The sequence below is a fragment of the Bradyrhizobium sp. 2S1 genome, from assembly GCF_011516625.5.
GTDB classification, from domain to species: Bacteria; Pseudomonadota; Alphaproteobacteria; order Rhizobiales; family Xanthobacteraceae; genus Bradyrhizobium; species Bradyrhizobium septentrionale.
This window is the reverse complement of sequence record NZ_CP147719.1, coordinates 115,343-173,013: the sequence shown is the minus strand read 5'-3', so window position 1 is coordinate 173,013 and position 57,671 is coordinate 115,343. Positions and strand designations below refer to the sequence as shown.

The 57,671-nt window shown below is 64.1% G+C and carries 12 protein-coding genes and 7 pseudogenes (2 of these 19 running past the window's edge); 1 reads left to right on the top strand and 18 read right to left on the bottom strand.

Annotated features, from left to right (window positions below; genetic code table 11):
• From HAP54_RS51745 to HAP54_RS51715, 7 genes and pseudogenes are all read right to left on the bottom strand, one after another.
• Positions 1-592: the 5' portion of an IS630 family transposase gene (locus HAP54_RS51745; protein WP_166308650.1), read on the bottom strand. 473 nt of this gene lie to the left of the window's left edge; the window shows 592 of its 1,065 coding nt (coding positions 1-592); the start codon lies at positions 590-592; its stop codon lies off the left edge, out of view.
• A 55-nt stretch (positions 593-647) separates the two neighbouring features.
• Positions 648-1,712 (bottom strand): annotated as a pseudogene (locus HAP54_RS51740) (IS630 family transposase).
• Positions 1,713-2,087: 375 nt separating this feature from the next.
• Positions 2,088-3,842: pseudogene (locus HAP54_RS51735) on the bottom strand (ABC transporter ATP-binding protein).
• A 295-nt stretch (positions 3,843-4,137) separates the two neighbouring features.
• Positions 4,138-5,846: pseudogene (locus HAP54_RS51730) on the bottom strand (thioesterase domain-containing protein); the annotation flags it as partial.
• A 263-nt stretch (positions 5,847-6,109) separates the two neighbouring features.
• Positions 6,110-7,452, bottom strand: a pseudogene (locus HAP54_RS51725) (IS1380-like element ISBdi2 family transposase).
• Between the two features lie 177 nt (positions 7,453-7,629).
• Positions 7,630-8,964, bottom strand: coding sequence for an IS1182 family transposase (locus HAP54_RS51720; RefSeq protein WP_166202952.1), 1,335 nt, complete (start codon positions 8,962-8,964; stop codon positions 7,630-7,632).
• A gap of 306 nt (positions 8,965-9,270) precedes the next feature.
• Positions 9,271-9,452: pseudogene (locus tag HAP54_RS51715) on the bottom strand (transposase); the annotation flags it as partial.
• A 265-nt stretch (positions 9,453-9,717) separates the two neighbouring features.
• Between HAP54_RS51715 and HAP54_RS51710 the strand changes: the two are divergent.
• Positions 9,718-15,693 carry a Ulp1 family isopeptidase gene (locus HAP54_RS51710; protein WP_224741210.1) on the top strand — a complete coding sequence of 1,992 codons (5,976 nt, stop codon included), beginning with the start codon at positions 9,718-9,720 and terminating at the stop codon, positions 15,691-15,693.
• 328 nt (positions 15,694-16,021) lie between these two features.
• Here HAP54_RS51710 and tnpC read toward each other — a convergent pair whose 3' ends face one another.
• The 11 genes and pseudogenes from tnpC to HAP54_RS51655 all read right to left on the bottom strand — a co-directional run.
• Positions 16,022-17,623 carry an IS66 family transposase gene (gene tnpC / locus HAP54_RS51705; RefSeq protein WP_166205729.1) on the bottom strand — a complete coding sequence of 534 codons (1,602 nt, stop codon included), beginning with the start codon at positions 17,621-17,623 and terminating at the stop codon, positions 16,022-16,024.
• Between the two features lie 125 nt (positions 17,624-17,748).
• Entirely contained in the window at positions 17,749-18,102 is a 354-nt protein-coding gene (tnpB, locus tag HAP54_RS51700) for an IS66 family insertion sequence element accessory protein TnpB (RefSeq protein ID WP_166205730.1), read from the bottom strand.
• On the bottom strand, positions 18,083-18,529 hold the full coding sequence (tnpA, locus tag HAP54_RS51695) for an IS66-like element accessory protein TnpA (RefSeq protein ID WP_166205731.1): 447 nt from the start codon (positions 18,527-18,529) through the stop codon (positions 18,083-18,085). Before tnpA ends, tnpB begins: the two co-directional genes overlap by 20 nt.
• A gap of 79 nt (positions 18,530-18,608) precedes the next feature.
• A pseudogene (locus HAP54_RS51690) lies at positions 18,609-19,418 on the bottom strand (IS256 family transposase); the annotation flags it as partial.
• A gap of 291 nt (positions 19,419-19,709) precedes the next feature.
• Positions 19,710-20,753 (bottom strand): IS110 family transposase, encoded by a 1,044-nt coding sequence (locus HAP54_RS51685; RefSeq protein WP_166308647.1) that lies wholly within the window; start codon positions 20,751-20,753, stop codon positions 19,710-19,712.
• 192 nt (positions 20,754-20,945) lie between these two features.
• Complete coding sequence (gene istB, locus HAP54_RS51680; protein ID WP_166214584.1) at positions 20,946-21,788, bottom strand: IS21-like element helper ATPase IstB; 843 nt, start codon at positions 21,786-21,788, stop codon at positions 20,946-20,948.
• The gene (locus tag HAP54_RS51675) at positions 21,785-21,958 is read right to left on the bottom strand and encodes a hypothetical protein (protein WP_166308644.1); all 174 of its coding nucleotides are present in this window, start codon (positions 21,956-21,958) and stop codon (positions 21,785-21,787) included. Before HAP54_RS51675 ends, istB begins: the two co-directional genes overlap by 4 nt.
• Before the next feature lie 170 nt (positions 21,959-22,128).
• Positions 22,129-23,258 (bottom strand): IS3-like element ISRj2 family transposase gene (locus HAP54_RS51670; RefSeq protein ID WP_166204126.1). Its coding sequence is split into 2 segments (ribosomal slippage): positions 22,129-23,006 and positions 23,006-23,258, totalling 1,131 coding nucleotides; the frame shifts between segments, so codons are not numbered across the junction.
• An 86-nt stretch (positions 23,259-23,344) separates the two neighbouring features.
• Positions 23,345-24,601, bottom strand: a pseudogene (istA, locus tag HAP54_RS51665) (IS21 family transposase); the annotation flags it as partial.
• A 131-nt stretch (positions 24,602-24,732) separates the two neighbouring features.
• Positions 24,733-26,157: an ISL3 family transposase gene (locus HAP54_RS51660; protein WP_224497217.1), complete on the bottom strand. Its 1,425-nt coding sequence runs from the start codon at positions 26,155-26,157 to the stop codon at positions 24,733-24,735.
• 266 nt (positions 26,158-26,423) lie between these two features.
• A protein-coding gene (locus tag HAP54_RS51655; protein WP_283843040.1) for a non-ribosomal peptide synthase/polyketide synthase crosses the window boundary here: on the bottom strand, positions 26,424-57,671 show its 3' portion. Its footprint extends 4,977 nt past the window's final position; 31,248 of the gene's 36,225 nt are visible here — the last part of the coding sequence; its start codon lies off the right edge, out of view; it ends in the stop codon at positions 26,424-26,426.

The window sequence follows — 57,671 nt, the reverse complement described above, 5'->3', positions numbered from 1 at the left end:
GGCCATTGGGCAACTTCAGATAACCCTGCGCTCGCTCCAAAGCCTGGGTCGAGGGCTTCTCGTCCACGCACAGCACAATGGCCTTCGCGGGCGGGGCGACATAGAGGCCGACAACATCGGCGGCTTTGGCCGTAAAGTTCGGGTCGTTGCTCTCACACCAGGACTTACGAGCCGCGAGGTCAATCTTGTGGCTGCGCAGGAACCGCCAGACATATTGGACGTCAACATCGCCCAGCGCCCCGGCCAGCAGGGGCCCGGTCCAGCGTGCGAACCCGTCCGGCGGCGGCTTGTCCAGCAGCTTCAGAATCCGCTTGTCGGTGGCCTTCGTATAGATTGGCTGCTTGCCCGGTCGCGGCTTGTCTTGCAGCCCTTCAAGGCCTTGGTCGGCATAGCGATGCCGCCAAAGGCTGACAATCCGCGGCTGGACCCCAACTTCCTTGGCGATCGACCGAGTGCTGCGTCCATCCGCCGCCAACAGAACTATCCGCGCCCGCTTCAAATCGCGCTGCAACGTCACCGGGGAGCGGCAACACGCCTCAAGCACCTTGCGATCTTTCCTCGAAAGGTGGACTTCTCTTGCTTCGGGTATCATCCCGACCTTGAATCACGACTCACGCTTTAAGAACAGTAGGTACTAGTACCCAGAATCAGAGCTGAGTGATACGGCGGCCTTTGAAACGGCGTTGACGGACCTTTTTCTTGGTCCAGACGAAGGGCTCGGCTCTGTCGTTGTATGCGTTGACGTAGGCATCGATGTGCTCCTGAAGCTGCGTGAGGCTTGTGAAGGAGGTGCCGCTGAGCGACTGCCCCTGCAAGATCGAAAACCATACCTCGACCTGATTGAGCCAAGACGCACTTGTCGGCGTGAAATGAAATTGCACGTTGGGGTGGGCCTTGAGCCAATGCTCGTTCTTCTTGTGGGTGTTGAGGTTGTCGAGGATGACGTGAAGCTTCCGGTTCGGAAAAGCCGCGGTGACGCTGTTCATGAAGTCGAGAAACTCGACGCGGCGTCGGCGTTTTGAATGCGCCGCGATGATCTTTCCGGTGGCGACTTCGAGCGCCGCAAACAATGTTGTGGTGCCATGCCGCTTGTAATCGTGGCTCTGGCCGGTCAAGGCGCGGCCATTGGGCAACTTCAGATAACCCTGCGCTCGCTCCAAAGCCTGGATCGAGGGCTTCTCGTCCACGCACAGCACAATGGCCTTCGCGGGCGGGGCGACATAGAGGCCGACAACATCGGCGGCTTTGGCCGTAAAGTTCGGGTCGTTGCTCTCACACCAGGACTTACGAGCCGCGAGGTCAATCTTGTGGCTGCGCAGGAACCGCCAGACATATTGGACGTCAACATCGCCCAGCGCCCCGGCCAGCAGGGGCCCGGTCCAGCGTGCGAACCCGTCCGGCGGCGGCTTGTCCAGCAGCTTCAGAATCCGCTTGTCGGTGGCCTTCGTATAGATTGGCTGCTTGCCCGGTCACGGCTTGTCTTGCAGCCCTTCAAGGCCTTGGTCGGCATAGCGATGCCGCCAAAGGCTGACAATCCGCGGCTGGACCCCAACTTCCTTGGCGATCGACCGAGTGCTGCGTCCATCCGCCGCCAACAGAACTATCCGCGCCCGCTTCAAATCGCGCTGCAACGTCACCGGGGAGCGGCAACACGCCTCCAGCACCTTGCGATCTTTCCTCGAAAGGTGGACTTCTCTTGCTTCGGGTATCATCCCGACCTTGAATCACGACTCACGCTTTAAGAACAGTAGGTACTAGCTCGGATGGATACAGAAAGCGTGCCACAACACCCAGCTTTCCTGCAAAATCGAATACTTTATCGTGCCAACTTCTGCCCGTCTCTCAGGCAGATCTGCATTCTTCACAGATGACTCATCAGGCGCTGGAAGACCGTGGCGGTCTGGCGGGCTGGTGTCCACCGGCGCATTCGGCGAAGAGGCTGTGGATATGACGCTTCTCGCAAGCGAGAAGCTTGGACAACGCTGCGCGTTGCCCACAGCCACAACAGCAGCAAGCAAGAGTAGCGTAAAATTATTGAGAAGAACGAACGGTGGCAGTTCCACTTAAGAAGCCGGACCCAGTGGTCATCAGCATAGGGTCCACTTCAAACCCAGCCCCTTCGCCACGCCCCAGCGCTGCCGCTCGAAAAGACGGCGGTAGATGCCGCTGTTTAGACGAATCAGCGCGGCGTGATCGCCGGTGCGCGATGATCAGCGTGGTGCGCCCGACCATCAGCCGTTCCATCGCGTTCTGGATCAGCACTTCCGACTCCGTATCAAGGCTCGAGGTTGCCTCGTCCAGAATTAAGATCGGCGCGTCCGCAAGGAAGGCGCGCGCGATCGCCACCCGCTGGCGCTCGCCGCCGGAAAGTTTTACGCCACGCTCGCCGACCAGTGTACCATAACCCTTCGGCAGGCGCGCGATGAATTCATGCGCGCTGGCGAGCTGTGCCGCCTCCTCAATCTCGGCCTGGCTGGCACCGGGCTGGCCGTAAGCTATGTTTTCGGCCAGCGTTCGATGGAACAAGAGGCATTCCTGCTGCACAATCGCAATCTGAGAGCGCAGCGAAGCCTGCGTACCTTCGAAATGTCTTGATCGTCGATCTGGATTCGACCGCCTTTCACATCGTAAAGCCGCTGGATGAGCTTCACAAAGGTGGTCTTGCCGGAGCCGGAGGGGCCGACCAGACCGACCCGTTCGCGAGCCTTTATCGACACTGAGAAGTCCCTAAAGAGCGGCAATCCATCGTTTCCATAATGGAAATAGACGTTCTTAAAATCGATGCGGCCCTTCATGATCCGGATCTGCTTAGCCTCCGGACAATCAGCGATATCGAGCGGCTGACTCTGGATATAGACCAGTTCCTCCATATCATTCACTGAGCGCTGCACGTTGCGGACGTGCATGCCTATGTCGCGCAGGTAGCCCTGCAGCACAAAGAAAGAGGTAAGCACGAGGGCGATATCGCCCGCGGTTGCCTGGTGGCGTGAGCACAGAACCAGGGCATAGCAGATCACCGTCGCCCGGAGCGCGAGCAGTGTTGCGCCTTGCGCCGAGCCGCTGATCGCTCCATGCACCCAGGTCCGACGCATCCGACGTCGCCACTTGGCGATGACCTTCGCGAGGCGCTCGTTTTCCCGTTGTTCGGCTGCGAAGCCTTTGACCACCGGGTTGCAACTGATCGCGTCGGCGAGCGCGCCGCCAAGCCTGCTATCCCAGCTGTTCGCAAGGCTCGCCGGCGGCGCGATATATTCGAGTGTTAGCGTGATCGTCAATCCGACATAGGCGAGAGAGCCGCAGGCAGTGATCAGGCCCATCATCGGCCAGTGCCAGCCGAGCAGCACGGCCGAACCGATGAGCATGATGAGCGAGGGGAACAACGCGATAAGGATCGTGCTGTTCAATAGGTCGAGCGCGCCCATGCCGCGCGTGATCTGGCGTACCGTCGAGCCGGCGAAACTGTTGGCATGCCAGTCGGTCGAAAAGCGCTGGACCCGATCGAATGCTTCGCTCGAGATGTCGCACAACATCTTCAGCGTCAGTTCGATGATGCAGGTGAAGGCAACGTGACGCATAACGATGGCGCCAAGTGCGAGGCCAATCAGCATAGAGAAGGCGGCAAGCGCGGCCTGCCATGCGACGTCCTGCGTTGCAGCTCCGTCGGCAACTGCGTCGACCAGCCGGCCCGTATAGAGCGGCGTCAGCACGTCAGCCAACGTGCAGGCGAACATCGAGATCATGATGGTCGCGACCCGGGCCGGCTGCCAGCTCCAGTGGCGGCCGGTGAAGGCGAGAACGTTGAGAAAACCGTCGACCGGCGGGCCAATATGGAAACGGCTCATGGTCTATACAATCGCATCCACGCGATCGGTCCCAAGAAAGCTGAAATGGAAACTCCGCGCAACGACGTGACCATATGTTGGTTCGTTCTTCGCATCGATTGCGAAATCGCCACGGGATCGACCAGCTCCGCCGATCTCCGTTGCTCCGCCCGCGTCACTTGCCGTACCAATCTCCGACACTCGGCTGGATAAAAGTTCGGTGTGGGCCATCGTAAACCGACGCAAGTACGGCAACGCCAGCGTTGACTTCCACCTTCGAAAACATCTCAGACATAGGCGTATGCCTAGGCCAGACCTAGCTCCTCCGGCTAACGCGGGTGTCCGGTAAAAACGAGGTGCAGTTCGGCGTGGTTGCTGGCGAATCATTCAAGGCTCTTGATAACATGTGTGCCAGAACATCGCGGTTTTCTGGGCTGCTCATCATCGTTACGTGATTGCCTGGAATTGAAACTGCATGAATGGCCGCCCCACTCAAAACGCGGTCCCAGCCGCGCATGATCGAGCTTGCCTCTGGATCGATTGAGTTCTTGCCCCGCACACGACGATTTGGGAAAGCATCAGCTGCATAAAACTGATGGATCTCAATTGGCAGGGTCGGAGCTCGATAGCATCGTAGTGCCCTGTGAAAATAGACATACCTCAAGGCTTTGTCATAGAGATCGCGATCTGAAGCTATGGCCCCAATTTGCTGCGCCTTTTCAAACAACTCAGCAACCGAACTGTTTTCAGAAGTTTTCTCCAGCAATTTGAACCGCTCATCATCTAAAGACTCGAGGGGCTCGAATATCATATCCAATGCTACTTGGGCATCGGACCTACTCGATGGATTTGCAGGTAGCGTGACATCGATGAACGCCATAAACGAGACAGCTTCCCCGCGACTTAGCAGGTGTTTGGCAATCGCATAAGCCAAGATTGCCCCTGAGGAGTAACCAGCGAAGCGATACGGACCTTGCGGCTGGATCTTTCTAATCGCGACGATTACCTCCGCGGCGATCGCATCGAGAGTTGGTTGACGAAGTTCAATGAAAGATGGCCATGGCAAAGCATAGATCGGGCAGTTCACATCCATTTCTTTTGCCAAAGTGAGGACATACGAATAATCTCCGTAACCTGTCGGAACAAAGAAGAGTGGCGGTTGCGTTCCCGTCGGCCGAACGGGTAGTACTCCAGCTGTATGACCTTGCGGGTCCAACTCAATCCTCGATGCAAGGTGCTTCAGGGCAGGAGCCTGGAAGAGATCGGCGGCATTAAACTTCATTCCAAGATTAAGCGCTCGACTGAGCAGCTGCACTGCCAGGAGCGAGTGGCCGCCGAGCTCGAAGAAGTTGTCGTGGCGTCCGACCCGCTCGACCCCGAGAAGCTCCGCCCAGATCTCTGCCAGCGCCGTCTCGGTCGCGCCGCGCGGCGCACTCATAGGCGGCCCGCGCATAGGCATCGTCAGCGGGCGCCGGCAGCGCCTGGCGATCGAGCTTGCCGTTCACCGTCAGCGGCAGTGCCGATAGCCGCACGAACGCCGACGGCACCATGCGCACTCACATGCGCGCGCAAGGTGCCGGCCAGTGCGTCGCCATCTGCCTTGTCCGATCCAGGCTCGGACGCAGTCACCACATAGGCCACAAGCTGCTTCTCGCCAGTGTGATCCTCGCGCGCCACCACCACCGCATCGCCCACCCAGGCGTGCTCGACCAGCCGTGCCGCGATCTCGCCCGGCTCGATGCGGAAGCCGCGGATCTTCACCTGGTCGTCATTGCGGCCCAGGAACTCCAGATTGCCGTCCGGCAAATAGCGCGCCAGGTCGCCGGTCCTGTACAGCCGATCGCCGTCCACAAAGGGACTGGTGATGAACCGCTCTGCCGTTAGCTCCGGCCGGTTCAGATAGCCACGCGCAACCCCCGCTCCGCCGATGTAAAGCTCACCCACCGCACCAAACGGCACAGGCGCGCCATGGCCGTCCAGCAGATACACACGCGTGTTGGCAATCGGACGGCCAATCGGGATGTTGTGATGAGAAACACCGAGCCTCGCGTCAATAACAAAACTGGACGAAAGTCGTTCCATTCCGATTGACTCAACGAAATTGGTGCGCACCTAGCTAGCCCGTCCTATTCGTGAGAGTGCGTTTTTTTAGTCCGATTGATGTGGCCGCACATCTGCTCTGACGAGGCGCGCGGGATTGCCTTCGGCTTTTCACCGCCTGACCGACCCGTACTTTGCAACGCGCTTGAGGTGTAGGTTGGGCGAACGGGGGGCGGATGCCCCGCCGGTCAAGGACCGAGCGGCAGCAGCGCGCCTGGCAAGCCGCGGATCAGGTCGGCTTCGGGACATGCCGCGGCAAACGCAAGGCGAATGCGGCTCGTGGTCTCGACCACACGGGCAGCGAGTTTCAAGAGACGAAGACGCAGCGTCGCGAACTCGGCTGTGGCCAATTCCCGGGCTTTGGGAATCGCGTCGCGCACGGTCAGCATCAGCCAATAAGCGGCGGTGTGGAGAACGAGGCGGACTTGATTGGCGAGCGCCGAACGGCAGCTGGTGCGATCGGAGGCGAGCTGTGTCTTATGCAGCTTGATCAGATTCTCGGCTTGGCCGCGCGCGCAATACAGGCTGTCGTAGATCCACTCGGCCGAGCCGACACGAGGCTGGTGACGACGAAACGGATGTCGAGGCCGAGCATCGTCGCCTCAATACGGGCGACGGTACGCCGTTCGCGATCCCAGGACTTGGCCTTGTGGCGCGTCTCGGTATAGCCACGCAGAACCGGCAGGTTCTCGATGGCGCGTCGCGTGCGGATGTCGTCGGCGGCCTCGTCGAGTTTTCTGGCGAGCGGCTTGGTGCCGGACAGACCGAAGATGTAGTCGATGCCGTTGGTCTCGCACCACGCCATTGCCTCCGGCCGGGCATAGTGCCCGTCGCCACGGAACGTAATTCGCGTGTTGTGCCACCGCGTCCGGATATGCCGTATCAGGCGGCGCAGGTGGGCACGCACCTCGACGCCGCCCGGCGTCTTGCCGGGCCGCAGCACGACCGCCACGGGCCGGCTCTTCTCCGTGTCGTAGACGTGGATCGGCAGGAAGCAGCGTTCGTCATAATGAGCGTTGAACAGCGAGAGCTGCTGATGGCCGTGGACGACATCGCAGGTATCATCGATGTCGAGCGTGACGGATGCCGGCTCGCGCGGGTAGCTATCCATCCATGCGTCGACCAAAGTGTAGGTCAGTCGGATCACGTCGCGCAGGCGCGGAGCATTCTCCAGCCGCGACAGCGTCGGTTGGGAACACAGATCGCGACCCGTGTCCGGCAGCCGTCCGCAGGCCAGCTTGAATGCGGGATCGGACCGCAGATGATCGAGGTCGTCGGCGTCCTCGTAGCCGCAGCAGATCGCGAACATGCGCGCGCGGAACATATCGACAAGGCTGTGCACGACCCGCGTCGGATCGCGCCGATCCGGGAACACCCGGGCCAAATTGTCGGCCAAGCCGAGACGCCGCTCGGCCATCGCCAGAAGCATCACGCCCCCGTTCGAGGTCAGCCGACCGCCATCGAAGGCAGCTGTGACTTTCTTGGCGTGAACGGCTGGAAACGAGAAGGGCAGAATCGTATCGTCGGTCATGGCGGGCGTGGCGTTCGCGGTTGAGGTGATGGGGTTGGCTTCGCAACCGAATCCTACGCCGCATCAGCGCTTTACACCACGCTCGCCAGCCTCTCAGGCGCACTCTGACGAATAAGACGGGCTAGGAGCCCGTCCAGATATGTTTTCGTGACGGGCATTTGTTGTAGAGTAGCAGGCTCAGGCTGCGTTTGCGAGGTTGAACAGCTTGAGGAGGTTATGGACGGTGCAGATCATTGTCCACTCGGCGCGCACTTTCTCGATGCCCCGCAACAGGAACTGGCGGAAGCCTCTTGCCTGTTTGATCTGCCCGAACACCGGCTCCACCACTTGCTTTCGCAATCGGTAGGGTGTTTCGAAGCCGCCATCGTCGATCTTCTTTCGCATGGCCTGTGTCAGCGGGCCGCCGACTTTTCCGTTCGCTACTGTCGGGTGCTTGGCGCGTCCGGGCGCGACATAGCCATCGATGCTGCGTGTGTCGAGCGCTTCGAGATTGGCTTCGCTGCAGTAGCCGGAATCCGCTGAGGCCTGCCGCGGCTTGCGGCCAAGATTGCTCTCGATGGCCTCGATCAGGGGCACCAACTGGCCCTGATCGCTGCCGTGCTGGGTCAGTTCTTGCGCGACAATGATCTGGGCATGTGCATCGACGGCCGCCTGGGCATTATAGGCCTGAACGAAGCCATCCTTCGACTTCATGATGCGGCTTTCCGGATCGGTGAAGTTGCGTTGCGCCTTGGGATTGGGTTCCTCCGATGGCAGCGCCGCCGGTTTGCCCGGCTTCTTGCGGCCTTCGGCCTGGCGCTGCTGTTCCTTTTCGGCCTCGATGCGGCGCTCTTCCTCCGCCGCCAGTTTGGCGTCCGCTTCCAGCGCCGCCATCGCTTGCTGGATCTTCGCCAGCCGTTTCTGCTTGTCGACGGTCCAGTCCGGCAGTTCGTCGCTGTTGCCGAAAGTCTCATCCTCCGAGGCATCCGCCGCCTCGGCGGCCGCCAGCATGCGAGCGACCTCGGCCTTCAATTCCGCCTCGCGCTTCTTCATGCGCTCATAACTCATCGCCTTGTGTTTCGACGCGTTCGCCTTGATCTTCGTACCATCCAGCGCGACATGACCGAGCTTGACCAGCCCGGCCGTCTCGCACAACTTCAGAACCTGCACGAATAGCGCGCCGAGCGCCTTCAAATGTCGCTTGCGAAAGTCGCTGATCGTCCGAAAATCCGGCGCATCCAGCGCCACGATCATCACAAAATCGTTCCGCTCCCGGCAGGCCTTGGCAATCCGACGCGACGAATACAGCCCACTCGCATAGCTATGCAGCAGCAGCGCCACCATCATCCGCGGATCAAACGGCGGCTGCCCAAGCCCGCTCACATAGCTGCCCATGATCTCCCTGAGATCGAGGCTCTCCCGCACCAGATCAACCATAAACCGCGAGACATGGCCTTTCGGCACGAAGTCCTGCACATTCGGCGGCAGAAGCAGCGTCTGATCGATGTTCCAAGGCCGAAAATACTTGCTCATCGCCCAATGTTGAATCAGACCCGACCAGATTTGAACAGCGACTATCCAGACAAGCTCCTAGCAGCGGCAGATTTCCAGATCTTGGATTTCAGTGTACCCAAAGTGAGGATGGTGAAGGCGGGGCAGCCGAAACCACCGCGCCAACTTCGTATCATTGACGCTCGTGATATTCCTCGTGTGGCCGCACATCTGCTCTGACGAGGCGCGCGGGATTGCCTTCGGCTTTTCACCGCCTGACGACCGGTACTTTGCGCCGCGCACGCTTGAGGGATGGGTTGGGCGAACGGGGGGCGGACGCCCCGCCGCTCAAGGACCGAGCGGCAGCAGCGCGCCTGGCAAGCCGCGGATCAGGTCGGCTTCGGGACATGCCGCGGCAAACGCAAGGCGAATGGGCGCGTGGTCTCGACCACACGGGCGGCGATTTTCAAGAGCCGAAGACGCAGCGTCGCGAACTCGGCAGTGGCCAATTCCCGGACTTTGGGAATTGAGAAGCAGTATTTTGTCTCTGAATCTTCGGTCTATCGGCTGTTGACGGCGAAGCGCGCAGGTCATGCACCATGCTCGCGGCACGTTGGTCATCAGGTTCTCGACAGCTTCCCCATTTAACAAAACATACAGGGCTGGTCGCCTTGGAAAAACATCGGCTGCCGATGCTCACGGTGCGTGCCTGTCGAGGGCTGTAAAGGGTGGTTTGTTGCTGATTCCAAGCATGTCAGATCGAAGGCTCGGTTCATAATTTGAAAGGGAGAAGGGATGGATTTCCCCTCGAACAAGTGGGTGCGTGAACAGCCGGACAGCACGGGCCTGCAAGAGAGTTCACCCGCGGCGCCGTCCGCAGATGCGGCGACCTTTGAGCGGCAACTGAGCGAGATCGCCAATTCAAATGGAGGTGGAGGAGCAATGCCCGCCGCCGCTGCGCTGCAGCCGGCTCAGTCAGCTGGGGTTTTGATAGGGCGGAGCAAGCAGCCTCTTTATTCCGAGGACGCTCGCCTTATTTCGGGGCTTGAGGAGGCCCTCCGCAATGGCAACGTCGCCATTCCCACCGCCTACAGCTATGTAAGTTCTCTTCGCAGCTTCAGCCGCTGGCTCTTCGCAAATAACAAAGATCCGATTGCTGCTCGGCTCGACGACCAGTCGCTGACCGATGATGCGCGCGAGGCCATCGAAAAGGGTCATTACACGGCGCTCCGTCCGGCAATAGACCATCTCCGGACCTTCCAGTCGACGGGCGGAGTCGGGCCGATCGCAGGCCGCGCTGAGCTAAATCCTCACCCCCAGGACGTGGCTCTCATCGAAGAGTACAAAAACGAAGCAGCGACACGGACCGGCAGGATGTATGCAGGTGTTCTTCGCAGTTTCAGTGACTACCTGCGTGAAAACAACAAGAAGGGCATTGCTGCTCGGCTTTCCGGCAACACGTTGGATGAAGATGTTAAGCGCTATAGGAAAGACGCCGGGGTCGGGGGTAATCGGAATATCGGTGCCGCACTGGCTGATCTCCGAAAATCGCAGGCCGGCGCTAAAGCGATGGAGCGCGAGCGCCATATTTCCCCCGTTCCTGATCCCGAAGACGCGGCACTGATGGAGCCGATGCGGGGCGGCGACGCCGCTGCGCAGCACAGCGCGTCGCAGGACGCGGGCAGTTGGCCAAAGGAGCGGCTTCCTGCAGAAGGCTACGATCAGGATTTGGACGAACCCGGCCCGTCGTCATCTCTCGAGCCAGCCGCGCGCCATGACCAGTCATCGGATCCCGGAGAGACCATTCGTCCCTTGAACTGGGGCTACGACCGCCAGCAGTTCCTGGACGAGCCGATGGCTGCACTTGCCAGGAGCAACCTCCCGCCAAGCGAGGAGGTCCTCATCAACGATGAGCATGACGCAGCTGAGTTGCGGCCAGCGAAGAGGCCGAGGACCCTAGACAATCTGCACGGCCTTGCCGGCGAGCGGCAGCTGAGCGAGATCGCCAATTCAAATGGAGGTGGTGGAGCAATGCCGGCCGCCTCGGCGCTGCAGCCGGCTCAGTCAACGGGGGTTTTGAAGGGGCGGAGCAGGCAGCCTCTTTATTCCGAGGACGCTCGCCTTATTTCGGGGCTTGAGGAGGCCCTCCGCAATGGCAACGCCGCCAACCAAACCGCCTACGGCTATGTAAGTTCTCTTCGCAGCTTTGGCCGCTGGCTCAAAGCAAATAACAAAGATCCGATTGCTGCTCGGCTCGACGACCAGTCGCTGACCGATGATGCGCGCGAGGCCATCGAAAAGGGTCATAACAGGAGACTCCGTCCGGCAATAGACCATCTCCGGACCTTCCAGTCGACGGGCGAAGTCGTGCCGATCAAAGGCCGCGCTGAGCTAAATCCTCACCCCCAGGACGTGGCTCTCATCGAAGAGTACAAAAACGAAGCACCGACAAGGACCAGCAAGATTTATGCAGGTTTTCTTCGCAGTTTCAGTGACTACCTGCGTGAAAACAACAAGAAGGGCATTGCTGCTCGGCTTTCCGGCAACACGTTGGATGAAGATGTTGAGCGCTATAGGGACGCCGGGGGTAATCGGAATATCGGTGCCGCACTGGCTGATCTCCGAAAATCGCAGGCCGGCGCTAAAGCGATGGAGCTCGAGCGCCATATTTCCCCCGTTCCTGATCCCGAAAACGCGGCACTGATGGAGCCGTGGCGCGTCGGCGACGCCGCTGCGCAGCACAGCGCGCCGCAGGGAGCTGTCAGTCAGCCATTGGTCCTCCCGGAAGGTTACGATCAGGATTTGCTTTGGGAGCTGATGGACGAACCCGGCCCGTCGTCATCTCTCGAGCCAGCCGCGCGCCATGACCAGTCATCGGATCTCGGAGAGACCATTCATCCCTTGAACTGGGGCTACGACCGCCAGCAGTTCCTGGACGAGCCGATGGGTGCACTTGCCAGGAGCAACCTCCCGCCAAGCGAGGAGGTCCTCATCAACGATGAGCATGACGCAGCTGAGTTGAGGCCAGCGAAGAGGCCGAGGACCCTAGACAATCTGCACGGCCTTGCCAGCGAGCGGCAGCTGAGCGAGATCGCCAATTCAGGTGGAGGTGGTGGAGCAATGCCGGCCGCCTCGGCGCTGCAGCCGGCTCAGTCAGCTGGGGTTTTGATAGGGCGGAGCAAGGAGCCTCTTTATTCCGAGGACGCTCGCCTTATTTCGGGGCTTGAGGAGGCCCTCCGCAATGGCAACGCCGCCAACCAAACCGCCTACGCCTATGTAAGTTCTCTTCGCAGCTTTGGCCGCTGGCTCTTCGCAAATAACAAAGATCCGATTGCTGCTCGGCTCGACGACCAGTCGCTGACCGATGATGCGCGCGAGGCCATCGAAAAGGGTCATAACAGGAGACTCCGTCCGGCAATAGACCATCTCCGGACCTTCCAGTCGACGGGCGGAGTCGTGCCGATCACAGGCCGCTCTGACCTAAATCCTCCCCCCCAGGACGTGGCTCTCATCGAAGAGTACAAAAACGAAGCAGCGACAGGGACCAGCAAGACGTATGCAGTTTCTCTACGCAGTTTCAGTGACTACCTGCGTGAAAACAACAAGAAGGGCATTGCTGGTCGGCTTTCCGGCAACACGTTGGATGAAGATGTTAAGCGCTATAGGAAGGACGCCGGGGGTAATCGGACTATCGGTGCCGCACTGGCTGATCTCCGAGAATCGCAGGCCGGCGCTAAAGCGATGGAGCTCGAGCGCCATATTTCCCCAGTTCCTGATCCCGAAGACGCGGCACTGATGGAGCCGTGGCGCGTCGGCGACGCCGCTGCGCAGCACAGCGCGCCGCAGGGAGCTGTCAGTCAGCCATTGGTCCTCCCGGAAGGTTACGATCAGGATTTGCTTTGGGAGCTGATGGACGAACCCGGCCCGTCGTCATCTCTCGAGCCAGCCGCGCGCCATGACCAGTCATCGGATCCCGGAGAGACCATTCGTCCCTTGAACTGGGGCTACGACCGCCAGCAGTTCCTGGACGAGCCGATGGGTGCACTTGCCAGGAGCAACCTCCCGCCAAGCGAGGAGGTCCTCATCAACGATGAGCATGACGCAGCTGAGTTGCGGCCAGCGAAGAGGCCGAGGACCCTAGACAATCTGCACGGCCTTGCCAGCGAGCGGCAGCTGAGCGAGATCGCCAATTCAGGTGGAGGTGGTGGAGCAATGCCGGCCGCCTCGGCGCTGCAGCCGGCTCAGTCAGCTGGGGTTTTGATAGGGCGGCAGAGCAAGCAGCCTCTTTATTCCGAGGATGCTTGCCTTATTTCGGGGCTTGAGGAGGCCCTCCGCAATGGCAACGCCGCCAACCAAACCGCCTACGCCTATGTAAGTTCTCTTCGCAGCTTTGGCCGCTGGCTCTTCGCAAATAACAAAGATCCGATTGCTGCTCGGCTCGACGACCAGTCGCTGACCGATGATGCGCGCGAGGCCATCGAAAAGGGTCATAACAGGAGACTCCGTCCGGCAATAGACCATCTCCGGACCTTCCAGTCGACGGGCGGAGTCGTGCCGATCACAGGCCGCTCTGACCTAAATCCTCTCCCCCAGGACGTGGCTCTCATCGAAGAGTACAAAAACGAAGCAGCGACAGGGACCGGCAAGGCGTATGCAGTTGCTCTACGCAGTTTCAGTGACTACCTGCGTGAAAACAACAAGAAGGGCATTGCTGGTCGGCTTTCCGGCAACACGTTGGATGAAGATGTTAAGCGCTATAGGAAGGACGCCGGGGGTAATCGGAATATCGGTGCCGCACTGGCTGATCTCCGAGAATCGCAGGCCGGCGCTAAAGCGATGGAGCTCGAGCGCCATATTTCCCCAGTTCCTGATCCCGAAGACGCGGCACTGATGGAGCCGTGGCGCGTCGGCGACGCCGCTGCGCAGCACAGCGCGCCGCAGGGAGCTGTCAGTCAGCCATTGGTCCTCCCGGAAGGTTACGATCAGGATTTGCTTTGGGAGCTGATGGACGAACCCGGCCCGTCGTCATCTCTCGAGCCAGCCGCGCGCCATGACCAGTCATCGGATCCCGGAGAGACCATTCGTCCCTTGAACTGGGGCTACGACCGCCAGCAGTTCCTGGACGAGCCGATGGGTGCACTTGCCAGGAGCAACCTCCCGCCAAGCGAGGAGGTCCTCATCAACGATGAGCATGACGCAGCTGAGTTGCGGCCAGCGAAGAGGCCGAGGACCCTAGACAATCTGCACGGCCTTGCCGGCGAGCGGCAGCTGAGCGAGATCGCCAATTCAGGCGGTCGCCTGCTGACGTCGGTGGCCCCCACCCATCAACAGGGTGCATCGCCATGGCAGGCGCAGCCGATGATGCAGGCGAGCGGGCACGAAGATGCCACGGCGCCGCATGCGGTCGCGACGTACGTCGGAGGCGCCCCTGCGCACAGCGCGCCGCGGGGAGGTTACGATCAGGATCTGCCTTTGATGGTGGAAGACGGCCCACCGTGGTCCGGGGTTCCCCCTGAGCAGGCGCAGGAGATAGTCCAAGCTCGAGAGCAGGAACCTGCCAGGTCCACCTCAACCTGGTCGCCGCAGATGCCGCTCAACTTTGATTGGAGTATGTGGCCGACCCTGGAAGCAGCGTCAGCGCACTCTGCCAGGGCTCCTTCAGACATCGAAGGCGGTCTTGAGGCAGCGGTTCATCCGAATCCGCCCGCACCGTTCGAGTTGCGTGACAATGCTTGGAGCCCGGCGCCTGACTTTCCGCCGCCGTTTGCCGGGCCAGTACCGGGTCATCACCAGGGCGTTCGACAGCCCGGCTCGCCGCAGGGGCTTTCTCCGGCGCCAGCCTTCTCGGATGATGAAGCTTTGGCGTGGTTGCGCGAGGAGCTGGCGCGGCGGCAGATGCAAGAGCCGGCCTCACCATCAACCAGCAGGGCTCCGTCAGACACCTACGGCGGTCTTGAGTCTTTTGTTGATCTGGATGCGCCCCCGCCGTCCGAATTGCGCGACGATGCTCACTTTGAGCCGGCGCCCGCTGCCAGGTCTCGCTCAGACACCTACCGTGGTTTTCCATTGGTTGATCTGACTGCGGCCACGCCGTCCGAATCACGCGACGATGCTAATTCTGTACGGCCGTTTCCGAGCACCTCCGCTGATGCTCAGATCGGGGCTTTAGATCCGACAGCCTCGTCCCACGGCCGCGGGCTGGTGCTCGAGGACACGGAATGGCTGGGCGACGAGCATATCGACAGGGATTACCGGCTCCAGGAGCAGGATTTGCAGAGGTACCATCCGGATCTCGCCGCCCGGACGCGGTTCGTGAATCCCCTCATCGTCCTAAATTATCTGCGCTCTAACGACGATGGCGTCGTGCGAACCGAATTCCAGCGCATCGTCTACGATAATGGTAACGATACAGCCGACTTCCTGTTCCTGCCCGTGATTAATGCCAATCCTGAAGATCCTAATAGCCTCGGCAACCATTGGTCGCTGCTGTTCGTTGATCGCCGCGACCGGGGGCGGCCGGTCGCCTATCACTACGATTCCTACGGGGGACTCAACAACAAGGATGCAGAACATCTCGCAGGTCGGCTGGACCTCCGCCTCGAGCGAGCCGGCATGGCCCAGCAGCGGAACGGCTATGATTGCGGCGTCTTCGTGGTGGACGGCACGCGGGCGCTGGTTAGGCAATTGGAGCAAGGACGGGAGCCAGACCTGCTGAACCTCAGCAACCTCGTTGCCAATCGGCAGGCACTGCAGAACCGACTCAGGGGCTGATGTCGCCATGGGCGGATAGCTCAGGCTGGAGCGGCTCACGCCGACGGCCTGGGCCCCCGGGCACGAAGGACCGGAACCAGCGCAGCGTCGCGAACTCGGCTGTGGCCAATTCCCGGGCTTTGGGAATCGCGTCGCGCACGGTCAGCATCGAGCTATCGCCAAATTTTGGTGACGGCGCGGCCGGTCAGGCGGCGGCGGTTATGGGCTGACGGTCAGTAAGCGCGCATTTTACTGCACAGGCTGCGCGCGCGGCTGGCCGCGGCGTCGCGTGGCGCCGGGGCCCAGCGGGATCATCGGAACGGCTTGATTGATCCTGAGCGTTTGACGGTCAGCCGCTGTCGTTGTCAGCTGGCAGGTTTTTTTGAGCGGTGCAATTGAACGGCAACAGATCTTCGATATCGGCGTCTGGCGCGCGTTGGGGCAATTCGGTGAGCGCGTGACGTAGCCATGCATAGGGATCGACGCCGCATGCCCGGCATGTCAGCACCAAACTGTAGATCACGGCGCTTGCCTTGGCGCCGGCAACGGTGTCGCTGAACAGCCAACTTTTTCGTCCGGTGCAAAACGGCCTGATGTCGCGCTCCAGAACATTGTTATCGATCGGGGCGAGACCGTCACTGGTGTAACGGGTCAGATAATCCCATTGGTTGCGTGCATAGGCGATCGCCTTGCCGGTCAAGCTTTCGGGTAGCACCTTCGGCGCCTGGTCGTCGAGCCAGGTCCGGAAGGCGGCCAATACCGGCAGGCTATGCTGCTGGCGCAGCCGCAAGGTGTATGCGGCGCGCGTTTCGCCGTCGGGCGGCGTCTGGCGCGCCACCCTCTCGACCTCGTACAACGCCTCGAAGAACTTGAGCGCCTGCAATGGCGGACCGCCAGGCTTTGTCCTGGCCTTGAGCGCATCGGTAAATTTCCTGCGCGCATGCGCCATACAGCCGAGATGGGTCGCGCCTGTCAGCGTGCGCCAGGCGTCATAGCCGTCGCTCATCAACAAGCCGCGATAGCCGGCCAGGAAGGCCTGAGGATGTTGCTGGCCGCGACCGGGCTGGTAATCGAACAGCACGACCGGCTGCGCGCAGTCCTGGCCGCTGCGATAGGCCCACATGAAGGATTTGGCCTGCGCATCACGGCCGTCCTCTTTAAGAACCTGGACCCAGGTTTCGTCGCCGTGGACCAGGGGCTGCGACATGAGCTTTTGCTGTAGCGCGTCATAGACCCGATGCAGATGCAACTCGCTCGCCCGGATCACCCAGTTGCCCAGCGTCCCGCGGCTGATGCTGACGTCGGCGCGCCCCAGCGCGTCCGCCACACGGTACAGCGGCGTGCCGTCGACGTATTTGTTGGCGAGCACCAGCGCCAGCGTCGATGGCGTGGCGACGCTACCCGGCAGCGGCTGCGCCGGCATCGGCGCGGTCACAATCGGGGTGTTCAGCGCGGTGCGCTCGCAGTGACGGCAGGCATATTTGAACCGCACATGTTGCAGCACCGACGCCTTGACCTCGACGTGCAACTGCTCGGTGACGGTCTCGCCCATCCGATGCATCCGATTATGGCAGCACGGACAGTCCTTTTGATCCTCACCCAGATCGTGTTCGACGCGTTGGCGCGGCAGATCGTCAGGCAGCGGCTTGCGGCCGCGTGCCTTCGGCGCCGGCTTTGGAGCCTCCGGCAATCCCGTGTCCGGCACGGCGACCGCCTCGACATCGTCGTCGTCCCGGCTTTCAGCGGCGGCCTGCTCGGCTTCGTTGAAGATGCGCTCCTTGAGCTTTTCGCTCTTCGGCGCATACCGGTGCAGGCGCTCCAGGCGCAACTGCTCCTCTAGATGCAGCACGCGTTGTGCGAGTTTCTCGTTTTCGGCCTTCAGCGCCGCGATCTCGGCCGCGTGCGCCGCGATCAAGGCTTCCAGTTCGTGCGTCGTGGGCTTGCGACTCATCGGAGTCTTGAATCGAAGTCATGCCGCCGCGTCAACCGGGCTCCCATGTCTTCGTCATGTCTTCGGCCGCGTCATCTGAGAACGGCCATGCCGAAGCCCGATGACGCCGCCCGCATCGAACACGCTCAGCCCACGCTCTGATATTGCCGCACCGGATGACGACGCACCGCCGCGATGTTGATGCCGTCAAGCAGCCAGTGCAGCTCCTCCGTCGTCAGCGTCAGCACCGCCTCCTGACTTCGGGGCCAGTGGAATCTGTCGGCCTCCAGCCGCTTCAGCAGCATCCAAAATCCTGACCGATCATAAATCAGCAGCTTGATCCGGTCGCGGCGACGATTGCAGAACGCGAACACCGCGCGCTGGAACGGATCCAGCCCCATCGACTGCTCGACCACGATCGCCAGGCTGTTGATGCCCGCCCGGAAGTCAATCGGTTCGCGGTGAAGGTAGACCCGAAGATCAGACGCCAGTCGGAACATCGCAACGCCCCAGCGCTTCAATCACCGCCGACAGCAACTGCGCGTCGCCGCCTTCCAGCGAAAGCGTCACGCCGTTGGGCATCGATGCCGTCAGCCGCCCTGCACAGGATCGCTCCGTCGCGCAAACCGCAATCGCGCCAGCAGATCGAGTTGGCGACGGCGACGGCGCGCGAACCGGAATAAAGGCTGGCGCAATCGGCGCCCGCGCCTCCGGCTGGCCATCCCCGTTCTGAAGTTGTCGCTTGGCCACCCACTTGCGCAGCAGGTTCGCGTTCACGCCGTGTTGCAGCGCAAGCCCCGCCAGCGACACGCCAGACTGCAGACAGGCCTCGACCAGCCGCTGTTTGCTGGCCGGATCATAGCGACGCCGGCCATTGCGCAACACGCCGACCGTCTCAAGTCTCAAAGGTTCTTCTGGAGTGATCATCGATCGTGTCCACCTCGCTCATGGTGGACACCTCATCCCATCCCCGCGCTCAACTGCATAGGTGCGTAGAAAGGAGCGCTTACGGACGGTCAGTCGGTTTGGCGATGACCTCGATCCCGTCGTTGAATGTCACACCGAGAACGAGTTTTGGCAACTGGTTGTGGCCATCGAGACGACGCCAGCTTTTCTGCGCGGCCTCAAGCAGTTTGAAGACCATCGCGAGCGCCGTTCTGTTGGACAGGCAGCCCTTCGATCGGATCGTGCGGTGGCGCACGGTAGCGAAGGTGCTTTCAATGGGATTGGTGGTCCGCAGGTGTTTCCAGTGTTCGGCCGGGAAGTCGTAGAACGCCAGTAGCGTGTCCCGATCCTTGCTCAGGCAGTCGGCCGCCTTCTCGTATTTGGGCGTGTAGCTCTCGATGAAGGCGTCGAACGCCAGCTCGGCGGCGGCCTTGGTTTCGGCCATCCAGATCTCCTGCAACGCGCGTTTGGCTTTAGGCTGCTGGCTCTTCGGCAACTTGGCGATCACGTTGGCGGTCTTGTGTACCCAGCAGCGCTGCTCGCGCGTTTTCGGCCAGACCTCGCCGGCGGCCTTCCAGAACCCGAGCGCGCCGTCGGCGATGGTGAGCCGCGGCGGCACGCCGAGCCCGCGCCGCTTCAGGTCGAGCAGCAGATCGCGCCAGTCCTGCGCGCTCTCGCGGGCGCCATCGGTGAAGCCGACCAGTTCCTTGCGGCCTTCCGGCGTCGCGCCGATCAGCACCAGGATGCACTGCTTTTCGTCTTCGAGGCGTGCTTGGAGATGGATGCCATCGGCCCAGATGTAGACGTAGCGCTTCGCCGACAGATCGCGCCTCTGCCACGCGGTGTGTTCGTCAAGCCAACCGTCCTTCAGACTATAGCGCGACATGTATGGAACGGCCCGCGGGCGCAAGAGCTTTCTCAGTCGACTTCACACATGGGAGCGGTGCGGTCATGTATACGGCCTGTAAAGCGCGGCGCATGACCGCTGGCCTCGATGAAGTCCGCGACACAAGGGGCTAAATCAATCAGACGCGCTTGAAGCGCATTGTCGCGCCAGCCTCACTCGTGTCGGGATTTCGTCCCGTGGGTTCATCGCCTGTTATTGCTCCTTGCCCTCTGCCGGCCCGCGCCGGTCAGATCTCTTTGACAACTGCTGTATTCATCAAGCGGCAGGCGTAGTCGTCGCTAGCGTCTCCGGATGCCGATAAATCCCACCCCTGTTCAAGAGCGCCCAGGCAATTCGCGCTGTCTTGTTGGCCAGTGCGACCGCTGCCACCTTGTACGGACGTCTGGCGAGCAGCGACTTCAACCATGGCGGCGCCCGATCAGCCTTCCGGGCAATTCGCAGGACGGATGTCGCCCCAAGAACGAGGAGGCTCCGAAGTTCGGGGTTTCCCATCTTCGAGATTCGCCCCATCCGCTCCTTGCCCCCACTCGAATGCTGTCGCGGCGTCAGTCCCAGCCAGGCAGCAAAGTGACGAGCGGATTTGAAGCCGCCGGAATCTGGCACCAGCGCCTTGATGGTCGCCGCTGTAATGGCTCCAATGCCGGGGATGGTAGTCAGTCGGCGCATGTCCTTGTCGGTCCTTGCCGCAGCAACAATGGCTCGCTCGAGCTTGTCAATCTGGTCCGCCTGAGCCTCGATCTGATCGGCAACTGCCGTCAGCGCGAAGCGCGCTGCCGCAGGCAAGCGGATATCTGCTACATCCCGTACGATTGCAACCAACGCCTCGACCTTTGTCCGGCCGGCGGCGGCAATGATGCCCAACTCAGCCAGATGCGAGCGCAGGGCGTTGATCGTCTGCGTTTGCTGTTTCACCAGAAGTGCGCGACTCTTCAGGACCATCGTTCCGGCTTGTTGCTCGGCCGTTTTGATCGGAACGAAGCGCATGGTCTTGCGAGTCACGGCTTCGCTGATGGCCTCGGCATCCGCCGCATCCGTTTTTCCACGCTTCACAAACGGCTTGACGTAAGCTGGTGGGATCAGCCGCACTTCATGGCCGAGAGTTGCAATCTCGCGTGCCCAATAGTGAGCGCTGCCACAGGCTTCTATTCCGACAAGGCAGGCCGGCTGCTTCGAGAAGAAATGCAGGACCTCGCTGCGCCGTAGTCTCCGGTTGAACACCGGCGAGCCATCGGCACCCGCGCCGTGAACTTGAAAAATGTGCTTCGCCAAATCCAACCCGATGGTGCTAACCTGCTTCATGGAACGGTCCCTCCTTGTGGCGTTCGAACAACGACCACGTTTTAGCACGATGATGCTGTCGGAGCGGGCCGTTCCACCACATCAATCAGGATGAGAGTGGCGCGTCAATCAAGATGAGACAAGGCAGCCGAGTGGGCGGATCATTGACGCTGGCCGCGGGTTTGGCAAGCCTTGATTGACGCTGCGCGACAATCACGCAGGATTGCCAGCGTCAATCGTTGCCTTGTCGAGTTCGTTGGGGGTCGTATGAACGGGCGGCCGGCCTGGACCGCGCTTGCGATCGAGGGCAACTTTTCGACGGTAACTTTCGACGTTCATCTCGAGGATCGTGGCGTGGTGGACCAAACGATCGATGGCAGCCAACGTCATTGCCTGGTCCGGGAAGATACGCCCCCATTCGCCAAATGGCTGATTGGCCGTGATCAGCAGCGAGCGTCGTTCGTAGCGGGCGGCGATCAACTCGAACAGCACACTGGTTTCCGCCTGATCCTTGCTCACATATGTGATGTCGTCGAGGATCAGGAGGTCATAGCGATCGAGTTTGGCGATCGCGGACTCCAGCGCCAGCTCGCGCCGCGCGACCTGCAGCCGTTGCACCAGATCAGTGGTGCGCGCGAAGAGAACGCGCCAACCGTTCTCGACGAGAGCCAGGCCGATCGCCGTGCCGAGATGGGTCTTGCCGCCGCCCGGTGGACCGAACAAGAGCAAATTGGCGCCGGCCTTCAACCAGGCGTCGCCAGCGGCGAGCGCCATCGCCTGTGCCTTTGATAGCATCGGCACACTTTCGAAGTCGAAGGTGGCGAGCGTCTTGCCGGCGGGCAAACGCGCTTCCACCATGTGTCGCTCGATCCGACGGCGGGTGCGATCGGCCGCCTCGTGCTCGGCAAGGGCGGCGAGGAAGCGGGCGGCAGGCCACCCTTCCTTGTCCGACTGTGCAGCGAGCTTCGGCCAGATCGCCTTGACGCCCGGCAGGCGGAGCTCATTGAGAAGCAGCTCGACACGGGCAGTATCGACGGAGGTAGCGATACCAGTCATGCAGCCTCTCCCAGGTTCGAGCGGCCTGACATGACGCTGACGCAGGCGAGTTCATCGTAGACGTCGAGCGGCGCCAGCTTGACGGCGACTCGCGGGATCGAGGCCGCCTCAGGTCGGAAGCGGTCGCGCAGAGCGGCAAGATCGGGTAACTGTCCGGCGTCCAGATCCATCGCGATCACCTCGGCGAGTTCTGCAGAGCTGGCGCCGGTTGTTTGGACAGCGCCCCGCGGGATTTAAGTGGATTCCTGCCGGGTTATGCTGAACGCGGGGCCTTACGATTTTGTCGTTGCGTCGGGAGGGCGTAGCCCGACCAGAGCGACGACAAAATCGTCGGCGACGGTCATGCGGCCATCACCATAGCTTGCGTGCCGAAGTAAGCCTCGTCGGGCGTGCGCCCGTCAAGGCTCGAGTGAGGGCGTCCCTGATTGTAGAAGGCCAGATACTTGGCAATTGACGCTCGCGCCTCGGACACGCTGTCGTAGGCGCGGAGATAAACTTCTTCGTATTTGACCGTGCGCCAGAGCCGCTCGACAAACACGTTGTCGCGCCAGGCGCCCTTGCCGTCCATGCTGATGGCGATCTTCGCGTCCAGCAGCACATCGGTGAACTCGAGGCTGGTGAACTGGCTGCCCTGGTCCGTGTTGAAAATCTCGGGCCTGCCGTGCTTCGCCAACGCCTCCTGGACCGCTTCGACGCAGAAGGCCGCCTCCATTGTGATCGAGACGCGATGGGCCAGGACCCGTCGGCTGAACACATCGACGACCGCCGCGAGATAGACGAAGCCACGCCGCATCGGAATGTAGGTGATGTCCATTGCCCACGCCTGGTCGGGCCGCTCGATCTTCAATCCGCGCAACAGGTACGGGTAGATCTTGTGACCCGGTGCCGGCTTACTCGTGTTCGGGCGACGATAGACCGCCTCGATCCCCATGCGCTTCATCAGCGTCGCGATGTGGCGGCGACCGGCGTATACGCCCTCCCGCCGCAGCAACGATCGCTGCATACGCGCTCCCGCGAAGGGATAATCGAGATGCAGCTCATCGAGCCGACGCATCAAGGCAAGGTCCTCGGCCGAAACTGGCCGAGGTTCATAGTAGACCGTGCTGCGAGCCAGCTTCAGGACCTTCGCCTGGCGCACGATAGAAAGATCATGACCGCGGTCGATCATCGCTTTGCGCTCAGCAGGCCCGCCTTGGTGAGCGCGCCGGACAAAAAATCGTTTTCCAACGCCAGCTCGCCGATCTTGGCATGTAACGCCTTCAAATCGACCGGCGTCTCGGCCGACGCCTTGTCATGCCCAAACACGCCGGCGGCGCCTTCCAGGAGCTGGTTTTTCCAGATCGTGATCTGGTTCGGATGAACATCAAACAGTTGCGCCAGCTCCGCCAGCGTCTTGTCGCCTTTGACCGCAGCCAAAGCAACCTTCGCCTTGAATGCCGGAGAATGCATCCGGCGGCTCTTCTTCGTCATCTTCGCTCCTGATTCGCGGCAAGAATCCTCGCCGCTGTCAGGCAGAAAATCCACTCAAGCTACTGTCCGAATTTGCGGAGCCAGCTCTCTGCTTCGCAGGCGCGCTCGTGAGCCAGCGCCAGAAGCTCGACCGTCACCTTGCAAGCGCGCCGGTCATCACCATGCTCCCGCAAGGTCTCGAACAGACGTTTGTAAGCTGCACGCGGGAAGAGTTGGTCGCGATAAACGAGATTGAGGAGCGCCATTGGCTTGCGCCGCAGGGCATGGATGACGTGCCGGTAATCCACAACATGACCGCCCTGGCGCTCGGACACAGGCCGACCGCGCCGCAGCGTCACGACCGGCGTGACACCAACGAAGCATTCGAGCCGGTCGTCGAAGATGCGCACGCGCAGGCGATGGCCGATCAATCTTGAAGGCACGGTGTAGAACACGCGCCGCAGGATGAAGCCGCCTGACGACGTCACCGGGATCACTTTCTCCTCAAAGTCGGTCGTGCGGCCTTTTGGCAGCGGCGCCAAGGCCTCCTTCTCGAGCGCGATCGGCTTGGCGACGTTGGCGTTGCGCCGGCCGACAATCTCGTCGACAAAAGCACGGTAGGCATCGAGACTGGCGAAGTCGCGCGTCCCTCGCAGCAACAGCGCATCTTCCAGTGCCCGCTTGAGATGGCCGTGCGCGCTCTCGATCGAGCCGTTCTCATGTGCGATGCCCGCATTGTTGCGCGTTGGCGCCATGCCATAGTGGCCCATCAGCCCGGCGTAGCGCTGCGTCAGATCCTCCCGTGCGTCGGCGGCCAGATTGCGGAACGCTGCCGACAGGCTGTCGCTGCGATGCTCCCGCGGCACGCCGCCAAGCGCCCACAGCGCGTTCTGCAAGCCCTCCGCCAGGGCGACGAAGCTTTCGCCGCCGAGCACGACATGGGCATGCTCGAAGCCGGAGAACGCCAACCGGAAGTGATAGAGCCGGTGATCGAGCGGCTCACCCGCGATGGTAATACCGAGCGCGCTCACGTCGGTGAAGTCGGACAGACCCAGGCGACCGGGCTCGTGCTGCTGGCGGAAGATCACGTCTTGTTCTGGGCCGTTGAGCGCCCGCCAGGCGTTGATGCGCCGCTCCAGCGTGCGGCGGATGTTCGGGTTCAACTCGTGATGCCGTCGGCGCAGCTCGTCCAGCACGCCGATCACGCGGATGCCGGGCGCAGCCTTCAGGATCGGAACGATCTCGGCGTCCCAATAGGGCCCGAGCGGATCGGCCCGGCGCCGGCCCCTCGGCGTCTTCTTCTGTGAGGGCGGGCGACAATCGCCCTCGATTCGATACGCGCTTGCCTTCGAGAACCCCGCCTTGTCGAGACGAATCAACAGCTTGCACCAGCCGCACCCGGCCGCCAGACGGGTCCAAAAACGCGCGACGCCGATGGGGACGGTCCTCCGGTCGGGCTGCGCCCTCCCTTCGGTCCGTCCCCATCGGCGCAGTCTCACCTTGATTGTCGCTGGCGTCTCACCCTGATCGCCGCCGCGCAGACTGCATAGATGTCGCGCGCGATGCCGTTGGCGAAGCTCTTGAGCTCGCTGTTGCCTGCTTGTGCGATCCATTCATCGAGCCCGGCGATGTCGCTACCACTGAGAAGGGAAACAAACCGCTTCGCCAGATCAGCCGCCGTGGCGAGTTCCGGAGCTTGCGCAAACAGATGGTCGAGGAACAGCCTGGCTTCAGCGTCGATCTGATCCGGATCCTGGCTCAAATACCAAGCACAGCGACGACGCGTGGGAGCTTTCCAGGTCAGATGTGGTTGTGCTGTTCCTCCCGCGTCTGCATGTGCACGCCTGTCAGCGGCCCATCGCGCGACGGTCACACGACTTCCAGTATAACCCTGTTGCCGAAGCTCCCGCCAGAGCTGCTGGCCCACGTGCCAGCCGGAGGCCCACCGCGCTTCGAGCCATGCCTCGAAGGGCGCGAGAAGATGTGAAGGTCTGTGAGGACGCGAATGCTCCGGTTCGCCGCCAGCGGCCAGCCAGCGCTGAACAGTGCGCCTGTCGACGCCGAGCAGTTGGGCGATCCTGGATGTCGGGCAACCTTGCTCGCGCAGGCGGCAGATTTCATCCCAGCGTTCGCGTCGCGCAGCCTTTCGATCCGCCCGCAACTGTGCAAGGCCGGGCGGCGGCACGGAAGCGCTGGTCTTCGCTCGTTGCGCGGACGCCATGATTTGCACGGCGGCGGCTACGTTGTGACGATGGCGGCCGACCGCGTGGCGCAGGGCCTCACCCAAGCTGTTGAACAGGTGCCATCGGTCCGCCACCTGCACCGCGTCGGGTGCGCCGCAGCGTGCGCCATCAGCATAGAGTCCCGCACGATCGCGGGCGACGACCTTGATCCCCGGCCAGCGCTTCAGCCAGCTCGCAACACTGTCAGCGTTACGATCGGGAAGCAGATCAAGCACGCAATTGCGCTCCAGATCGCAGATGATCGTTCCATATCGCTGGCCACGACGCCAAGCCCAATCGTCGATTCCGACGACGGTCGGAGCAACGAAATCCGGCAACGGGGCCGAGTGAATCATTCGGAGCAAGGTGTCGCCGCTGACCGGCATGGCCAGTTTGCGCGCCAGGCGTGAGCCGGGCTCTCCGCCGACCGCAAAGCCGATCGCCAGTTGGCTCTCGCCGAGGCGGGTTGTGCGTCTTGCTTTCGGCCGCACCGTTGCCGGTAGTCGCTCGGTGAATATCCGACGCGGGCATTGCAGATTCGCGCATCGAAACCGTCGCGCGTGAAGCCGGATTTCGACAACCCGACCCTGCCAGGGCAGATCGGCTAAGCGTCGCACGTAATGGCTGTGGACGCGACACGTCTGGCAGCCGCAACAGGGACAGAGCGAGACCGCTGACTTCGGCCGAGCTACGAGCACCACCCTGTTGGTCTGGGGAAGGATCTCGACAATCGAAAGCTCGGAGGAAACCAGTGAGCGGAAGGCTTGGAGCAAGGCGAATCACGGGCGTCGACTGCGATTCCGACCTTATGCCCTTATTTGCACTGTCCGTGAATCCTGCACCCTGCACCAAATGTGCGGAAGAACCCCTAATTGCCGCGCGGAATGCTCTACTTGTCGTCCACTTTCTCCGACTTGAAACCGGTTTACCTCTCAGTTGTTAACCGGGCGATGATCTTGAAATTTTATGAGCCACTACTCTTGGGAGGGGGTCTATCGGCTGTTAAGGCCGTTGATAGGTGTCGAGCCAGAACTCGGCGGTTCTCCGGGACACTCATCATAGTCACGTGGTCGCCCGGAATTGGCACGGCATGAATGGCCTCCGCACTCAGAACGCGGTCCCAACCCCGCAGGGGCGCACCCTCTGGATCTATTGAATTTTTGCGAGATCGTGCGCGACGGCTAAGATGCTCGTTGCTATAGAACTGATGTATCTCAATCGGTAGGGATGGTACCTCATACAAGTCCAGCGCCCTATGAAACTGCATGCTCCTTTCATACGTCAGAATGTCGTTCTCGAGATCACGATCCAAATGGATCGCCCCAACTTTCTGGGCCTTTTCAAGGAGCTTAGAAATTGAACTTTGTTCAGCGAAGCGTTCAAGCATTTCGAACTTCTCGTCGTCTAATTCGAGAGATTCCAACAACGCTTCTCGCAACATTTGGGTGGGTGATACGCTTGACGGTTTTGCAGGTAGCACAACATCGATTAGAGCGATGAATGAAACAGCTTCATCAAGATCCAGTAACTGCTGCGCAATGGCGTAGGCCAAGACTCCTCCTGATGAATATCCAGCGAATCGATATGGACCTCGTGCCTGAATCTCTCTAATCGCCAAATTTACTTGCGAGGCTATCTCTTCAAGATCTGGAACTCGAACTTCACTGAATTGGGGCCATGGCAAAGCGTAGACAGGACATTCTACGTTCATTTCCTGGACCAAACTGGGGACATAGGAGCAGTCGCCCAAACCTGTGGGAACAAAGAACAGTGGCGGCTGCAATCCGGTTGCTCGAACACAAATCACTCTCGAACTGCTGGGCTGTGGTTCCAATTGAGTCTTTGATGCAAGTTCCTTTAGAACGGGGGCTTGGAAGAGGTCGGCGGCACTGAACTTGAGCCCAAGATCAAGTGCGCGACTGAGCAATTGCACAGCTAGCAGGGAATGGCCGCCGAGCGCAAAGAAGTTGTCGTGGCGCCCGATGCGCTCCACACCGAGAAGCTCGGCCCAGATTTGTGCCAGCGTGGTCTCGATCTCGCCCTGCGGCGGCGCGTAGGCGCGATGCGCATACGCCTCCTCGCCCGGGGCCGGCAGCGCGTTCCGATCGACCTTGCCGTTCACCGTCAGCGGCAGCCCCGCCAGCCGCACGAACGCAGACGGCACCATGTAGTCCGGCAGCCGCGCACTCAAGTGTGCGCGCAAACCCCCGGCAAGATCAGATTCCTCAGCTTCGGGGGCGACGACATACGCAACGAGCCGCTGCTCGCCGCGGCCATCCTCGCGCGCCACCACCACCGCATCACCCACCGCCGGATGCTCGAGGAGCCGCGCCGCGATCTCGCCCGGCTCGATCCGGAAGCCGCGGATCTTCACCTGCTCGTCGTTGCGCCCCCAAAACTCCAGATTGCCGTCCGCCAGGTAGCGTGCCAGGTCGCCGGTCCGGTACAGCCGGTCGCCGTCCACAAAGGGGCTGGCGATGAACCGCTCCGCCGTCAGCTCAGGGCGGTTCAGGTAGCCCCGCGCCACCCCCGCACCGCCAATGCAGAGCTCGCCCACCGCCCCGAACGGCACCGGCTCCCCATGATCGTCCAGCAGATAGATCCGAAGATCGGGAATGCGCCTTCCGATCTGACTGCCCGAATCGGTGGTGTCAGACTGATCAAGAGACCGATAGGTGACATGCACGGTCGTTTCCGTAATACCGTACATGTTGATCAATTGTGGTGCACGATCTGAATGCCTTGCATACCACGGCTTCAGAATCGATGGCTCCAGAGCCTCTCCACCCAAAATAACGTAGCGAAGGCGGTTTCGAGCACCGCGCTGACGCTCCAGATCCACAAGAGCTTTAAAAGCCGAAGGGGTCTGATTCAGAACTGTAACGCCGGACTTGCAGATGAGATCATCGAAGTCAGGAGCAGAGCGAGCGGTGTCGCTCGGCACAAGAATCAAACGACCGCCATAACGCAGTGCGCCCCACAACTCCCACACCGAGAAGTCGAACGAGAAGGAATGGAACAGGCACCATACGTCCTGTTCAGTGAACCCATACCATTCCTGCGTCGCCTCGAACAAACGAACGATCTGAGCATGCTCGACCATGACGCCCTTGGGCGTACCGGTGGATCCCGAGGTGTAGATCACGTAGGCGAGATGGCGGGAGGTGAGGCCGAGCGCGCGCGTATCCGGATCCGATTCCGGCAGGCTGGCCCAGGCCGGTGCCGCCGCATCGAGCTCCAGCACGCTCGCATCGAGGCCCACATCGCCCAAGGCGGCGCGGCCCGCCGCATCGGTCAGCAGCAGCCGCGGCGCCGCATCCTCCAGCACCTGGCGCAACCGCGCCGACGGATAGGCCGGGTCCAGCGGCACATACGCCCCGCCGGCCTTCAGGATCGCCAAAAGCCCCACCACCATCAGCGGACTGCGCGCAACGCAGATTGCCACCGGCTGATCCGGCTTCACCCCGAGGGCGATCAGATGATGCGCCAGCTGGTTGGCGTGCGCATTGAGCGCGCCATAGCTTACGCGCTGGTCCTGATAGACCAGCGCCACCGCCTCCGGCGCCTTGCGCACCTGCGCCTCGAACAGCTCCTGGATGCACTTGTCCGCAGGATACGGTGCCGCCGTCCGGTTCAGCTCCTCCAGCAGATAGGTACGCTCGTCCGCTGGCAGGATGTCCAGCTCCCGCACCGGCGTGTCCGGCGCCCGCTCCAGCGCCTCTGCCAGCTGCTCGAGCGCCCGCTGCATGTAGCCGCAGATCCGATCCGCCGAGATAGGCTCCGCCACCTGCGCCGTCAGCCCGAGCGCCTCGCCAAAATCCTCCACTGACAAGGTCAGCGGATAATTGGTGCGCTCCTCCCCGCCCAGCCATTCCACGCCCACCAGACTGTCATCGGTTGCGGTGGCGACCGCCGCGGTGTTGTGGCGGTAGTTCAACAACGCGCTGAACAGCGGCGCCGGCGCCGCAATGGCACTGCAGCGCTGCGCCAGCGCCAGCGAGGCATGCTCATGTGCCAGCAGCTCGGCCAGCCGGGCATGCGTGGTTCGCACGCTCGCCTCGACCGCAGTCCCATCAAGATCAAGCCGCAGCGGCAGGGTGTTGATGAACAGCCCCATGGCGCGGTCGGCGCCGGCGTTGCCCTGCAGGCGGCCGAACAGCACCGTGCCGAACACCACCTGCTCGCGGCCGCTGCTGCGCGCCACCACCTGCCCCCACGCCAGATGGCACAGGCTTGCCAGACTGACGCCCAGCCGCCGCGCCTGTTCCCGCAGCCGCGCATGGAGCGCCGGCGGCAACAACCGATGCGCCTCACGAACCCCGCCGCCGTCGCCGCGCACCTCGCTCAAGCCGAACGGCGTGGTCGGCTCGTCGATGTCGGCCAGCAGCTCCCGGAAGAACGCTTCGTCCGCCTCGGCATCACCGCGTAGATGCACCTGCGCCACCAGATTGCGGAACGGCTGCGGCGCCGGCAGCTCATGCTGGCGCCCCTCCAGCTCGGCCCGGACCTCAGCATGCATCACGTCCAGCGTGGTGTGATCCCCGATCAGATGATGCTGCAGCTCCAGCAGCAGCCAGCGCGCGCTGCCGGGCTCGCGCGCAATCACAAACCGCAGCAGTGGCGCCCGGCCAAGCTCGATGCGGTGCCGGCGCGGATCAAACCGCTCCCTCAGCTGCTCGGCGCCAGCACCATGAGCGCCATCCAGCTCGACCTCGGTCACCTCCAGTTGCGCCTTCCGCCACACCACCTGGGCCGGCTGCGACAGCCCCTCCCAGACAAACGAGGTGCGCAGGATGTCATGCCGATCCACCACCCGCTGGACCGCGGCAAGATAGCGCTCGAGCAGCCCACGCTCGGCAAACGCCATCTGCGATACCAGCAGGTATGGATCGCCCTTTGCCGCCAGCAGATGATGGAACAGGATGCCGTCCTGCAGCGGCGACAGGCCGTAAATGTCCTGGATGTTGCCAACCCCGCCGGGCACCGTGGCGATGATCCGGTCGATCTCGTCCTGTGCCAGCTCGATCAGCGGCAGCATCTGTGGCGTGATCGCCGCACTCCGTTCGGTGATCAGGTTGGCCGGGACCGCCACCTCCTGATGGTGGCCGAGGCTTGCGGCCAGATCCGCCAGCACCGGCTGGGCGAACAGGGTGCGCACTTCGATGCCCAGCGACCGCCGCCGCAGAAGCTCCATCAACTGTACCGCCAACAGCGAGTGGCCGCCCAGTTCGAAGAAGTGATCGTGGCGCCCGATGCGCTCCACACCGAGAAGCTCGGCCCAGATTGTTGCCAGCGCCGTCTCGATCTCGCCCTGCGGCGGCGCGTAGGCGCGATGCGCATACGCCTCCTCGCCCGGGGCCGGCAGCGCGTTCCGATCGACCTTGCCGTTCACCGTCAGCGGCAGCCCCGCCAGCCGCACGAACGCAGACGGCACCATGTAGTCCGGCAGCCGCGCACTCAAGTGTGCGCGCAAACCCCCGGCAAGATCAGATTCCTCAGCTTCGGGGGCGACGACATACGCAACGAGCCGCTGCTCGCCGCGGCCATCCTCGCGCGCCACCACCACCGCATCACCCACCGCCGGATGCTCGAGGAGCCGCGCCGCGATCTCGCCCGGCTCGATCCGGAAGCCGCGGATCTTCACCTGCTCGTCGTTGCGCCCCCAAAACTCCAGATTGCCGTCCGCCAGGTAGCGTGCCAGGTCGCCGGTCCGGTACAGCCGGTCGCCGTCCACAAAGGGGCTGGCGATGAACCGCTCCGCCGTCAGCTCAGGGCGGTTCAGGTAGCCCCGCGCCACCCCCGCACCGCCAATGCAGAGCTCGCCCACCGCCCCGAACGGCACCGGCTCCCCATGATCGTCCAGCAGATACACACGCGTGTTCGCAATCGGACGGCCAATCGTTTCAACGACAACGTCCCCCCTTCGTATGCAAATCCAGGTCGAGTAGGTCGTTGTCTCGGAAGGACCGTACAGATTACAGATCTTCTCGACACCACTGCTCTCAAATGCCTTCGCGATGAGATCCGCCTTCAGCCGCTCGCCGGCCAAATTGATGACGCTTGTCGAAGCCGGTACTGCTTTCTGATCGAGCAGAGCGGCGATCGCCGAAGGGACGGTGTTGATTAAGGAGACATCCGACTGCGTTTGCGCATTCTCGACAAGGTGCAGCCTGGTTCCTTGCGAGAGTGGAACGAAGCACTCGTAGATCGACAGATCAAAGCTGATCGAGGTGGCAAACAGCGTCCGGCTGATTTCTGATTCCGCAAACACGCCGCTGCTCCAATGCAGCAGGTTGACAGTGCTCCGATGCTCGACCATGACGCCCTTGGGCGTACCGGTGGATCCCGAGGTGTAGATCACGTAGGCGAGATGGCGGGAGGTGAGGCCGAGCGCGCGCGTATCCGGATCCGATTCCGGCAGGCTGGCCCAGGCCGGTGCCGCCGCATCGAGCTCCAGCACGCTCGCATCGAGGCCCACATCGCCCAAGGCGGCGCGGCCCGCCGCATCGGTCAGCAGCAGCCGCGGCGCCGCATCCTCCAGCACCTGGCGCAACCGCGCCGACGGATAGGCCGGGTCCAGCGGCACATACGCCCCGCCGGCCTTCAGGATCGCCAAAAGCCCCACCACCATCAGCGGACTGCGCGCAACGCAGATTGCCACCGGCTGATCCGGCTTCACCCCGAGGGCGATCAGATGATGCGCCAGCTGGTTGGCGTGCGCATTGAGCGCGCCATAGCTTACGCGCTGGTCCTGATAGACCAGCGCCACCGCCTCCGGCGCCTTGCGCACCTGCGCCTCGAACAGCTCCTGGATGCACTTGTCCGCAGGATACGGTGCCGCCGTCCGGTTCAGCTCCTCCAGCAGATAGGTGCGCTCGGCGGCCGACAGCAGCTCAATCCGCCCGACCTCTTGCTGCGCATCGGCAGCCATCGCCCGCAGCAGCGCCAGCAGATAATCCCGCTGCCGCTCGATCGTCGTCTGATCAAACAGCGCGGTGGCATAAGCCAGCGTTCCGGCGATCTCCTCACCCTGCTCGCCAAGGCTCAGCTCCAGATCGAACTTGACCTGATCAATCTCTTCCCCGGCAGCTTCCACACTCAGCCCCGGCAGGTCCAATGACCCAACCGCATTGTTCTCCCAGGCCAGCATCACCTGGAACAACGGCGTATGATCAAGAGCCCGCGGCGGCTGCACGATCTCCACCACCTGCTCGAACGGCAGCTCCTGGTGCTCCTGCGCTCCCAACGCCGTGCGCCGCGTCCGCTCCAACAGCTCCGACACGCTCGGCTCGCCCGACAGGTCCAGCCGGAGCGCCAGGGTGTTGACGAAGAAGCCGATCAGCTCTTCGATCTCGCGGTGCCCCCGATTGGCACTCGGCACCCCGATCACAAGATCGTCCTGTCCCGACAGACGCGACAGCACCGCAGCCCACCCCGCCAGCACGGTCATGAACAATGTCGTGCCATGCTGCCGGCTCAGCCGCTTCAGCCCCCGCGTCAGATCCGCATCAATGATGATCGGGACCGTCGCCCCGGCAAACGACTGTTGCGCCGGCCGCGGCCGGTCCGTCGGCAGCGCCAGACGGGCCGGCGCGCCGGACAGATTGCTGCGCCAATACTGCGCCTGGCGCTGCAGCCGTTCCCCCGACAGCCACTGCCGTTGCCAGGCAGCATAGTCCGGATACTGGATCGCAAGCGGCGGCAGCGGATCGTCCTGCCCAGCCGCGAATGCCCGGTACAGCTGAGTGAGCTCGCCCACCAACACGCCCAGCGACCAGCCGTCCGAGACGATGTGGTGCTGGGTCAGCAGCAACACGTGCGCCTCGTCCGACAGCCGGATCAGCCGGCCGCGGATCAGCGGGCCCCGCGCCAGATCAAACGGCGTGCGCGCCTCCTGCTGGCACAGCTGCGACAGCGCGGCGTCCGCATCCAGCCTGCCCCGCAGATCGTGCTCCACGACCGGCAGCCCCGCCTCCTCCGGCAGAAGCTCAACCCGGAGCTTGCCCTCCGAGGTGACAAAGACGCTGCGCAGCGCCTCATGCCGCGCAAACAAACGGTCCAGGCTGCGTTGCCAGGCGCTGCGGTCGAGCCCACCCTTCAGCCGCCACGCCAGCCGAATGTGATACTGCGTGCTGCCCTGATCCAGCTGCGCCAAAAACCACAGCCGCTGCTGCGCAAATGACAGCACAAGCGGCTCGTGACGTGACACGGCCACAATCGCCGGCAGCTCTTGCGGACCGCAGCGGCTCAACAGCTCGACGATGCTTGCCGCCAGATCGGCCAGCACCGGTCTTGCAAACAGCGTCCGCAGCGGCAGCTCGACACCCTGCGCCTGCGACAGCCGGCTCGACATCTGTACTGCCAACAGCGAGTGGCCGCCCAGTTCGAAGAAGTGATCGTGGCGCCCGATGCGCTCCACACCGAGAAGCTCGGCCCAGATCGTTGCCAGTGCCGTCTCGATCTCGCCCTGCGGCGGCGCGTAGGCGCGATGCGCATACGCCTCCTCGCCCGGGGCCGGCAGCGCGTTCCGATCGACCTTGCCGTTCACCGTCAGCGGCAGCCCCGCCAGCCGCACGAACGCAGACGGCACCATGTAGTCCGGCAGCCGCGCACTCAAGTGTGCGCGCAAACCCCCGGCAAGATCAGATTCCTCAGCTTCGGGGGCGACGACATACGCAACGAGCCGCTGCTCGCCGCGGCCATCCTCGCGCGCCACCACCACCGCATCACCCACCGCCGGATGCTCGAGGAGCCGCGCCGCGATCTCGCCCGGCTCGATCCGGAAGCCGCGGATCTTCACCTGCTCGTCGTTGCGCCCCAAAAACTCCAGATTGCCGTCCGCCAGGTAGCGTGCCAGGTCGCCGGTCCGGTACAGCCGGTCGCCGTCCACAAAGGGGCTGGCGATGAACCGCTCCGCCGTCAGCTCAGGGCGGTTCAGGTAGCCCCGCGCCACCCCCGCACCGCCAATGCAGAGCTCGCCCACCGCCCCGAACGGCACCGGCTCCCCATGATCGTCCAGCAGATACACACGCGTGTTCGCAATCGGACGGCCAATCGTTTCAACGACAACGTCCCCCCTTCGTATGCAAATCCAGGTCGAGTAGGTCGTTGTCTCGGAAGGACCGTACAGATTACAGATCTTCTCGACACCACTGCTCTCAAATGCCTTCGCGATGAGATCCGCCTTCAGCCGCTCGCCGGCCAAATTGATGACGCTTGTCGAAGCCGGTACTGCTTTCTGATCGAGCAGAGCGGCGATCGCCGAAGGGACGGTGTTGATTAAGGAGACATCCGACTGCGTTTGCGCATTCTCGACAAGGTGCAGCCTGGTTCCTTGCGAGAGTGGAACGAAGCACTCGTAGATCGACAGATCAAAGCTGATCGAGGTGGCAAACAGCGTCCGGCTGATTTCTGATTCCGCAAACACGCCGCTGCTCCAATGCAGCAGGTTGACAGTGCTCCGATGCTCGACCATGACGCCCTTGGGCGTACCGGTGGATCCCGAGGTGTAGATCACGTAGGCGAGATGGCGGGAGGTGAGGCCGAGCGCGCGCGTATCCGGATCCGATTCCGGCAGGCTGGCCCAGGCCGGTGCCGCCGCATCGAGCTCCAGCACGCTCGCATCGAGGCCCACATCGCCCAAGGCGGCGCGGCCCGCCGCATCGGTCAGCAGCAGCCGCGGCGCCGCATCCTCCAGCACCTGGCGCAACCGCGCCGACGGATAGGCCGGGTCCAGCGGCACATACGCCCCGCCGGCCTTCAGGATCGCCAAAAGCCCCACCACCATCAGCGGACTGCGCGCAACGCAGATTGCCACCGGCTGATCCGGCTTCACCCCGAGGGCGATCAGATGATGCGCCAGCTGGTTGGCGTGCGCATTGAGCGCGCCATAGCTTACGCGCTGGTCCTGATAGACCAGCGCCACCGCCTCCGGCGCCTTGCGCACCTGCGCCTCGAACAGCTCCTGGATGCACTTGTCCGCAGGATACGGTGCCGCCGTCCGGTTCAGCTCCTCCAGCAGATAGGTGCGCTCGGCGGCCGACAGCAGCTCAATCCGCCCGACCTCTTGCTGCGCATCGGCAGCCATCGCCCGCAGCAGCGCCAGCAGATAATCCCGCTGCCGCTCGATCGTCGTCTGATCAAACAGCGCGGTGGCATAAGCCAGCGTTCCGGCGATCTCCTCACCCTGCTCGCCAAGGCTCAGCTCCAGATCGAACTTGACCTGATCAATCTCTTCCCCGGCAGCTTCCACACTCAGCCCCGGCAGGTCCAATGACCCAACCGCATTGTTCTCCCAGGCCAGCATCACCTGGAACAACGGCGTATGATCAAGAGCCCGCGGCGGCTGCACGATCTCCACCACCTGCTCGAACGGCAGCTCCTGGTGCTCCTGCGCTCCCAACGCCGTGCGCCGCGTCCGCTCCAACAGCTCCGACACGCTCGGCTCGCCCGACAGGTCCAGCCGGAGCGCCAGGGTGTTGACGAAGAAGCCGATCAGCTCTTCGATCTCGCGGTGCCCCCGATTGGCACTCGGCACCCCGATCACAAGATCGTCCTGTCCCGACAGACGCGACAGCACCGCAGCCCACCCCGCCAGCACGGTCATGAACAATGTCGTGCCATGCTGCCGGCTCAGCCGCTTCAGCCCCCGCGTCAGATCCGCATCAATGATGATCGGGACCGTCGCCCCGGCAAACGACTGTTGCGCCGGCCGCGGCCGGTCCGTCGGCAGCGCCAGACGGGCCGGCGCGCCGGACAGATTGCTGCGCCAATACTGCGCCTGGCGCTGCAGCCGTTCCCCCGACAGCCACTGCCGTTGCCAGGCAGCATAGTCCGGATACTGGATCGCAAGCGGCGGCAGCGGATCGTCCTGCCCAGCCGCGAATGCCCGGTACAGCTGAGTGAGCTCGCCCACCAACACGCCCAGCGACCAGCCGTCCGAGACGATGTGGTGCTGGGTCAGCAGCAACACGTGCGCCTCGTCCGACAGCCGGATCAGCCGGCCGCGGATCAGCGGGCCCCGCGCCAGATCAAACGGCGTGCGCGCCTCCTGCTGGCACAGCTGCGACAGCGCGGCGTCCGCATCCAGCCTGCCCCGCAGATCGTGCTCCACGACCGGCAGCCCCGCCTCCTCCGGCAGAAGCTCAACCCGGAGCTTGCCCTCCGAGGTGACAAAGACGCTGCGCAGCGCCTCATGCCGCGCAAACAAACGGTCCAGGCTGCGTTGCCAGGCGCTGCGGTCGAGCCCACCCTTCAGCCGCCACGCCAGCGGCACGTGATAGTGCGTGCTGCCCTGATCCAGCTGCGCCAAAAACCACAGCCGCTGCTGCGCAAATGACAGCACAAGCGGCTCGTGACGTGACACGGCCACAATCGCCGGCAGCTCTTGCGGACCGCAGCGGCTCAACAGCTCGACGATGCTTGCCGCCAGATCGGCCAGCACCGGTCTTGCAAACAGCGTCCGCAGCGGCAGCTCGACACCCTGCGCCTGCGACAGCCGGCTCGACATCTGTACTGCCAACAGCGAGTGGCCGCCCAGTTCGAAGAAGTGATCGTGGCGCCCGATGCGCTCCACACCGAGAAGCTCGGCCCAGATTGTTGCCAGCGCCGTCTCGATCTCGCCCTGCGGCGGCGCATAGGCGCGATGCGCATACGCCTCCTCGCCCGGGGCCGGCAGCGCGTTCCGATCGACCTTGCCGTTCACCGTCAGCGGCAGCCCCGCCAGCCGCACGAACGCAGACGGCACCATGTAGTCCGGCAGCCGCGCACTCAAGTGTGCGCGCAAACCCCCGGCAAGATCAGATTCCTCAGCTTCGGGGGCGACGACATACGCAACGAGCCGCTGCTCGCCGCGGCCATCCTCGCGCGCCACCACCACCGCATCACCCACCGCCGGATGCTCGAGGAGCCGCGCCGCGATCTCGCCCGGCTCGATCCGGAAGCCGCGGATCTTCACCTGCTCGTCGTTGCGCCCCAAAAACTCCAGATTGCCGCCCGCCAGGTAGCGTGCCAGGTCGCCGGTCCGGTACAGCCGGTCGCCGTCCACAAAGGGGCTGGCGATGAACCGCTCCGCCGTCAGCTCAGGGCGGTTCAGGTAGCCCCGCGCCACCCCCGCACCGCCAATGCAGAGCTCGCCCACCGCCCCGAACGGCACCGGCTCCCCATGATCGTCCAGCAGATAGATCCGCGTGTTCGCGATCGGACGGCCGATCGGGACAATGGCCTCATCAAACTCAGCCGGACAACTCCAGGTCGTCGCACAAACCGTCGTTTCGGTCGGTCCATAGCCGTTGACAATGGATGCGGCAGGCAGGCATCGGATAAGTTCAGCCTTCGGCAGCTCTCCGGCAAGAATGAGAGCTTGCGACGCCAAATATTCCACATGCTTGCTTTGCTGAAGTAAGGCTGGGGGCAACGTCGCGTGCGTGATGGCTTCGCTTCGCAGATAATCCGATAGCTTGGTGCTCGCTTGACAGAGCTCATCCGCAGGCAAATGCAATGCGGCTCCCGAGCCAAACGCCATTATAATTTCCCAAACACTCGCATCAAAACCAAAGGAGGCAAACTGCACTATTCGGCTGTTTGAACAAACGCCCAAAAGCGTTATCTGAGCCAGCCCCAGATTGACCAAGCTCCGATGCTCGACCATGACGCCCTTGGGCGTACCGGTGGATCCCGAGGTGTAGATCACGTAGGCGAGATGGCGGGAGGTGAGGCCGAGCGCGCGCGTATCCGGATCCGATTCCGGCAGGCTGGCCCAGGCCGGTGCCGCCGCATCGAGCTCCAGCACGCTCGCATCGAGGCCCACATCGCCCAAGGCGGCGCGGCCCGCCGCATCGGTCAGCAGCAGCCGCGGCGCCGCATCCTCCAGCACCTGGCGCAACCGCGCCGACGGATAGGCCGGGTCCAGCGGCACATACGCCCCGCCGGCCTTCAGGATCGCCAAAAGCCCCACCACCATCAGCGGACTGCGCGCAACGCAGATTGCCACCGGCTGATCCGGCTTCACCCCGAGGGCGATCAGATGATGCGCCAGCTGGTTGGCGTGCGCATTGAGCGCGCCATAGCTTACGCGCTGGTCCTGATAGACCAGCGCCACCGCCTCCGGCGCCTTGCGCACCTGCGCCTCGAACAGCTCCTGGATGCACTTGTCCGCAGGATACGGTGCCGCCGTCCGGTTCAGCTCCTCCAGCAGATAGGTGCGCTCGGCGGCCGACAGCAGCTCAATCCGCCCGACCTCTTGCTGCGCATCGGCAGCCATCGCCCGCAGCAGCGCCAGCAGATAATCCCGCTGCCGCTCGATCGTCGTCTGATCAAACAGCGCGGTGGCATAAGCCAGCGTTCCGGCGATCTCCTCACCCTGCTCGCCAAGGCTCAGCTCCAGATCGAACTTGACCTGATCAATCTCTTCCCCGGCAGCTTCCACACTCAGCCCCGGCAGGTCCAATGACCCAACCGCATTGTTCTCCCAGGCCAGCATCACCTGGAACAACGGCGTATGATCAAGAGCCCGCGGCGGCTGCACGATCTCCACCACCTGCTCGAACGGCAGCTCCTGGTGCTCCTGCGCTCCCAACGCCGTGCGCCGCGTCCGCTCCAACAGCTCCGACACGCTCGGCTCGCCCGACAGGTCCAGCCGGAGCGCCAGGGTGTTGACGAAGAAGCCGATCAGCTCTTCGATCTCGCGGTGCCCCCGATTGGCACTCGGCACCCCGATCACAAGATCGTCCTGTCCCGACAGACGCGACAGCACCGCAGCCCACCCCGCCAGCACGGTCATGAACAATGTCGTGCCATGCTGCCGGCTCAGCCGCTTCAGCCCCCGCGTCAGATCCGCATCAATGATGATCGGGACCGTCGCCCCGGCAAACGACTGTTGCGCCGGCCGCGGCCGGTCCGTCGGCAGCGCCAGACGGGCCGGCGCGCCGGACAGATTGCTGCGCCAATACTGCGCCTGGCGCTGCAGCCGTTCCCCCGACAGCCACTGCCGTTGCCAGGCAGCATAGTCCGGATACTGGATCGCAAGCGGCGGCAGCGGATCGTCCTGCCCAGCCGCGAATGCCCGGTACAGCTGAGTGAGCTCGCCCACCAACACGCCCAGCGACCAGCCGTCCGAGACGATGTGGTGCTGGGTCAGCAGCAACACGTGCGCCTCGTCCGACAGCCGGATCAGCCGGCCGCGGATCAGCGGGCCCCGCGCCAGATCAAACGGCGTGCGCGCCTCCTGCTGGCACAGCTGCGACAGCGCGGCGTCCGCATCCAGCCTGCCCCGCAGATCGTGCTCCACGACCGGCAGCCCCGCCTCCTCCGGCAGAAGCTCAACCCGGAGCTTGCCTTCCGAGGTGACAAAGACGCTGCGCAGCGCCTCATGCCGCGCAAACAAACGGTCCAGGCTGCGTTGCCAGGCGCTGCGGTCGAGCCCACCCTTCAGCCGCCACGCCAGCGGCACGTGATAGTGCGTGCTGCCCTGATCCAGCTGCGCCAAAAACCACAGCCGCTGCTGCGCAAATGACAGCACAAGCGGCTCGTGACGTGACACGGCCACAATCGCCGGCAGCTCTTGCGGACCGCAGCGGCTCAACAGCTCGACGATGCTTGCCGCCAGATCGGCCAGCACCGGTCTTGCAAACAGCGTCCGCAGCGGCAGCTCGACACCCTGCGCCTGCGACAGCCGGCTCGACATCTGTACTGCCAACAGCGAGTGGCCGCCCAGTTCGAAGAAGTGATCGTGGCGCCCGATGCGCTCCACACCGAGAAGCTCGGCCCAGATTGTTGCCAGCGCCGTCTCGATCTCGCCCTGCGGCGGCGCGTAGGCGCGATGCGCATACGCCTCCTCGCCCGGGGCCGGCAGCGCGTTCCGATCGACCTTGCCGTTCACCGTCAGCGGCAGCCCCGCCAGCCGCACGAACGCAGACGGCACCATGTAGTCCGGCAGCCGCGCACTCAAGTGTGCGCGCAAACCCCCGGCAAGATCAGATTCCTCAGCTTCGGGGGCGACGACATACGCAACGAGCCGCTGCTCGCCGCGGCCATCCTCGCGCGCCACCACCACCGCATCACCCACCGCCGGATGCTCGAGGAGCCGCGCCGCGATCTCGCCCGGCTCGATCCGGAAGCCGCGGATCTTCACCTGCTCGTCGTTGCGCCCCAAAAACTCCAGATTGCCGCCCGCCAGGTAGCGTGCCAGGTCGCCGGTCCGGTACAGCCGGTCGCCGTCCACAAAGGGGCTGGCGATGAACCGCTCCGCCGTCAGCTCAGGGCGGTTCAGGTAGCCCCGCGCCACCCCCGCACCGCCAATGCAGAGCTCGCCCACCGCCCCGAACGGCACCGGCTCCCCATGATCGTCCAGCAGATAGATCCGCGTGTTCGCGATCGGACGGCCGATCGGGACAACGGCCTCATCAAACTCAGCCGGACAACTCCACGCTGTCACGTCGATCGCAGCTTCCGTCGGACCGTAGAGATTGTGCAGGCCCGTCCGGGGCAATACGCGCCGAACCCTATGCACACTGGCGGCAGGGAGCGCCTCGCCGCTGCATAAAACACGCCGCAGCGACCTGCAGCGGTCAACACTCTTCGCATCCATAAAACTGACCAGCATGGATGGCACGAAGTGAATCGTCGTGATGCGCTGGCTGATGATCAAGTCGACCAATGCGTCGGGATCTCTGTGCGCGCCGGGCGGCGCCAGCACCAGGGTTGCCCCTTCAAGCAAGGTCCAGAAGAACTCCCAGGCCGAGACATCGAAGCTAAATGGCGTCTTCTGCAACACGACATCAGTTGCGTTGAGACCATAGGCATTTTGCATCCACATCAGGCGATTGACGATAGCCCGATGCTCGTTCTGGGCCCCTTTAGGCGTACCGGTGGATCCCGAGGTGTAGATCACGTAGGCGAGATGGCGGGAGGTGAGGCCGAGCGCGCGCGTATCCGGATCCGATTCCGGCAGGCTGGCCCAGGCCGGTGCCGCCGCATCGAGCTCCAGCACGCTCGCATCGAGGCCCACATCGCCCAAGGCGGCGCGGCCCGCCGCATCGGTCAGCAGCAGCCGCGGCGCCGCATCCTCCAGCACCTGGCGCAACCGCGCCGACGGATAGGCCGGGTCCAGCGGCACATACGCCCCGCCGGCCTTCAGGATCGCCAAAAGCCCCACCACCATCAGCGGACTGCGCGCAACGCAGATTGCCACCGGCTGATCCGGCTTCACCCCGAGGGCGATCAGATGATGCGCCAGCTGGTTGGCGTGCGCATTGAGCGCGCCATAGCTTACGCGCTGGTCCTGATAGACCAGCGCCACCGCCTCCGGCGCCTTGCGCACCTGCGCCTCGAACAGCTCCTGGATGCACTTGTCCGCAGGATACGGTGCCGCCGTCCGGTTCAGCTCCTCCAGCAGATAGGTACGCTCGTCCGCTGGCAGGATGTCCAGCTCCCGCACCGGCGTGTCCGGCGCCCGCTCCAGCGCCTCTGCCAGCTGCTCGAGCGCCCGCTGCATGTAGCCGCAGATCCGATCCGCCGAGATAGGCTCCGCCACCTGCGCCGTCAGCCCGAGCGCCTCGCCAAAATCCTCCACTGACAAGGTCAGCGGATAATTGGTGCGCTCCTCCCCGCCCAGCCATTCCACGCCCACCAGACTGTCATCGGTTGCGGTGGCGACCGCCGCGGTGTTGTGGCGGTAGTTCAACAACGCGCTGAACAGCGGCGCCGGCGCCGCAATGGCACTGCAGCGCTGCGCCAGCGCCAGCGAGGCATGCTCATGTGCCAGCAGCTCGGCCAGCCGGGCATGCGTGGTTCGCACGCTCGCCTCGACCGCAGTCCCATCAAGATCAAGCCGCAGCGGCAGGGTGTTGATGAACAGCCCCATGGCGCGGTCGGCGCCGGCGTTGCCCTGCAGGCGGCCGAACAGCACCGTGCCGAACACCACCTGCTCGCGGCCGCTGCTGCGCGCCACCACCTGCCCCCACGCCAGATGGCACAGGCTTGCCAGACTGACGCCCAGCCGCCGCGCCTGTTCCCGCAGCCGCGCATGGAGCGCCGGCGGCAACAACCGATGCGCCTCACGAACCCCGCCGCCGTCGCCGCGCACCTCGCTCAAGCCGAACGGCGTGGTCGGCTCGTCGATGTCGGCCAGCAGCTCCCGGAAGAACGCTTCGTCCGCCTCGGCATCACCGCGTAGATGCACCTGCGCCACCAGATTGCGGAACGGCTGCGGCGCCGGCAGCTCATGCTGGCGCCCCTCCAGCTCGGCCCGGACCTCAGCATGCATCACGTCCAGCGTGGTGTGATCCCCGATCAGATGATGCTGCAGCTCCAGCAGCAGCCAGCGCGCGCTGCCGGGCTCGCGCGCAATCACAAACCGCAGCAGTGGCGCCCGGCCAAGCTCGATGCGGTGCCGGCGCGGATCAAACCGCTCCCTCAGCTGCTCGGCGCCAGCACCATGAGCGCCATCCAGCTCGACCTCGGTCACCTCCAGTTGCGCCTTCCGCCACACCACCTGGGCCGGCTGCGACAGCCCCTCCCAGACAAACGAGGTGCGCAGGATGTCATGCCGATCCACCACCCGCTGGACCGCGGCAAGATAGCGCTCGAGCAGCCCACGCTCGGCAAACGCCATCTGCGATACCAGCAGGTATGGATCGCCCTTTGCCGCCAGCAGATGATGGAACAGGATGCCGTCCTGCAGCGGCGACAGGCCGTAAATGTCCTGGATGTTGCCAACCCCGCCGGGCACCGTGGCGATGATCCGGTCGATCTCGTCCTGTGCCAGCTCGATCAGCGGCAGCATCTGTGGCGTGATCGCCGCACTCCGTTCGGTGATCAGGTTGGCCGGGACCGCCACCTCCTGATGGTGGCCGAGGCTTGCGGCCAGATCCGCCAGCACCGGCTGGGCGAACAGGGTGCGCACTTCGATGCCCAGCGACCGCCGCCGCAGAAGCTCCATCAACTGTACCGCCAACAGCGAGTGGCCGCCCAGTTCGAAGAAGTGATCGTGGCGCCCGATGCGCTCCACACCGAGAAGCTCGGCCCAGATTGTTGCCAGCGCCGTCTCGATCTCGCCCTGCGGCGGCGCGTAGGCGCGATGCGCATACGCCTCCTCGCCCGGGGCCGGCAGCGCGTTCCGATCGACCTTGCCGTTCACCGTCAGCGGCAGCCCCGCCAGCCGCACGAACGCAGACGGCACCATGTAGTCCGGCAGCCGCGCACTCAAGTGTGCGCGCAAACCCCCGGCAAGATCAGATTCCTCAGCTTCGGGGGCGACGACATACGCAACGAGCCGCTGCTCGCCGCGGCCATCCTCGCGCGCCACCACCACCGCATCACCCACCGCCGGATGCTCGAGGAGCCGCGCCGCGATCTCGCCCGGCTCGATCCGGAAGCCGCGGATCTTCACCTGCTCGTCGTTGCGCCCCAAAAACTCCAGATTGCCGCCCGCCAGGTAGCGTGCCAGGTCGCCGGTCCGGTACAGCCGGTCGCCGTCCACAAAGGGGCTGGCGATGAACCGCTCCGCCGTCAGCTCAGGGCGGTTCAGGTAGCCCCGCGCCACCCCCGCACCGCCAATGCAGAGCTCGCCCACCGCCCCGAACGGCACCGGCTCCCCATGACCATCCAGCAGATACACACGCGTGTTCGCAATCGGACGGCCAATATGCGGCACTACGTCTTCGGCGAAGAGCCGTCCCGAGGTCGCCACTACGGTAGCTTCCGTAGGTCCATAGTTGTTTATCAGTTTTAGGTTCGGTGCTAGCGATCCAGGAACACGCTGGAGACGATCACCGCCAACAAGCAAGTACTCCACCTTGGAGTTTACCAGCTTATACTCCAATGCGATTGTCGCGAGCGGGGTGATCAAGAAGCCAATGTCAGGTGACTGATCACGCCACCATTGGAGCAGAAGAGAATCTGCTGCTGACGCTCTGGGCGGGAGCAGCAACGTGCTGCGGTTACATAACGCAGACCATAGCTCCCAGGTGCTGGCATCGAACGCTACTCCAGCCGTGAGCGCGCAGCAGGTTTCTGGCTGGCGACAAAAGGTTTGCACATGCCATATTATAAGATTGACCAAGCTCCGATGCTCGACCATGACGCCCTTGGGCGTACCGGTGGATCCCGAGGTGTAGATCACGTAGGCGAGATGGCGGGAGGTGAGGCCGAGCGCGCGCGGGTCCGGATCCGATTCCGGCAGGCTGGCCCAGGCCGGTGCCGCCGCATCGAGCTCCAGCACGCTCGCATCGAGGCCCACATCGCCCAAGGCGGCGCGGCCCGCCGCATCGGTCAGCAGCAGCCGCGGCGCCGCATCCTCCAGCACCTGGCGCAACCGCGCCGACGGATAGGCCGGGTCCAGCGGCACATACGCCCCGCCGGCCTTCAGGATCGCCAAAAGCCCCACCACCATCAGCGGACTGCGCGCAACGCAGATTGCCACCGGCTGATCCGGCTTCACCCCGAGGGCGATCAGATGATGCGCCAGCTGGTTGGCGTGCGCATTGAGCGCGCCATAGCTTACGCGCTGGTCCTGATAGACCAGCGCCACCGCCTCCGGCGCCTTGCGCACCTGCGCCTCGAACAGCTCCTGGATGCACTTGTCCGCAGGATACGGTGCCGCCGTCCGGTTCAGCTCCTCCAGCAGATAGGTACGCTCGTCCGCTGGCAGGATGTCCAGCTCCCGCACCGGCGTGTCCGGCGCCCGCTCCAGCGCCTCTGCCAGCTGCTCGAGCGCCCGCTGCATGTAGCCGCAGATCCGATCCGCCGAGATAGGCTCCGCCACCTGCGCCGTCAGCCCGAGCGCCTCGCCAAAATCCTCCACTGACAAGGTCAGCGGATAATTGGTGCGCTCCTCCCCGCCCAGCCATTCCACGCCCACCAGACTGTCATCGGTTGCGGTGGCGACCGCCGCGGTGTTGTGGCGGTAGTTCAACAACGCGCTGAACAGCGGCGCCGGCGCCGCAATGGCACTGCAGCGCTGCGCCAGCGCCAGCGAGGCATGCTCATGTGCCAGCAGCTCGGCCAGCCGGGCATGCGTGGTTCGCACGCTCGCCTCGACCGCAGTCCCATCAAGATCAAGCCGCAGCGGCAGGGTGTTGATGAACAGCCCCATGGCGCGGTCGGCGCCGGCGTTGCCCTGCAGGCGGCCGAACAGCACCGTGCCGAACACCACCTGCTCGCGGCCGCTGCTGCGCGCCACCACCTGCCCCCACGCCAGATGGCACAGGCTTGCCAGACTGACGCCCAGCCGCCGCGCCTGTTCCCGCAGCCGCGCATGGAGCGCCGGCGGCAACAACCGATGCGCCTCACGAACCCCGCCGCCGTCGCCGCGCACCTCGCTCAAGCCGAACGGCGTGGTCGGCTCGTCGATGTCGGCCAGCAGCTCCCGGAAGAACGCTTCGTCCGCCTCGGCATCACCGCGTAGATGCACCTGCGCCACCAGATTGCGGAACGGCTGCGGCGCCGGCAGCTCATGCTGGCGCCCCTCCAGCTCGGCCCGGACCTCAGCATGCATCACGTCCAGCGTGGTGTGATCCCCGATCAGATGATGCTGCAGCTCCAGCAGCAGCCAGCGCGCGCTGCCGGGCTCGCGCGCAATCACAAACCGCAGCAGTGGCGCCCGGCCAAGCTCGATGCGGTGCCGGCGCGGATCAAACCGCTCCCTCAGCTGCTCGGCGCCAGCACCATGAGCGCCATCCAGCTCGACCTCGGTCACCTCCAGTTGCGCCTTCCGCCACACCACCTGGGCCGGCTGCGACAGCCCCTCCCAGACAAACGAGGTGCGCAGGATGTCATGCCGATCCACCACCCGCTGGACCGCGGCAAGATAGCGCTCGAGCAGCCCACGCTCGGCAAACGCCATCTGCGATACCAGCAGGTATGGATCGCCCTTTGCCGCCAGCAGATGATGGAACAGGATGCCGTCCTGCAGCGGCGACAGGCCGTAAATGTCCTGGATGTTGCCAACCCCGCCGGGCACCGTGGCGATGATCCGGTCGATCTCGTCCTGTGCCAGCTCGATCAGCGGCAGCATCTGTGGCGTGATCGCCGCACTCCGTTCGGTGATCAGGTTGGCCGGGACCGCCACCTCCTGATGGTGGCCGAGGCTTGCGGCCAGATCCGCCAGCACCGGCTGGGCGAACAGGGTGCGCACTTCGATGCCCAGCGACCGCCGCCGCAGAAGCTCCATCAACTGTACCGCCAACAGCGAGTGGCCGCCCAGTTCGAAGAAGTGATCGTGGCGCCCGATGCGCTCCACACCGAGAAGCTCGGCCCAGATCGTTGCCAGCGCCGTCTCGATCTCGCCCTGCGGCGGCGCGTAGGCGCGATGCGCATACGCCTCCTCGCCCGGGGCCGGCAGCGCGTTCCGATCGACCTTGCCGTTCACCGTCAGCGGCAGCCCCGCCAGCCGCACGAACGCAGACGGCACCATGTAGTCCGGCAGCCGCGCACTCAAGTGTGCGCGCAAACCCCCGGCAAGATCAGATTCCTCAGCTTCGGGGGCGACGACATACGCAACGAGCCGCTGCTCGCCGCGGCCATCCTCGCGCGCCACCACCACCGCATCACCCACCGCCGGATGCTCGAGGAGCCGCGCCGCGATCTCGCCCGGCTCGATCCGGAAGCCGCGGATCTTCACCTGCTCGTCGTTGCGCCCCAAAAACTCCAGATTGCCGTCCGCCAGGTAGCGTGCCAGGTCGCCGGTCCGGTACAGCCGGTCGCCGTCCACAAAGGGGCTGGCGATGAACCGCTCCGCCGTCAGCTCAGGGCGGTTCAGGTAGCCCCGCGCCACCCCCGCACCGCCAATGCAGAGCTCGCCCACCGCCCCGAACGGCACCGGCTCCCCATGACCATCCAGCAGATACACACGCGTGTTCGCAATCGGACGGCCAATCGTTTCAACGACAACGTCCCCCCTTCGTATGCAAATCCAGGTCGAGTAGGTCGTTGTCTCGGAAGGACCGTACAGATTACAGATCTTCTCGACACCACTGCTCTCAAATGCCTTCGCGATGAGATCCGCCTTCAGCCGCTCGCCGGCCAAATTGATGACGCTTGTCGAAGCCGGTACTGCTTTCTGATCGAGCAGAGCGGCGATCGCCGAAGGGACGGTGTTGATTAAGGAGACATCCGACTGCGTTTGCGCATTCTCGACAAGGTGCAGCCTGGTTCCTTGCGAGAGTGGAACGAAGCACTCGTAGATCGACAGATCAAAGCTGATCGAGGTGGCAAACAGCGTCCGGCTGATTTCTGATTCCGCAAACACGCCGCTGCTCCAATGCAGCAGGTTGACAGTGCTCCGATGCTCGACCATGACGCCCTTGGGCGTACCGGTGGATCCCGAGGTGTAGATCACGTAGGCGAGATGGCGGGAGGTGAGGCCGAGCGCGCGCGTATCCGGATCCGATTCCGGCAGGCTGGCCCAGGCCGGTGCCGCCGCATCGAGCTCCAGCACGCTCGCATCGAGGCCCACATCGCCCAAGGCGGCGCGGCCCGCCGCATCGGTCAGCAGCAGCCGCGGCGCCGCATCCTCCAGCACCTGGCGCAACCGCGCCGACGGATAGGCCGGGTCCAGCGGCACATACGCCCCGCCGGCCTTCAGGATCGCCAAAAGCCCCACCACCATCAGCGGACTGCGCGCAACGCAGATTGCCACCGGCTGATCCGGCTTCACCCCGAGGGCGATCAGATGATGCGCCAGCTGGTTGGCGTGCGCATTGAGCGCGCCATAGCTTACGCGCTGGTCCTGATAGACCAGCGCCACCGCCTCCGGCGCCTTGCGCACCTGCGCCTCGAACAGCTCCTGGATGCACTTGTCCGCAGGATACGGTGCCGCCGTCCGGTTCAGCTCCTCCAGCAGATAGGTACGCTCGTCCGCTGGCAGGATGTCCAGCTCCCGCACCGGCGTGTCCGGCGCCCGCTCCAGCGCCTCTGCCAGCTGCTCGAGCGCCCGCTGCATGTAGCCGCAGATCCGATCCGCCGAGATAGGCTCCGCCACCTGCGCCGTCAGCCCGAGCGCCTCGCCAAAATCCTCCACTGACAAGGTCAGCGGATAATTGGTGCGCTCCTCCCCGCCCAGCCATTCCACGCCCACCAGACTGTCATCGGTTGCGGTGGCGACCGCCGCGGTGTTGTGGCGGTAGTTCAACAACGCGCTGAACAGCGGCGCCGGCGCCGCAATGGCACTGCAGCGCTGCGCCAGCGCCAGCGAGGCATGCTCATGTGCCAGCAGCTCGGCCAGCCGGGCATGCGTGGTTCGCACGCTCGCCTCGACCGCAGTCCCATCAAGATCAAGCCGCAGCGGCAGGGTGTTGATGAACAGCCCCATGGCGCGGTCGGCGCCGGCGTTGCCCTGCAGGCGGCCGAACAGCACCGTGCCGAACACCACCTGCTCGCGGCCGCTGCTGCGCGCCACCACCTGCCCCCACGCCAGATGGCACAGGCTTGCCAGACTGACGCCCAGCCGCCGCGCCTGTTCCCGCAGCCGCGCATGGAGCGCCGGCGGCAACAACCGATGCGCCTCACGAACCCCGCCGCCGTCGCCGCGCACCTCGCTCAAGCCGAACGGCGTGGTCGGCTCGTCGATGTCGGCCAGCAGCTCCCGGAAGAACGCTTCGTCCGCCTCGGCATCACCGCGTAGATGCACCTGCGCCACCAGATTGCGGAACGGCTGCGGCGCCGGCAGCTCATGCTGGCGCCCCTCCAGCTCGGCCCGGACCTCAGCATGCATCACGTCCAGCGTGGTGTGATCCCCGATCAGATGATGCTGCAGCTCCAGCAGCAGCCAGCGCGCGCTGCCGGGCTCGCGCGCAATCACAAACCGCAGCAGTGGCGCCCGGCCAAGCTCGATGCGGTGCCGGCGCGGATCAAACCGCTCCCTCAGCTGCTCGGCGCCAGCACCATGAGCGCCATCCAGCTCGACCTCGGTCACCTCCAGTTGCGCCTTCCGCCACACCACCTGGGCCGGCTGCGACAGCCCCTCCCAGACAAACGAGGTGCGCAGGATGTCATGCCGATCCACCACCCGCTGGACCGCGGCAAGATAGCGCTCGAGCAGCCCACGCTCGGCAAACGCCATCTGCGATACCAGCAGGTATGGATCGCCCTTTGCCGCCAGCAGATGATGGAACAGGATGCCGTCCTGCAGCGGCGACAGGCCGTAAATGTCCTGGATGTTGCCAACCCCGCCGGGCACCGTGGCGATGATCCGGTCGATCTCGTCCTGTGCCAGCTCGATCAGCGGCAGCATCTGTGGCGTGATCGCCGCACTCCGTTCGGTGATCAGGTTGGCCGGGACCGCCACCTCCTGATGGTGGCCGAGGCTTGCGGCCAGATCCGCCAGCACCGGCTGGGCGAACAGGGTGCGCACTTCGATGCCCAGCGACCGCCGCCGCAGAAGCTCCATCAACTGTACCGCCAACAGCGAGTGGCCGCCCAGTTCGAAGAAGTGATCGTGGCGCCCGATGCGCTCCACACCGAGAAGCTCGGCCCAGATTGTTGCCAGCGCCGTCTCGATCTCGCCCTGCGGCGGCGCGTAGGCGCGATGCGCATACGCCTCCTCGCCCGGGGCCGGCAGCGCGTTCCGATCGACCTTGCCGTTCACCGTCAGCGGCAGCCCCGCCAGCCGCACGAACGCAGACGGCACCATGTAGTCCGGCAGCCGCGCACTCAAGTGTGCGCGCAAACCCCCGGCAAGATCAGATTCCTCAGCTTCGGGGGCGACGACATACGCAACGAGCCGCTGCTCGCCGCGGCCATCCTCGCGCGCCACCACCACCGCATCACCCACCGCCGGATGCTCGAGGAGCCGCGCCGCGATCTCGCCCGGCTCGATCCGGAAGCCGCGGATCTTCACCTGCTCGTCGTTGCGCCCCCAAAACTCCAGATTGCCGTCCGCCAGGTAGCGTGCCAGGTCGCCGGTCCGGTACAGCCGGTCGCCGTCCACAAAGGGGCTGGCGATGAACCGCTCCGCCGTCAGCTCAGGGCGGTTCAGGTAGCCCCGCGCCACCCCCGCACCGCCAATGCAGAGCTCGCCCACCGCCCCGAACGGCACCGGCTCCCCATGATCGTCCAGCAGATACACACGCGTGTTCGCAATCGGACGGCCAATCGGGATGTTGCTGGGTAGAGATGGCTCTCTCGGAATGTCATAGAAGATACAACCGACAACTGCTTCAGTTGGGCCGTACTCGTTCACCATTCTCACCGTGGGCTGGATCCTGCGCCACAACTCCACTGTCGAATGCGACAGCGCTTCACCGCCGATGATAAGCAATCCAACGCGGCTCGGCGCCGAGTCCGCTAGCATCTGTTGCCCAAGAGCATTCAGATGGCTCGGGGTAATATTGACGATCCCGCAGTCCGAGCGGACCGTCTCTTTGAGTCCTTCGACCTCATCTCTCTCCTTTATAAGGAATGCATGGCCACCACAGATCAGAGGCGCAAACAGGCTGTTGATTGTCGCATCGAAGACCAGAGGCGAGGAAATCACGGAGGATGATCTGGGAGCGTACGCATCGCGGGCCCAGGAGAGATAATTGACCAAGCTCCGATGCTCGACCATGACGCCCTTGGGCGTACCGGTGGATCCCGAGGTGTAGATCACGTAGGCGAGATGGCGGGAGGTGAGGCCGAGCGCGCGCGGGTCCGGATCCGATTCCGGCAGGCTGGCCCAGGCCGGTGCCGCCGCATCGAGTTCCAGCACGCTCGCATCGAGGCCCACATCGCCCAAGGCGGCGCGGCCCGCCGCATCGGTCAGCAGCAGCCGCGGCGCCGCATCCTCCAGCACCTGGCGCAACCGCGCCGACGGATAGGCCGGGTCCAGCGGCACATACGCCCCGCCGGCCTTCAGGATCGCCAAAAGCCCCACCACCATCAGCGGACTGCGCGCAACGCAGATTGCCACCGGCTGATCCGGCTTCACCCCGAGGGCGATCAGATGATGCGCCAGCTGGTTGGCGTGCGCATTGAGCGCGCCATAGCTTACGCGCTGGTCCTGATAGACCAGCGCCACCGCCTCCGGCGCCTTGCGCACCTGCGCCTCGAACAGCTCCTGGATGCACTTGTCCGCAGGATACGGTGCCGCCGTCCGGTTCAGCTCCTCCAGCAGATAGGTGCGCTCGGCGGCCGACAGCAGCTCAATCCGCCCGACCTCTTGCTGCGCATCGGCAGCCATCGCCCGCAGCAGCGCCAGCAGATAATCCCGCTGCCGCTCGATCGTCGTCTGATCAAACAGCGCGGTGGCATAAGCCAGCGTTCCGGCGATCTCCTCACCCTGCTCGCCAAGGCTCAGCTCCAGATCGAACTTGACCTGATCAATCTCTTCCCCGGCAGCTTCCACACTCAGCCCCGGCAGGTCCAATGACCCAACCGCATTGTTCTCCCAGGCCAGCATCACCTGGAACAACGGCGTATGATCAAGAGCCCGCGGCGGCTGCACGATCTCCACCACCTGCTCGAACGGCAGCTCCTGGTGCTCCTGCGCTCCCAACGCCGTGCGCCGCGTCCGCTCCAACAGCTCCGACACGCTCGGCTCGCCCGACAGGTCCAGCCGGAGCGCCAGGGTGTTGACGAAGAAGCCGATCAGCTCTTCGATCTCGCGGTGCCCCCGATTGGCACTCGGCACCCCGATCACAAGATCGTCCTGTCCCGACAGACGCGACAGCACCGCAGCCCACCCCGCCAGCACGGTCATGAACAATGTCGTGCCATGCTGCCGGCTCAGCCGCTTCAGCCCCCGCGTCAGATCCGCATCAATGATGATCGGGACCGTCGCCCCGGCAAACGACTGTTGCGCCGGCCGCGGCCGGTCCGTCGGCAGCGCCAGACGGGCCGGCGCGCCGGACAGATTGCTGCGCCAATACTGCGCCTGGCGCTGCAGCCGTTCCCCCGACAGCCACTGCCGTTGCCAGGCAGCATAGTCCGGATACTGGATCGCAAGCGGCGGCAGCGGATCGTCCTGCCCAGCCGCGAATGCCCGGTACAGCTGAGTGAGCTCGCCCACCAACACGCCCAGCGACCAGCCGTCCGAGACGATGTGGTGCTGGGTCAGCAGCAACACGTGTGCCTCGTCCGACAGCCGGATCAGCCGGCCGCGGATCAGCGGGCCCCGCGCCAGATCAAACGGCGTGCGCGCCTCCTGCTGGCACAGCTGCGACAGCGCGGCGTCCGCATCCAGCCTGCCCCGCAGATCGTGCTCCACGACCGGCAGCCCCGCCTCCTCCGGCAGAAGCTCAACCCGGAGCTTGCCTTCCGAGGTGACAAAGACGCTGCGCAGCGCCTCATGCCGCGCAAACAAACGGTCCAGGCTGCGTTGCCAGGCGCTGCGGTCGAGCCCACCCTTCAGCCGCCACGCCAGCGGCACGTGATAGTGCGTGCTGCCCTGATCCAGCTGCGCCAAAAACCACAGCCGCTGCTGCGCAAATGACAGCACAAGCGGCTCGTGACGTGACACGGCCACAATCGCCGGCAGCTCTTGCGGACCGCAGCGGCTCAACAGCTCGACGATGCTTGCCGCCAGATCGGCCAGCACCGGTCTTGCAAACAGCGTCCGCAGCGGCAGCTCGACACCCTGCGCCTGCGACAGCCGGCTCGACATCTGTACTGCCAACAGCGAGTGGCCGCCCAGTTCGAAGAAGTGATCGTGGCGCCCGATGCGCTCCACACCGAGAAGCTCGGCCCAGATTGTTGCCAGCGCCGTCTCGATCTCGCCCTGCGGCGGCGCGTAGGCGCGATGCGCATACGCCTCCTCGCCCGGGGCCGGCAGCGCGTTCCGATCGACCTTGCCGTTCACCGTCAGCGGCAGCCCCGCCAGCCGCACGAACGCAGACGGCACCATGTAGTCCGGCAGCCGCGCACTCAAGTGTGCGCGCAAACCCCCGGCAAGATCAGATTCCTCAGCTTCGGGGGCGACGACATACGCAACGAGCCGCTGCTCGCCGCGGCCATCCTCGCGCGCCACCACCACCGCATCACCCACCGCCGGATGCTCGAGGAGCCGCGCCGCGATCTCGCCCGGCTCGATCCGGAAGCCGCGGATCTTCACCTGCTCGTCGTTGCGCCCCAAAAACTCCAGATTGCCGTCCGCCAGGTAGCGTGCCAGGTCGCCGGTCCGGTACAGCCGGTCGCCGTCCACAAAGGGGCTGGCGATGAACCGCTCCGCCGTCAGCTCAGGGCGGTTCAGGTAGCCCCGCGCCACCCCCGCACCGCCAATGCAGAGCTCGCCCACCGCCCCGAACGGCACCGGCTCCCCATGATCGTCCAGCAGATAGATCCGAAGATCGGGAATGCGCCTTCCGATCTGACTGCCCGAATCGGTGGTGTCAGACTGATCAAGAGACCGATAGGTGACATGCACGGTCGTTTCCGTAATACCGTACATGTTGATCAATTGTGGTGCACGATCTGAATGCCTTGCATACCACGGCTTCAGAATCGATGGCTCCAGAGCCTCTCCACCCAAAATAACGTAGCGAAGGCGGTTTCGAGCACCGCGCTGACGCTCCAGATCCACAAGAGCTTTAAAAGCCGAAGGGGTCTGATTCAGAACTGTAACGCCGGACTTGCAGATGAGATCATCGAAGTCAGGAGCAGAGCGAGCGGTGTCGCTCGGCACAAGAATCAAACGACCGCCATAACGCAGTGCGCCCCACAACTCCCACACCGAGAAGTCGAACGAGAAGGAATGGAACAGGCACCATACGTCCTGTTCAGTGAACCCATACCATTCCTGCGTCGCCTCGAACAAACGAACGATCTGAGCATGCTCGACCATGACGCCCTTGGGCGTACCGGTGGATCCCGAGGTGTAGATCACGTAGGCGAGATGGCGGGAGGTGAGGCCGAGCGCGCGCGTATCCGGATCCGATTCCGGCAGGCTGGCCCAGGCCGGTGCCGCCGCATCGAGCTCCAGCACGCTCGCATCGAGGCCCACATCGCCCAAGGCGGCGCGGCCCGCCGCATCGGTCAGCAGCAGCCGCGGCGCCGCATCCTCCAGCACCTGGCGCAACCGCGCCGACGGATAGGCCGGGTCCAGCGGCACATACGCCCCGCCGGCCTTCAGGATCGCCAAAAGCCCCACCACCATCAGCGGACTGCGCGCAACGCAGATTGCCACCGGCTGATCCGGCTTCACCCCGAGGGCGATCAGATGATGCGCCAGCTGGTTGGCGTGCGCATTGAGCGCGCCATAGCTTACGCGCTGGTCCTGATAGACCAGCGCCACCGCCTCCGGCGCCTTGCGCACCTGCGCCTCGAACAGCTCCTGGATGCACTTGTCCGCAGGATACGGTGCCGCCGTCCGGTTCAGCTCCTCCAGCAGATAGGTACGCTCGTCCGCTGGCAGGATGTCCAGCTCCCGCACCGGCGTGTCCGGCGCCCGCTCCAGCGCCTCTGCCAGCTGCTCGAGCGCCCGCTGCATGTAGCCGCAGATCCGATCCGCCGAGATAGGCTCCGCCACCTGCGCCGTCAGCCCGAGCGCCTCGCCAAAATCCTCCACTGACAAGGTCAGCGGATAATTGGTGCGCTCCTCCCCGCCCAGCCATTCCACGCCCACCAGACTGTCATCGGTTGCGGTGGCGACCGCCGCGGTGTTGTGGCGGTAGTTCAACAACGCGCTGAACAGCGGCGCCGGCGCCGCAATGGCACTGCAGCGCTGCGCCAGCGCCAGCGAGGCATGCTCATGTGCCAGCAGCTCGGCCAGCCGGGCATGCGTGGTTCGCACGCTCGCCTCGACCGCAGTCCCATCAAGATCAAGCCGCAGCGGCAGGGTGTTGATGAACAGCCCCATGGCGCGGTCGGCGCCGGCGTTGCCCTGCAGGCGGCCGAACAGCACCGTGCCGAACACCACCTGCTCGCGGCCGCTGCTGCGCGCCACCACCTGCCCCCACGCCAGATGGCACAGGCTTGCCAGACTGACGCCCAGCCGCCGCGCCTGTTCCCGCAGCCGCGCATGGAGCGCCGGCGGCAACAACCGATGCGCCTCACGAACCCCGCCGCCGTCGCCGCGCACCTCGCTCAAGCCGAACGGCGTGGTCGGCTCGTCGATGTCGGCCAGCAGCTCCCGGAAGAACGCTTCGTCCGCCTCGGCATCACCGCGTAGATGCACCTGCGCCACCAGATTGCGGAACGGCTGCGGCGCCGGCAGCTCATGCTGGCGCCCCTCCAGCTCGGCCCGGACCTCAGCATGCATCACGTCCAGCGTGGTGTGATCCCCGATCAGATGATGCTGCAGCTCCAGCAGCAGCCAGCGCGCGCTGCCGGGCTCGCGCGCAATCACAAACCGCAGCAGTGGCGCCCGGCCAAGCTCGATGCGGTGCCGGCGCGGATCAAACCGCTCCCTCAGCTGCTCGGCGCCAGCACCATGAGCGCCATCCAGCTCGACCTCGGTCACCTCCAGTTGCGCCTTCCGCCACACCACCTGGGCCGGCTGCGACAGCCCCTCCCAGACAAACGAGGTGCGCAGGATGTCATGCCGATCCACCACCCGCTGGACCGCGGCAAGATAGCGCTCGAGCAGCCCACGCTCGGCAAACGCCATCTGCGATACCAGCAGGTATGGATCGCCCTTTGCCGCCAGCAGATGATGGAACAGGATGCCGTCCTGCAGCGGCGACAGGCCGTAAATGTCCTGGATGTTGCCAACCCCGCCGGGCACCGTGGCGATGATCCGGTCGATCTCGTCCTGTGCCAGCTCGATCAGCGGCAGCATCTGTGGCGTGATCGCCGCACTCCGTTCGGTGATCAGGTTGGCCGGGACCGCCACCTCCTGATGGTGGCCGAGGCTTGCGGCCAGATCCGCCAGCACCGGCTGGGCGAACAGGGTGCGCACTTCGATGCCCAGCGACCGCCGCCGCAGAAGCTCCATCAACTGTACCGCCAACAGCGAGTGGCCGCCCAGTTCGAAGAAGTGATCGTGGCGCCCGATGCGCTCCACACCGAGAAGCTCGGCCCAGATTGTTGCCAGCGCCGTCTCGATCTCGCCCTGCGGCGGCGCGTAGGCGCGATGCGCATACGCCTCCTCGCCCGGGGCCGGCAGCGCGTTCCGATCGACCTTGCCGTTCACCGTCAGCGGCAGCCCCGCCAGCCGCACGAACGCAGACGGCACCATGTAGTCCGGCAGCCGCGCACTCAAGTGTGCGCGCAAACCCCCGGCAAGATCAGATTCCTCAGCTTCGGGGGCGACGACATACGCAACGAGCCGCTGCTCGCCGCGGCCATCCTCGCGCGCCACCACCACCGCATCACCCACCGCCGGATGCTCGAGGAGCCGCGCCGCGATCTCGCCCGGCTCGATCCGGAAGCCGCGGATCTTCACCTGCTCGTCGTTGCGCCCCCAAAACTCCAGATTGCCGTCCGCCAGGTAGCGTGCCAGGTCGCCGGTCCGGTACAGCCGGTCGCCGTCCACAAAGGGGCTGGCGATGAACCGCTCCGCCGTCAGCTCAGGGCGGTTCAGGTAGCCCCGCGCCACCCCCGCACCGCCAATGCAGAGCTCGCCCACCGCCCCGAACGGCACCGGCTCCCCATGATCGTCCAGCAGATACACACGCGTGTTCGCAATCGGACGGCCAATCGGGATGTTGCTGGGTAGAGATGGCTCTCTCGGAATGTCATAGAAGATACAACCGACAACTGCTTCAGTTGGGCCGTACTCGTTCACCATTCTCACCGTGGGCTGGATCCTGCGCCACAACTCCACTGTCGAATGCGACAGCGCTTCACCGCCGATGATAAGCAATCCAACGCGGCTCGGCGCCGAGTCCGCTAGCATCTGTTGCCCAAGAGCATTCAGATGGCTCGGGGTAATATTGACGATCCCGCAGTCCGAGCGGACCGTCTCTTTGAGTCCTTCGACCTCATCTCTCTCCTTTATAAGGAATGCATGGCCACCACAGATCAGAGGCGCAAACAGGCTGTTGATTGTCGCATCGAAGACCAGAGGCGAGGAAATCACGGAGGATGATCTGGGAGCGTACGCATCGCGGGCCCAGGAGAGATAATTGACCAAGCTCCGATGCTCGACCATGACGCCCTTGGGCGTACCGGTGGATCCCGAGGTGTAGATCACGTAGGCGAGATGGCGGGAGGTGAGGCCGAGCGCGCGCGGGTCCGGATCCGATTCCGGCAGGCTGGCCCAGGCCGGTGCCGCCGCATCGAGTTCCAGCACGCTCGCATCGAGGCCCACATCGCCCAAGGCGGCGCGGCCCGCCGCATCGGTCAGCAGCAGCCGCGGCGC

Bases quoted from the DNA above. Each gene is read 5' to 3' on its own strand.
- HAP54_RS51720 (WP_166202952.1), bottom strand. From the start codon at position 8,964: ATGAGCAAGTATTTTCGGCCTTGGAACATCGATCAGACGCTGCTTCTG.
- HAP54_RS51710 (WP_224741210.1), top strand. From the start codon at position 9,718: ATGGATTTCCCCTCGAACAAGTGGGTGCGTGAACAGCCGGACAGCACG.
- tnpC (WP_166205729.1), bottom strand. From the start codon at position 17,623: ATGAGTCGCAAGCCCACGACGCACGAACTGGAAGCCTTGATCGCGGCG.
- tnpB (WP_166205730.1), bottom strand. From the start codon at position 18,102: ATGTTCCGACTGGCGTCTGATCTTCGGGTCTACCTTCACCGCGAACCG.
- tnpA (WP_166205731.1), bottom strand. From the start codon at position 18,529: ATGATCACTCCAGAAGAACCTTTGAGACTTGAGACGGTCGGCGTGTTG.
- HAP54_RS51685 (WP_166308647.1), bottom strand. From the start codon at position 20,753: ATGAAGCAGGTTAGCACCATCGGGTTGGATTTGGCGAAGCACATTTTT.
- istB (WP_166214584.1), bottom strand. From the start codon at position 21,788: ATGACTGGTATCGCTACCTCCGTCGATACTGCCCGTGTCGAGCTGCTT.
- HAP54_RS51675 (WP_166308644.1), bottom strand. From the start codon at position 21,958: ATGGATCTGGACGCCGGACAGTTACCCGATCTTGCCGCTCTGCGCGAC.